Origin of the sequence: Leptospira barantonii (assembly GCF_002811925.1) — a bacterium.
Taxonomy (GTDB): Bacteria; Spirochaetota; Leptospiria; order Leptospirales; family Leptospiraceae; genus Leptospira; species Leptospira barantonii.
The window spans coordinates 890,172-947,842 of record NZ_NPDS01000001.1; the positions used below are offsets into that span (position 1 = coordinate 890,172).

A 57,671-nucleotide genomic window follows, 5' to 3' on the forward strand; every position below is an offset into this window, starting at 1 on the left:
CAGATCGACTCGGAACCAGATCTTTTTCGTTTCCAAGTTTGCGGTTCCTTCTCCTTTGGAAAGATTTCCCCGGATCGTTTCCTGAGGGGCCTCGCTTAAAAACTGAATCTTCGTTTCTTTTACCGTCCATTCCTTGGAAGTTTTATCGCCCGCAAACGCGGACGAACTTAAAAGAATTAGAATAGAATAAAAAACGAATGTGTTTTGGATACGTTTTTCGGAATGGGTCAAGGGTTCGCTCCTTTTTGGATCCAACAAAAAACCGCCTTATTGATCGAGTCGTTGTTGTAGATTCTCATCGTTCCCGAATTGATTTTGATGAATAGAAGGCTGTTCTTAGGATCGTTCACGACGATTCTATTTCGAACCGCGGCATAGGATGTGATGTCGAAACCGGCGTTTGCGTTGCTCGGATTGTGACAGGTCGTACAGGTTCCCGTTCCCGATTGGTTTAACGTCGCAAAGGCGGGCGCGGGATCGGTACAATCCGCGTTCGTAACCTCTTTCAAAGGAGTGGCCGAACCCATAAGAAAGGCTAGATTCTTTAAAGAATCTTCCTTATCCGAACTTTTTTCGTTCTGACAATCGACTACGAACGAAAATACACAAAGAACCAAGATCACGAACGAAAAACGCTTCTGAACTTCTTTCATAAAACTCTCCGAAAACGAATTTACAATAGATACGAATCTGTTTGCGATTTCCAATCTTATAATGAATTCTCATTTCAAAAATAGAAAATTTAGAATGCGATTTTTCCAGGAATAAACCGCTTGTATCCGGGAAGATTCCGAATCGTTTCGATGAAAATGAGGTCGTTGATTCCACTGGACGCGGATCTTCGAAGCGAAAAGATAGCGCAAGGGACTTAATTTTCTCGGGGGAATTCGATGCAATCCTTGGAACCATATTTAAAATCGACTTACTACTTCGATCACGATTCGGATGCGGTGAAGAAGTTCGTGGAAAAACACACCACTTCCGAAAATTCTCCCCTGGAAAAATTAAAGGAATTTTATCTCGGAGTTCGGGATGGAATCCGCTACAATCCCTATCAAGTCACCGATTCAAAGGAAGCCTATAAGGCGAGTTCGATCGCGGAAAGCAGACAGAACTATTGTATTCCTAAGTCGATTCTGTTTGCGGCGGGCGCGAGAACCTTGGGTTTTCCGTCCAAGATCGGATTTTCGGACGTGGTCAATCATCTCGCGAGCGAACGGTTGATTCGCCATTTGGGAACCACCGTTTTTGCGTTTCATGGATATGCAGAAATTCTAATAGAAGGGAATTGGGTCAAAGCGACTCCGGTTTTTGATAAGGATCTTTGTATACGATTCGGAGTTGTTCCCTTGGACTTCGACGGTAAGAACGACACGATCTTTCATTCCTTCGACGGCGCGGGAAAGAAGTTCATGGAATACGTAAATTATCGGGGCGTTTTCGAGGACTTTCCGTTCGAGTTCGTGATTCAAGGACTCAAAGACTTTTATCCGGACGTGATGGGCAAGGCATTTCAAGGTGATCTGAGAAATGAAAAGCCGGTTGTTTGATCTTCTTTCCGTACAGTATACCGGTTGATTACGTCCCTTTAGAAACGATCTAAATCCAATCCGAATATAAATCGAAATAAAAATTCTTTAAGAAGAATCAATTTGATTTTTCCTTCTAGGATTTTCCATTCTTAAGAAAGAATTTTGACTCACGAAAAGAATGTGAGTATTCTTTCGCTTTCCTATCTCTTACGAATGAACGTACTTTCAACGAAAACGGAAGATAGACCTTTGTATGTGCCTTCGATAAACTTCGTGTTTAGAATCTCTCTAAAATTTTCATCATAAGGACATCGCGTTATCGATCGGGTTGCTTACTTTATAAACTCGTACTAGTAAAAACTGTCTTCATTTTTAAAAAACTTGACTGCGCCAACTTCTAAGGCTATGATGAGCCGCCTTAAATTCTATGAAAAAAATCTATATATACATTCAGAGATTGGGAATACGAAAAAAACTAATGCTTCTCTTCGGCTCGGTATTGATACCGATCGCATTGCTTGTCGCATTAGCATTAACAAATACAAAAGACAGAATCGAAGACATCGAAACGATTTACGACGATAGGGTGATTCCTCTTAAACAACTGAAAAAAATTTCGGACCTCTACGCGATCTTTATCGTGGATTGCGTTCATAAGGTAAGAAGCGGTAAGTTTACTCCGTCGGAAGGAGTGGCGAATCTAGATAAGGCGACCACAGGAATTCAAAAAGAATGGACCGCATACAGCGGAACCCATCTGGTTCCCGAAGAGGAAGCCATCATCAAGGAATTGACCCCGCTTTTCGCCGATTCGAATGCGGCCGTGGCCGAAGCGCGGGAACTCATGACCACCCAGAACTTCCAAGAGCTGGGAGTTTTTGCGGACAATCGATTGTATCCAAGGATTGATCCGGTTACGGAAAAGATCGAGGAGTTGATTCAGGTTCAGTTGAGAATCACGGACGCGATCTATATCCGAGCCGAAAAGGAATTCGCGTTCAGCTGGTTCGTGTTCATTCTTCTTTCCGGTATCACTCTCACTTACATTCTTCTCATCGCGGTGATCTATTCGATCCAGTTGGTGAAAGGTTTGACCACGGTGAGCAAGGCGATCAACAACGCGGACTTTTCCCATCCGGTGGACGTGGAAGAGGATCAAAGAAAGAAGGACGAACTCTATCTTCTTTTGATGTCGTTTCGTCTTTTTCAGATCAAGGTGAAAGAGATGTTGGATACGATCCTGAACTTTTCGGAGAGTATCGTGGCTTCTTCCGAACAACTCTCGCAATCCGCGGATCACCTTTCCTCGAACGCACAATCCGAATCGGCTTCGGTCGAGGAAATCTCCGCATCCGTGGAAGAGATCAGTTCCGGTATGGAATACGTAAATAGAAACGCGGAATCCCAATATGCTTTGATTTCTTCGTTTAACGGGGAAATGCGAGAACTCGAAGGAATGATCAATAAGGTTGGGGACGCGGTTAAGAATTCTCTGGAAAAAATTTCGGAGATGTATCTCAAAACCGACTCGGGCAAGAAGACGATGGGCGATCTTTCCGAAAGTATGGAAAAGATCGAAAATAGTTCCGTCGAAATGCAGTCGATCACAGCTATCATCAAGGAAATTTCCGAAAAGGTCAACTTACTCGCGTTAAACGCCGCGATCGAAGCCGCGAGAGCCGGAGAACACGGAAGAGGGTTTGCGGTCGTAGCGAGCGAGATCACAAGACTTGCGGAACAAACCGATTCGAGCGCGATGACTATCGAAGAGTTGATCAAAACGAGCAACGCCGAAATCGAAACCGGAAGAAAGATCGTAGAAAACTCCGTGACCGTTTACGCGCAGATTTTAACCGGACTCGAACATCTGAAGGATTCTTCCAATCAGATCGTGGCGACGATGGAACTCCAACAGGAGAAGAAGGAAAAGATCCGTTCCGGAGTCGATCAAGTCGATACGAAATCGGAGGATATCCGCAATTCGGTAAAAGAACAAAAGGTTGCGATTTCGGAAACTGCAAACGCTGTTTCCAATATTTCGATCACCGTTCAAAACAGCGCGGCGAACTCCGAAGAAATCGCGGGAAGCGCGGTCAGTCTTTTACAGATTGCAAAAAATCTTCAGGAAACGATGAGCTTCTTGAAGGGTTGATTTTGTTAAGCGACATTCGTCTTTTAAGAATTTAGGCTTTGAGCCTCGTTCCAAGTCCCGTTTTTAAAACGAGAATGTCGCTTTCGGTCGAATTTGTTTCGATTCAATTTCCAAAAAGACTTCTAAAATCAAAAAAATAATCCGACTTCGATTGTTTGAAAGAATATGAGCATTTTTAGGAAAGAATTTTCCAAGTCGATCCTTCGGTTCATTTCTACGATGATTCTTTTTTCGTCCCTGTTTTCGTTTGCGAACTGCAACACGGAAGATTCTCAAAAACAAACGGAGAATCTGCTTCTGTTCGCCTCGGCTTACAACCTAGCTCAGTGCGCTCCGTCGGCCAATATCGTTCGAACGCAGGCCAATCGGACTTTTTTTACTTCCTTTGAATCCGTTTCCGACTTCTCCAACTTTTATATCGTTCCTCAGAATTATCACGGAACTTGTTCTCACGATCTTTCTACGGAACAAGTGAAGTCCGGCGCGAAATCGCATAAGGGTTGGGTTTATTCTTCGTATACGCCCGGAAGTCTTTTGGTAAATAACAATCATCGCGGTTATCCGACGATTCAATTGCACAAAACATCCGGCGGAAGTTTTGTAACTCCGGTTTTGATTACGATGAACGTCTGGTTGGATATGAATCTAAAACAGATGTCTCCCGAAAACGAATGGTTCAGCTTCGCGACGATCGCGGATGATTCTTCGGATAACTGGAACAGTCCCGTTCTTGTGAATTTGAGTTACGACGGTTTTGTTCACCTAATGCACGTTCCATGGATGGGATTGAAACAAACCATGTTTCAAACGACTTCGCTGACGTTTCCAAAATCACAATGGGTGGAATTGAAGATCTACTTGGATTTTTCCAATCCGGAGGGAAACGTTAAGGTTTGGCAGAACGGGACCCTCGTTTCGGAAGCGAAAGTGTATTGTAGAAAAAAGACGATCGCACAGTTGCACTTCGGTTTATACGCGCCTCCGAGTATTTCCTCCGGAAACGTCTACAACGACGATTTGAAGATCGAGGAAGTCGACGTCTCGCCGTAAACGAATTCGTATTTTAGAATTTTTATATATTCGAAAAGGGTTGAATTCTATTTTATTCCCAGCCGAGTTCTTCGCGGAGCTGGTTCATTCTCCGTCGATTGGCGAGAAAATCGAAAAGACCCAAAATGGATTCGGAACGGATCTGAACCGTTTTTGAATTCTCCTCAAAGAGAAATTCCACCGTGTCCGGAAAATGAAAGACCCTCGTATAAAATCTGGTTTTGATATAGTATCCTTCCACTTCCAAAACGCTGACACGGTCCGCGGCTTCCAGCTTTTGTTTTAGTTTTTGAAAGGCTTCTTCCTTTTCCTCCGTGTATCGAAACGGTTCTATATGATGAAGAAGATTGTATCGATAACTCTGACTGGAAACGCAGTTCGGGCGAGGGGAGCAGTAATTGAGTTCTTGTTCGTAAACTCCGGTTCTCGGACCGACCAAGGTGGTACAACAAAGAAGAATGATGAGCGCGGTTTCTACCATATTGTTTAGACTTCGGGTGAGAATGGCTCATTTACGCCCTTCCGTTTTCGTTTGGAAACTTTTTTCCGGGGCCGTAGTTCCGACCTAATTTTTTAGAATTGAAAAAAAATTAGAATCATTCTAAAAAATATTTGCTTCCGAGGGCTGGGGAGATACTATGGAAGGGTCTAAGTTTCGAAGTAAAATTCACAAAGGAGAAACAAAATGCCTCAGGTTACATCCCTAGCGCCGGACTTTAAAGCAGAAGCTGTTCTTGGAAAAGAAATTAAGGAAATTAAACTTTCCGACTACAAAGGAAAATGGGTGGTTCTATTCTTTTACCCCCTCGACTTTACCTTTGTTTGCCCGACTGAGATCATCGAATACGACAATCAACTTGCAGAATTCAAAAAACTCGGAGCGGAAGTTCTCGGAGTTTCCGTGGATTCAGCTTTCACTCACTTAGCTTGGAAAAACACACCTAAAAAAGAAGGTGGAATCGGCGATATCAAGTATCCATTGATCGCGGATCTTACGAAATCCATCTCCAGAGATTACAACGTTTTAACCGACGGTGGAGTCGCTCTGAGAGGAACTTTCATCATCGACCCGGCAGGTGTGATCCGTCAAGCGACCATCAACGATCTTCCTGTGGGACGTAATATCGACGAAGCGATTCGTTTGATCAAGGCGTTCCAATTCGTTGAAAAACACGGCGAAGTTTGCCCTGCGAACTGGGATGAAGGAAAGAAAACAATGGTCGCGGATCCTCAAAAATCCAAAGACTATTTCTCTGCAGTGAACTAATTCACGCAGTAAATCGATTTTTTTCCTGTCCGCAGGCGTTCGCCTGCGGATTCTGGCACTTGAGAGACGAAGTAGACTCCGAAGGGCGTCTAATATCGGGAGGAACGGAGAATGGAACAAGTCCTGGAAAAACAATCCGCCAACGAAGATCGTTACTATCGACCCGATAATTTTCCGAAAGGCCTCACACGCAAAGTTGTAGAATCCATTTCTCATATTAAGAATGAGCCCGCTTGGCTCACAGAATTCCGTCTCAAAGCATTCGAAATCTACGAACAAAAACCTATGCCGACTTGGGGATTTTTTCCCAACTTCAACGTAGACATCGATTCTTATACGCATTATATCGGATCCAATCAACAGAAGAAAAAATCCTGGGACGAAGTGGATCCCGAAGTTCTGAAATCCTTCGAACGTTTGGGAATTCCCGAACACGAAAGAAAGTATCTCGCCGGAATCGAAGCGATGAACGATTCCGAAACCGTTTATGCAAACGTAAAAAAAGAATTAACCGAGCTCGGAATTCTTTTCTGCGATATCGATACCGCCATCCGCGAATATCCGGAGATCGTAAAAAAATATTTAGGAACCGTAGTCAGTGTTGGAGATAATAAATTCTCCGCTCTGAACAGTTGTGTTTTTTCGGGAGGATCGTTTGCGTTCGTTCCGAAAGGAGTGAAAACTCCTATGCCTCTTCAGGCGTATTTCAAAGTGACTGCGGCTTCTTCCGGTCAGTATGAAAGAACGTTGTTGATCGCCGACGAAGGCGCCGAGATCGAATACTCCGAAGGTTGTTCTTCGGTTCAAGACAAAGGAACCAACTTTCACACTGCGGTTGTGGAACTCGTCGCTCATAAAAACGCGAAGATCTTTTACACAACGATTCAGAACTGGAAGAAAAACATGTATAACTGGACCGTCAAACGCGGGTTATGCCATGAAAGAGGCCATATCACTTGGACCGACGTAAACATCGGCGCCAACACGGTTAAATATCCGGGGATCGTTCTGCAAGGAGATCATTCCACGGGAGATATTCTTTCTCTCGCGTTTGCGGGCGGAGGACAAATCCAAGACACCGGCGCGAGAATCATTCATGTCGGTAAAAATACTCGAAGTAATATATTAGCAAAAGGTGTTTCTCTCGACGGAGGAGTGAACTCCTACAGAGGACTCGTGAAGTTCACCGCCGGATCCGAGAATTCCTATTCTCACGTAAAATGCGACGGTCTGATGATGGACAACCGTTCCCAATCACACGCGTATCCTTACAACGACGTGTCGGGACAAAACGGAACCTTAAACTACGAAGCCACCGTTTCTAGAATCGACGAGGATCAACTCTTTTATCTTCAGTCCAGAGGTTTGTCGGAAGACGACGCGAAACTTCTCATCATCAACGGATTCTGCGAGGGTGTGACCAAACATCTCAATGTGGAATATTCCGTGGAGATGACCCGTTTGATTCGAATGATTCTCGAAGACGGTCACGTCATTCAAGAGAACAACGGTTCCGTCGTAAGCTGAAGAAGACACACTAACAATACACATAACAAAAATTTGATTCTTTTTTGTTCGATCGTATCGATTTAATTTTTTTAATGCGACTTGGTTTTTTCGATTTTTCGATAATCTTGTCTTATAAATCCGTCCAACGGGATATTATAAGATAACTCTGTCAAAAAGATATTGACTATCGTTTGATCGGATTCGTTTAAATAAGATTATGCTTCGGATCGCATTTTTATACTTTCTGTCGTTTTTGATTGCGTGTAAGGCGTCGTTCGACCCGTACAATCCGGAGATTCCATACTCGAAGGCTTGGTTGGACACGATCACCTTACGCTGTGCACTTCATCAAAATGCGGGTTGTCTGGAGAATATCCCTCCCGCGATTTCTCCGTTTTCCCCGGATAAAATTTCGGATACTGGACAAACCGTTTGTTACGATACTTCCACCAACATTGCGTGCGCGAATGCCGGTTATCCTCGTCAAGACGCCGATTTCACGAGTATTCCTTCCAACCGCAGTTTTATCGGACCCACCGCACATCCGGTTTATACGAACGATTACACCACGTTAGACACCGTTCGAGGTTTGATTTGGAAAACCTGCGCGGAAGGTTTGAGCGGTCCCACCTGCGGGACCGGAACCGCATCGAGTATCGCGTTTCCTTCCGTCGATTCCACTTGTGCCGCATTGAATACTCAGAACTCGGGAGCGGGTTATTCGGGAATCACGACCTGGAGAATGCCTTCTATCTACGAGCTGACTCGATTCGCAAATACCGAAAATCCGACCGGAACGGATACGGCAAACTTTCCGGGAAGCCCGAACGTTAACTTTTATTCCGGAACTCCGTATGCGCCGAGCCCGGCGAATACGGGTTGGTTCATTCAAGTCAACGCGGGTTTTTACGATCAGTTGAATTCTTTATCGTCGACGATGGCCATTCGTTGTGTTTCCGGTACCGCTCTTTCGACTCCTTCTCTTACGAACAACGGGGACGGTACGATCACGGACAATCGAAGCGGTCTTGTTTGGCAGGGCGGCGCGGGTTCCGGCGGCTTGAGCAATTGGCAAGGCGCGCTTACCTATTGCGACGGTTTGAATCTCGCCGGGCGTACTTGGAGATTGCCGAACGTAAACGAACTGCATAGCATCGTGGATCATACGGTCACCAATCCTTCAATCAATTCCACGTACTTTCCGGGAACCGTTTCCCAGTATTATTGGACTTCTTCCACGCCGAAAACCAATCTTACCTACGCTTCGGCCGTATTCTTCAATTCGGGCTTGATCGGCGGAAACGGAAAGACCAACAGTTTGTATGTTCGTTGTGTCGCCGGACCTTGAGAAGAATCTGAATTCTCCCTTCCTCTCCTAAAATTCATCCGATATTCCGTTTTGAAAACGGAATGAGACTCGAAAATTTCGAAAATCCATCATAAAATGGTTTTTCCTTTTTCGCGTTCTCTTTAATATTTAAACGTCTTTTAATATATCCCGACTCATGAAAGCCATAGATCAAAATTTATTAAACTCGGAGTTCTTTCGACAGATCTTCGAAACCAGTCGGGACGGAATCGCGATCGCTGATTTGGACGGAAATTTCTTGGAAGCGAATCCGGCGTTCCGAGAAATCACCGGTTATTCTCTGGAAGAATTAAAAAAAGACAACTTCTGGTCCTTGGCGCCTTCCTACTGGAACTCGGTCGAAAAAAGAATCTTCGAAGAGGATCTTCTTTCCTCCGGTTACGCCCATGAATTCGAAAAAGATTATAAACGTAAGGATGGAAAAATTCTTCCCATCTGTGTGAAGACTTATGTGATCCAAGACGAATCGAAAAGACCGACCGCGATCTGGGGAATCGTTCGGGACATCTCGGAACAAAAACGAAACGAAGAAGTTCGCACGAAGTTGTATGACGAGATCAAGGAAGGTTGGGAAGCACTGCGAAGAATTTTCGTTCTCAATCCGTTCCCGATGGCGATCTCCGAAATCGATACCGGAAAACTTCTCGAAGTGAATCGAAGATTCGCCGAACAGATCGAATACGATCTGGATAAGATCATCGGTAAAACGACTCTTGAACTCGGAGTTTGGTTTTCTCCGCAAGTTCGAGAAACCGTTCTTACGATCATGAAGCGGGACGGTTTTGTGGATAGCATCGAGATGCCGTTTAAAACCACGAAGGGCACGGAGTTCTGGGGGCTTTTTTCGGCGCAACCGATCGAATACAAAGGTAAGGCCGCGCTCTTGAGCATCACCGTTCCTATGACGGATCGGATCAAGATGGAAAGGGAGAAACAAAAACTTTTAGACGAGGTTCGCGAAAAGGAGGAGATTCTGAGCCAAATCTTTGAGATGAATCCTTCCGCGATTACTTTGTCGAAAGACGACGGCGCGTATTTGGACGTGAATCAAAAGTTTTTGGAATACATCGGCAAATCGAAAGAAGAGGTCTTGAACAAAACTCCTCTGGACCTCGGATTTTATTATAACCTTGCGGATAGAACTTTGATCTTTCAGAAATTAAGGGACCACGGAATCGTACAAAACCTCGAAGTGAAATTGAAAACGTTCGAAGGTTCGATTAAGACGATCTTATTTTCCTCAAGAATGATCGATTCGTTCGGCGAGAAAAAAATTCTTTCCATCGGTCACGATATTTCCGAGCTCAAGGAATCGGCTTCGGACCTCGAGGAACTTGCGAAGGAACTCGAAAGAAGCAAAAGTCTTTTTCAAAAATTATTCCAACTTGTACCTTCCGCGTTGGTGCTCACCGATTGGGAAAACAAAACCATCGTCGACGTGAACGAAAGATTTCTCGAAATGGCGATGATGACCCGAGAACAAGTCATCGGTAAAACCACGCCCGAAATTCATATCTGGGATAAGTCCGCGAATTTTAGAAGCGAAGTCTACGAAGCCCTTTCCAAAAGAAATGAAGTGAAGAATTTAGAGACCGTCTATCAGGCTTCGGACGGAAGTGTGGTTCCGATTCTTTATTCCGCAAGAGTCATCGACGTAGACGGAAGAAAACAAGTCATCTCGCTCGCCACCGATATCAGCGAGAAAAAACGATCCGAAGAGGAGAGAAGAAGACTCGACGAAGAACTTCGATTGAGCAAGGATCTTTTCGAAAAACTTTTTCAACTCACACCCGCGGCCGTTTCCTTATCGGAACTCGAAACGGGAATTTATCGACAGATCAATCAATCTTATTGCGATCTGATTGGATACACACGCGAACAAATCATAGGAAAGTCTTCGATGGAACTCGGAATCTGGAGAACTCCGATCGACCGAGCCAAACTCAAAAAGGAATTGGAAGAGAAGGGTTGGACCGCAAGTCTCGAAGCCACGATCCAAGCCTCGGACGGAAGTTTGAAACACGTTCTCTCGGGGAATCGGGTTTTTCAATTGGACGGAAAGCCTATGTTGCTCGCCTTGCTCATCGACGTTACGGACAAAAAGAGCATGGAATCCGAACGCAACGAATACTTCGCGAAGATGCAGGAAAGTAAGGATTTGTTCGAGATGATCTTCGAGATGAACCCGGACACGATCACAATCAACGATCTATCCAACGGAACCTATGTTCAAGTGAACGAACATTTTTCAGAGATGCTCGAATATTCCAAAGAAGAAGTGCTCGGTAAAATTCCAGTCGAACTCGGAATTTGGAACGAAGTTCGAGACCGGGATCGGGCGATAGAAATTTTACGTAAGGAAGGAATCATACGAGACTACGAGGTTCAGTTTAAAAAGAAAAGCGGAGAAATCGTGGACACACTTTTCTCCGCGAGAAGGATTAAGGTCGGAGATTCTTCCCTGGTGATCGCAATTACGAGGGACATCACTCAGATCAAGGCCGCGACCCGCGATCGGGAAGAACAAGCGAGAAGAATCGCCTTACACGCGCAGGCGCTTATGGAGATGGCCACCGATTCTCAATTCGTAACGGGGGATCTCGAAGCGGGTTCCAGAAAAATAGCGATCATGGCCGCGGAGGTCGCGGATTGCGACCGTGCTTCTATATGGATTTCTAATAAAGAAAATCCGAATGTATGGACTATGATTTCCGGATGGGATCGGAAAACACAATCGCATCCCGAAAAAATGGAACTCGATCTTGCGCACTTTCCGAATTATTTCGAAGCGATCCAAAGCGATCGATTTATCGATGCAACCGATGTGATCAACGATCCGCGTACTTCCGAATTGTCCGAAACCTACAGCATTCCGTTGGGAATCCGTTCCTTGCTCGACGCGCCTTTCTTTTTAAGAGGAAAGATCAAGGGAGTTGTTTGTCTGGAACACAAGGGAGAACTCAGACGTTGGAGGGGATACGAAAAACAATTCGTGGTCACCGTAGCGGAACAAGTAACTCAACTTTTATTAAACGCGGAACGAAAGGAAGCCAAGGAAGAATTGGAAAAGGCCGTAAAGGTCAGAACTTCCGAACTTGCCACCGCGCTCGAGAATTTACAGAAAACTCAGGATCAGTTGATTCTTTCCGAAAAGATGGCCGCGCTCGGACAACTTGTCGCGGGGATCGCACACGAGATCAACAATCCGTTAGGCGCAATCGCGGCCCTGAGCGGAGAACTCAGAGCTTATTTGAATACGTCCGCGGATAGAATGGAACAAATGGGTTCGGGGTTTTCTTCCGTGGGAGCGGAATACGTCCATACGCTTTCCGAGTTGATTCGTAAGGGAATCGACAGCAAGGAAGGAGTTTTTTCTAGGGAAAGCAAAAGGACCACACTTCATAACATCAAAACGAAGTTGACCGATCTCGGTTTTGAAAATGCTCACGATATTGCGGACCGACTTCTGGACAACGGAATTCCTTACGCACTCGAAGAGTTTCCTTCTCTTTTTGAGGATCCGAAACATTATCCTTTGATAAAGTTCGCTTTGGAAGAGATTCAAACGTATAAGAATATTCTTTCCATACGACTGGCCGTGGATAGAACTTCCAAGATCGTATATGCGTTGAAGAACTATGCTCATATCGACACGGAAGAAAGTAGAGGAAAGGTGATCACCGATCTCGCGGAGAACATCGAAACCGTATTGACGATCTATCACAATAAAATCAAAAACGGGGTCGACATTGAATTGGATTTTCCGATTCGACCTATGATCGCGGCGTATCCGGACGATCTTGTGCAGGTTTGGACGAACCTTATATACAATTCTTTGCAAGCTATGAAGTTTAAGGGAAAGATCAGAATTTCCGTTCTTGACCAAAAGAACGAGGTTCGAGTTTCGATTCAAGACAACGGACCCGGAATTCCTTCCGAGGTAAGAGAGAAAATTTTCGATCCTTTCTTTACGACCAAAGGGCCGGGCGAAGGAAGCGGGCTCGGTCTCGACATATCCAGAAGGATCGTAAAAAAACACGACGGAAGAATCGAGTTGGAATCGGAACCGGGTAGAACGATCTTTCACGTGATTCTTCCTAAATGAATCTATAAACGTATGTTCATTCTATAATCAAAATTTTGTAATATTCCTTTTTTATTAGGATTCGGAGCGAAAGCTCTTCGCTTAACAAAGATCGTTAAGCGAACTTTCTACAAGATCGGTAAAAAAATTCTGGACTGAAAATTCGATTCGGTTTCCATCTGAACCCGTGTCCTCGATGCTGATAGAAATCGTATTTTTCGGAGCCGCTTTCGGTTTGTTGATCGGCTCCGGGGCTTTGCTCAGGAATCCGTTCGGGATTCAGAATCGATTCGTCTTTCTTTTAAACTTCTGCGCATCCATCCTATTCTTTTATGTATATTTCATTCTCAAGGAAATTCGTTTCGAAACCCGTTTTCTAAATTATATGTATGTTCCTTGCTCTTGGTATTTGGGCGCCGGGATGTACAGTTTGTTTTCCGCGACCGTGAAGGATTCTTATTCTTGGAAAACGGATCGTTGGATGTATTTTCCGGGTTTGTTTCTTACGCTTTTGATTCCTTCTTCCTCTTTGATTTTTCCGGAATGGTTCGGAAATCGTCCCGATGATTATTTTAGAAAATCGATCACGAGCGTTTGGGAGATTCTTTTTCTTTTCGGTTTTTTTGTGAATCTCGGTTATTACGCGTATATCTTCTGGGAAAGCAGATCGATTTTTAAGATCGATCAGTTAAAGAAGGAACCGGGTGGTCGTTTTCTTTTGATGATTCTTTCGGGCGGAGCGAGCGTAACTCTGATTTTGATTTCCGCATATTTGTTAAGAGAATTGGAATTGTTATACTTTACCGTCGTCGCTACGACGTTTTATTCCGTGACGGCCTATCTTTCTCACCAAAGAACTCCTAAACTTTTGAACGAGATCGGACCCGCGGTTAAGGAAGCGTATCAGAATTCCAGATTGGAACGTGTGGATCTTTCCGAACTCGATTCTCGTTTGGAAGTTTTGATGGAAGGGGAACGATTGTTTCTTCAGGAAGATTTGGATCTTTCTTCTCTTGCGGTGAAGCTCGATCTCAAACCTTATCAACTTACGGAATATCTAAATTCAAGAAAAGGAATGAACTTCTCCAAGTTCATCAACGCGTATCGCGTGCAAGAAGCCGCGAAAATTCTCAAAACCGAAGAGGGCGCGAATATTCTTTCGGTGGCGTATCGTTCCGGATTCAACTCCAAAGCGACTTTCAATCTTGCATTTAAGTCCGTTTTCGGAACCTCTCCTCGGGAATATCTGAGAAGATCCCGTCCCAAACGCTGAAGTATAACAGTAAATTTGAATGTGATAATAGTATTAATTTCGGATTTAGGACTTTTTTTTGGACCGAAATTCGAATCTTGGGCGAATTCAATTCTTTCTTTGCGTAAACTCATTCTCTTGTAAGTGAAAAGGCGCTCGTACGCTAAATGACTTAGGAGAAAAAAATGAGAATTGGATTTAAAACAATGAGTGTTTTAAAAACGGGAACGACCGCGGTCCTGTTTTTACTGTATCTGAATTGCGGAGACGGGAATGGAAATTCTTCCAAAGAAAACATTGCCGCATTGGCCGCGTTGATTCCGGGAGCTTCGCAAAACGTTTTGAATACGAACGCACCCGCGAGCACGTTTCAACAAGGAATCACTTCCGAACAAATCAACGCCGCGTTTCAAGCGGAGAACAACGGAAGTTTTACGTTCAACGATTCGATCACGGTCCGTTCAGCCGATGGAACTGTTCTTGCCGCGAATCTATTTCAACCGAAGAGTCTTGTCTCCGGTCAAAAATATCCGGCGGTGATCTTCGTAAACAGCTGGGCTTTGAACGAATACGAATACTTGGTTCCCGCGGCAAAACTCGCGAAAAAAGGTTATATCGTTTTGAGTTATAGCACCCGAGGTTTCGGCGTCTCCGGCGGTTTGATCAACACCGCGGGTTTAAAAGACCGTGCGGATCTGACCGCGATCGTGGATTGGCTTTTGGCGAACACACAAGCCGACGTCGCGAATATCGGTATATCAGGAATTTCTTATGGAGCCGGAATCTCTCTCATCGGAGTCAGTTTCGAACCGAGAATCAAAACCGCAGTTGCGATGAGCGGTTGGGGCGATCTCAAACGTTCCTTATACGGAAACGATACTCCTCGTTTGGTATGGGGTTTGATTCTTGTGGGCGCCGGATATTTTACCGGAAAGATGGATCCGGTGATCGCCGAAAATTTCGGTAAACTTCTTTCTCACACGGATATCGCAGGTGTTACAACTTGGGCCGCCGAACGTTCTCCCGCGAGTTTGGCTTCTCAGTTGAATGCGTCCGGCAAACCAGTTTATATCTCGAGCAACTTCGAGGATTTTCTCTTCAATCCGAATCAGATGTTGGATTACTTCGCTTCTTTGACCGTTCCGAAAAAACTGGATCTGAACGAAGGGATTCACGCAACCGCGGAGGTGGGAGGAATATTAGGTCTTTCTAATCCTGTTTGGACCAACGCATACGATTGGTTCGACTATTGGTTGAAAGGAATCGACAACGGAATCATGAACAAACCTCAGGTAACGTTTCAAAAAAGATTCAACGGAGATCGGGTGACTCTTCCTTCTTGGCCGTCTCCGACCGTTTCGGAAAAAACGTATTATCTGAAACCGAGAACCCTTTTTGCGGACGGTAAAATTTCCGCAACACAGAACACGAACAATTCCAACACTGGAATTCTTTCGGGAGCGGATACGATCGCGACGACCGGGATTCCTTTGCTTTCGGATATTCTCGCTTCCCATCTGGAGGTTCCGGTCACTGCGTCCTTGGATTGGTTGAGTAGAATCAACGGAATCGTCTACGAATCCGACGCGACTTCTTCCGTTTTGAAAATTCGCGGAAAAATCTTTTGGAAAGGTCAGGTTTCTTCTTCATTAGGAAAAGCGAATGTGAACGTTTACTTCTACGACGTCGCAAAAAACGGCGTGGGAAAGTTGATCACTCACGGAACCGCTTCGATTTACGCGTCCGCTTACGAAACCGTGGATCTTACGATCGATCTGAACGCAGTGGCTTACGACGTTCCGGCCGGGAACAAAATCGCGATCGCGATCGATACGTTTGATCCTCAGTATGCGGTTCCTACGGCTCTCGTCTACGGTCTCGACGTAAAACACAATCCGAACAAACAATCCACTCTGAGCATTCAGTCCGAGTAGATTCTCTTCCAAATTCCGGCGAGCCGATCCGCAATGGGACGGCTCGTTGGGCATTCCAACCGAAAAAACGAAAACACGATCGATTTTGGAAAGTTTTTGCCGAATAAAAAGTTGAATTCTTAGAAATTTTAGTTTCTATTACCTGATGGCAAATCGAGTCCTTGGTTCGTTTTTATTGATTGGAATTCTTATCTTAATTCTCAGCTTTTTTATGCCCGGTTCTTCCGAGAACAAGAACCCGAACGACCCCACGACCGTGGTCGTACAACCTACTTGGATCCAAGGTTTGTTGAGCGGTTTTCTTGCGGCGATTCGCGAGATCAAAGAAAGTTTCGCCTCCGATCCGAATGCAAACGCGAATTCGAACAGCGCTTCGATTCCCGCTCCGAACAACACCGGAGAAGATCCGAACGAAATTTTCAAACGAGCGTATCGGGCGAACGAAAGGGGAGATTATCTCAAAGCAATCCAAGAATATTCAAAATATCTCGAATTGGTTCCCGGTGACGCTTCCGGTTATTATAACCGAGGACTTGCTCAATATACATTAAAACAATATGATGTAGCCATGAAGGATTTCAGTAAGGCGGTCGAGATCGATCCGAATAAAACGGGCGCGTTTCTTTACAAAGGTTATGCGAACGAGATGTTAAAGGATTGCCCTACCGCCATCGAAGACTTTCAAAAAGCGATCGATCTCGGTGAAAAATACAACGCGGAACTCTACGGTCATAAGGCCCGTTGTGAAAACACGGATGAGAACTATGACGACGGCTTAAAGGACGCACAAAAGGCGGTGAACCTGGATAAAAAAGACGCGTATGCTTATTTCGAGTTGGCGTATGCTCAGTATGGTTTGGGAAGATATCAGGATTCCGCGACCACTTATACAAAGGTCTTACAGTTGACTCCGAAGGACGAGGTCGCTTTTCACAACCGAGGTCTTGCATACGTTTTTTTAAAAAAGAATTCCGCCGCGTGTAAGGATTTTCAAAAGTCTTTGGATTTGGGTTACGCCGATTCCAAGAATCGTTTGAAGGAATACTGTAGTAAGTAATCGGAGAACGATCGTCGTCAAAGCCGCTTCTGCGATTGCACGATCGCGGTTCGATGGCAACGTTACGGTTTGATTTTGGTTTCAGTTTCGCTTTGATTCCAACGAAGAAGACCGAAACGATCCGTTCTCTGTACCCAACGCAACTTTCCGGAACGAAGATCCGGTTCCATTCTTTGTAAAATCTTTTCCGAACTCAAATACGGAGAATTGTATTGTAGATCCAATACGATCCATTCTTTCCAATTTCTATTTTCGCGGATCGGATAGGCAGTGTTCTTCAAAGAAATAAACGGTGAAACGTGAAATCCCGCCGAAACGGAAACGTTAGGCGGAATCTGTTCGATAATTTTTTCCAGCTCCGTCGTTTGGTCGGACTTGGGTGAAAGCGGAATCGGGTAATCGTTTTCCTTTGTGTTTCGATACACCGAAAGAACAAACGCGAGAAGGACGAAAATAATCGTTCTTTTATCCGTTCGGTTTTGAATCCAAGTTGTGCCGGTTTTCAAAAAGTAAATCAGAAACGGAATCAAAGGATAAACGTAATAACTATAAAGATCCCGAACCCAAGGATGAATCGACAATCGAAACGCGGAATACAAAGCGAAAAAAGGAAACAAAACCCAACCCCCGGTCAGATTCCAAAGACCCCATTCCAAACTGAGATCCCGAAATCCTTTCCAATACTGAGATCTACTTTCCGAATTTTGAATGTAGTCGAGCACGGTCACGAATGGATTTTCACTTCCGGCTCCCCAATATTCCTTCCAATTTCTTTGGGCGGAATGTCCGGCCCAAGAGGTCAGAGCGGGAAACAAAAGAAAATAATAAAATACGCATATACAAAAAACGGAAATCCATTCTTTTCTTCTTTCGGAATCCGCGAGAATCGCTCCGGTCGCAAGCGCGGCCAAATAGATCGAAAGATCCTCTTTGATTCCCAGAAAAAAACAAAGCCCAAGACCTAAGATCCAATACTTTCTTTTTTGAATTCCGATCAGAACGCACAAACACGCAAACGGAATCAGAACCTCGAAGTGCAAAGAATGATTCAAACGATAAAAAGCGGAGGAACCCGCCCACAAAAGACAGGCACACAGAGAAAGTTCTTCCGAGATCGAACATTCTCTCAAATATATAAACAAAAGAGGAATCGTGATCGCCGCGAAGAAAAAAACTCCGATTCCGAAACCGAGTTTTGAACCGAATAAAAACGGAAACGGAGACAAAAGAAGAATGGAAGGCGCCATGTGGTGCGAAAGAAAATTCGCGTTTTCATCCACGCCGTAATACTGGGTTTGAAAAAACAGTCCATCGGCGTTCGGAAGAATCATTCTAAGCTGAGCGGTATAATCCAAGTCTCCTAACAAAAAAGAATCCGCGGCATTCTTTGTATAAAAAATCCCTTCCACAAAAACGAACAAGGACCAATACGAAATCCAAACGATGGGGGAAACAAAAAAGGAACCGGATGTTTTCTTTTCCAAAGAATTTTCGGAATTGAAAAACCAAAAAAGAACTCCGCAAAGAATCAAAACGATTTCGAGGATCGGGCCGCCGATTCCCTTACTTCCGAACAGAGATTGAACGGGAAGATAGAGTATGAAAAAAGGAAATAAAAACGACACAAAGCGCATGGATGTTTTATCCAAATCTCATACCTTCTTTCTAAATTCTTCCGAAAAAAATATGTCGATCGTTCTTTTAAACGGAAATCGGACAAAAAATTATTTACAAACCTTCGAATCTACGGAGAATCACACAGCTTCCGCGTCCCGCGGATTTGAAAAAGTTTCCACATACAATCAAAAGGAGAAAATCAATGGCCTTTGAAAGCCCGGACGGAATGTCCTCAACCGAGAGCGTAGGTTTCTTATCCCAGATGGGAAATTCATTTAAGAGTATTCTTACGGGAATCGTTTTGTTGCCCGTATCGTTTATCATCATCTACAACGTGGAAACCTGCGAGCAGGCGAGCGCGGCCTTGAAGAACGCGGTTCCAGCAGGACAGGCAAAAGAAGGCCAACCTTCTTACGTAACCGGAACCTTAAAGGCGAGTCCTCTCAGCGGAGAATTCGTGAAGAGCGGCGCTTACATTTCTTATTCTGTGAGTTCCGAAGTGTATGCTTGGGATGAGGAAGTAAAAACGGAAGGATCTGGAAGCAATAAGAAAGAAGTGAGAAACTGCGTTCTTGAGTGGACTTCTTCTCCGGAGAATCCTTCCAACTTTAAACTTTCCGGATGTCGTGCGAAAGCATTCCATAGAAAGTCCGTGAAAGACCAATCCGAATCCGCTTCCGGTGGAAGTATTCTTGCGGATGGTAAGAATTATGCGGTCAGTCTTTCCGACGTGAACTTTACTTCCCAAGTTTCTTCCAGAGACGCGAACGAAGACGAGATTCATTCCAACGGTTTCGTTTATGGAGACGGTTATCTTCACAGTTCCAAGTCCTGCGCGGAAACCGAAAAGGAAGGTTGTGAAAGAGTAAAGGTTTCCGTGACTCCGATTCCGGAAGGGGATATGACTTTTATCGGCGACGTCAAAGGTTCTAAAGTAGGGCAGTTCACTTCTTCGGAAGGAAATCAATTCCTGAACGCAAGCGTGGGCGGTTTTGCGGAAACGATGGCGGATATCAAATCCGACGACAACACGATGAAATGGGTCGGAAGATTCATCGGTTTTATCGCGATGTTCAGCAGTTTTACACTGATGGCCGGTCCTCTGACTTCTCTTTTGAGTTTCATTCCTTTCGTAGGCGATTTGGGCGGGGGACTCATCAAAGTGGTGTTAGGTGTGATCGCTTTTGTGATTACCGCAATCACCATTCTTCTGATCAAATTCTGGTATATCTGGTTGATTCTCCTTTTGGGAGGAATCGGCTACGCGGTTTACAAGAAAAAATACGCCCCTCAAAGCGCCGGAGCCTGATCGATTCCGATTCGGTTTCCCGTTTTAAACGCTTTTGGCAAGGTCGGTCCTCCTTCCAAGGAGGCCGGCCTTTTTCATTTCTTCTCCTTATTTCCCTATAAATAACGTTCGTTTTATAAAATGTGAGCCTAAAGTCATATCCTGTAGCGATCGATATAAAATTTGAACGATTGATATAAAAAAATATTTGCATATATTTACAAAATAATTAGAATCTAGTATATATATAAAGCCCCGTAACGAACGCTACAGGGTCTGCCTCCAGGGAAACCGACGAAGAGGATTTTAGGGATGAATTTGAAAAAGAATAAGATTCGAAAATCGACATTTGCCTTAGCCAATTCTGAAAAAAGAACTCTATTTTATAGATTTCTAATGGTCTTTCAGATGGTTTTCCTGCTTTTCCTAGGGTGTAAACCCTCATCCACGAAATACGATTCTAAGATTTTCTTTGATAATATCAATTCCTACGACGGCATTTCCTTATTCACGGTTTTAAACGGTTATCCGGTTCTCAAAAGTTTTTTTGTGAGCTTGGACCCAGTCGATTTCAATAAGGCGTTGGGGGACAACCTTGCAAAGGCGACTCGGGAAGACAATCTCGGGACCTTGAGAGCGAGTCAGTCCGCGCTTCTTGTGAGCAGAACCAGCATTCAAAACCTAAGTTTGGATTCCGCTTCTTTGATCGAGAAGATGGAAACCACAAATCCCTCCGCTTATAACTTGGTTCAGCCTCTTTTCGAAAAGATTCGTCATTATCCGAAACCCGTTGTGCGAAACATAGTTCCGATTTCTGCGGACGCACTTCGTCAGGAATATCTTTCCAAAAATAAGGATCAGGTCACTCAATCGATCATGACCTTTTCCTCGGATCTGAAAAGCCAAAGCACACACGATCTTTTGGTCGAGATCGAAGATGTCGCCTATAAGGGTTTGATCGCGAACGCGAACGCAAGGGCCGGGGTGGAAAGTCTTCTCAACGGCTTTTTTGATCCTGCGTTAGTCGCCGATCGTTCCTTAAAAGACGGTTTTATTTCCATCATCTACGATCTCGGCGAGATGATGTTCAAACGCGCGGGTTTTAGCGATTTCAAAACTCCGAATACCGCGATGAAAGAACTCGTTTTCAACTTGGATAAATATTTCACCGCGGGAGGCGCTCAGTTCAACGCGGACTACAGCGATCCTCTTCATCCCGCGGAACTGAAATCCTTTATGATGGAATCCTTTCAGATCGTTCGTAGTCTTTTGGATACGGGAACGTTAACCGCAACGCCGGTCAATCTTCTGCAAAAGACGGCGGAGAATTTAAGTCTTCTGAGTTTTGCGGTTTCTCCTTCAAACGTGGACGGTTCTTTGAAAGAATTGATCCGCATCGATGTGGACGGTAAGGACCGCGCTTACGACGGAACCAGCCGTTCCATGTCCGCGTTGGAAACCCTTTTTGTGGTTCTTACGATCGCAAACAATTACGGTTTCACCTGGGATACTTCCAATACTACGAACGATTGGATCAACGGAACCACCGGAGGGGAATTGACCGTCGGAGACGCGATTCATTCTTTGAAGTCGGTGATGGGTTCTTCGGATTCATTCAATTTTAAGAATATTACGAATTTAAGCGGTTCGAGCAACAAGGTCTACAGAGACGGAGTGGCTCTGAATTTCGACATCAATAGCCGAGTTCTTTCCCTATTGGAAGACAACGCGAGAGGAGTGACCGCTCCCGTTACCAATCCCGCGGCCGCGAACTTCGACCGCGTTTACAACAAAACCCTTCCCTGGGCTTTGAACTGGATCAAACGTGTTACGTACGGCGGGTACGGCCCTTACTACAATAAGAATCGTAGAGACGGCTCGGGAAATTATCTTTCGCCGGACGGAACGATCACAAGAAACAACGATCTTTCCGAAACTCTTTACAAACCTTCTTGGCAAACTCATAAATACGAGATTCAACTCAATCTTCCCGCTCCGAATAACACGAAGTATGTGGGCTTGCGCGGGAATTTTCAAAACACGGCGAACGTTCCGAACACGTATTATACGATCACCGAAATTCCGAAAACCGACGTTCAACGCGCGGTGGATAGCGACGAAGAAGCTTTTTACAAAAATCTTCAGTGGTTGATGTATGAAAAACGTTTTGTCGCGGTTCTTCCGGTGCGCGCCAAACTCGCGGCTACGGTCGCTTTCGAAGAGGCCCTTTTCATTACCGGGATCGGGAACGGTCTTGTGGGAATGCTCAATCTGAAACCGAACTGTCTTCCAAGCGCTTGCGCAACCGACAACGGACGTTGGACCATCGACAACGGAAATTATGTAAAAACATACAGCGCCGCAGGTTCCGATCTGACTTATCTTTCCAATACTCCGGGTGATTCCGTGATGCTTTTGGAAGGTTGGGGTTTTGGCGCGGACGGTCAACAAGCCTTTCAGGTTACGTTCGTTTATCCCGCGCTTTGGTCTTTGATCGTTCCGAATCCGGAGCTGATCTACGGAATGCTTCCTCCCGTGATTTCGCTCAACGTTCCCGTTTTGGAACGACTGGGTTTTACCACGGCGACCCGTGTGATTCCCGATTTGGTAAACGCAAACTGGAGTCAAAGAAATACTCTGACACCTCTTGTTGTCGCATTAGCAAAAGCGATGGACGATCAGGTTTCCGGTCAACAGACAGCAGGATTCAAAAATCCTTATACACTTCTGACCGGTCTTGCTGAAATTCTTTCCAGACCTTTGGTGTTTTACGGACCGGATACGACCGCGACCAATCCGACCAATCCTTCTCCGCCAAGTTTTACACAGGTTCGTACGGTCGGTATGGCGGACGGTTTTAGAAACCCGATCGCTTCGACGATGGAATACTTTCCAATGACCAGTTCCGGTCCTCAGGAATACAGAACTCTCATCAGCGTTCTTTCCGAAAACACGAGACGTTTTCAAGACGGGGCTTTGAACCTGATCGGTAAAACACAACTTCTCACCGGACTCGTTAAATTCTTAGGTCAGCTCGGTCTTCCGGCTAACGTGAACGTTAAGACGAAGGTTTTCAACGGACTTAAGCTCGTGATGGGAGAAATCAAACTCAACGCCGAAACTCCGACCGTAACTCAGTTCAACATAGAAGTTAAGTTTACGGAATGGAGAGACAAGGTCGCAAACTATCCTACCGTAAACGGAACGAATATCTTCGATCCTCTTTGGAGCGGAGTGGACGACGTGGTGAATCTTTTTAAGGATTATCTTTCCAGAAGTTCGGGCTGGTCGATCGTTGCGAGTTTGGATTTTCTTCTCAACCTTTTGTTGGACATCTCTCCGAGCAGTACCGATATCACGCAACTTTTGAATCTTGCCTCTTCGTTGTTCTACAATCCGGACAACACAAGATCGTATACGATTACGAATATTCTTACCAAGAGTGTTCCTCCCGTATTGGAAGCGATGGCTCCTTACGGAAGATCGCTTTACGGAACCGGTTATTACATCGGAACAAACGGCGGTTTTTTCAGTTATCTCGAAGCGAGAATGTTTATGAATCCGGACTTTGCGGTGAAGGATCTTTTCGGGGATCTGAAGAATTTTTTAAGATCGGATATCATTCAAAACACTCAGGATACGAATCGTTCCTTTCTTTTTTCGACTGGAACTTTGATTCGTCAGATGGCGGACATCTATCAGGCGGGAAGAAAATTCTCCCCTGTGGGTTTTTATATGTATGACAATTGGAACAACGACCAACCCACGTCGACCTTGTGGGACGATATGAATTTTATGTTTTCGGTGCAACAATGATAAACAAAGAGATGAACGGGGTAATGAAGATGAACGGAAAGAAAGTTTCAATATTCGCGGGTATTTTTGCGATTTCGATTTTCTTAGGACTCGGTTGTTCCGCGGATAAAAACGTGGGTTCTCCACTCAACAGCGTTCTTTCTCTTTTCGGTGTGGCTACGGACACTACGGTTTCGACTAACGTGGTTGCGCCTTATACCGAAACGGATACTCCAACGAGTCTTCCGGCCAATTTCGGAACGGCGGCTCCCGAAGCGGTTCTTTTTATTTCCTCCTATTCGGAAGTGGATCGTTACAAAAGTATTGAAATTCGTTTTTCTCATCCGATGAACAAGGCGACGGTTCAAGCGGACCTCGTTTTAAGTCCGAGCACCGGAGTTCTTGCGGGTCCTGGCAAAGGCGGAGAATTTTACTGGGCTTCCAGTTCCCGTCTTGTATTCGATCCGTATCGAGAATTCAAAACCAACGAACAATATACGTTCAGTCTTACGAACGCTTCTAAAACCATAGACGGTCAAAGTCTTACCAGTTACAGCCAATCGTTTACCACCGAACCCGATTATCTGATGACCAACAAGATAAACACGACTAACGTTCTTGGCGGAACGAACGACATTACGTTCAACAAGGCTACAACTCCTACGTTAACTCTGACATCCACGTTCGCCAATCCGGTTGTGGGCGCGAACTCGATCCAGTCGATCAAACTCAAACACATGGGTGATACGAATACCGGAGGAATTACGATTTGCAGTAGTTCCGGAGTGGCCTGCGATATGACCGGGACGATCACTACGAATCTGACCGCGTCCGCGCTTCCTCCTTTTGTCGGTGGAAACGCATACTATTACGAAATCACAGTAAACTCCGGTAAAATTTTTAAACGTTTTGCTACATTCAATTATGGTAATGTGAATACGCTCCCGAACAACATGATCGCGAAGGGCGGTTCGATCATTTTGGATCAGGCTCAGGCTATGCCTTTTCTTTCCAAGGTTTTGGAAAGATTTACGGCGGGAAACTTTAAGGTAACCAACCAGACCTTCAACCAATTCGCGGGTCTTCCAACGACGATCGCTCGTAGAAGCGGTTATTGCATCGACTACAGCGGGATCGGAAGTTTTTCGATGCCGAACTACATCCGTAACTACGGCGATTCCGCGAGCGGATACGGAGACGGATATTGCGGACCTGCGGGCGACGAACCCGGAGGTTTTACGCAAGAAGGTTGTGCGACTCTGATCTTTACGAGTTGTACCGATTTCGACATCGACGTTTACATCACCGGGATCAACGTTTACCCAAGCGTATCCGGTTTTCCAGCGCTTCAAAACATCGGAGTATCGATGGTCGCGAACAATACGGGAGAATTGGGTTTTAACTTCAAGGGTAAGGTTCTCGCGGTAGACATGGTGATGATCGCAAGAAGCCGAGGCTCCTTGTTTCTCGTGATCGGTGCGGGAAACCGTTTCGTATTCTCCACAACGGCTTATTTGAATTACAACGATTCTCCGCCTGCGGACCGTTCTACGATCGGTAAGGCGAGTTTGACCGTGGATACGAACGGAGACGCTTCGCTTAACATTTTCACTCCGATCACAAATCTTTCCAACTTCAATACGACGGATTGGTCGAACAATCTTACCGTAAAGGATCGGGACGGAAGAGTCAATCAGGTGAAACTCGAGGCGACTACGAGCGGTCTTGCGGGCTGGCTCGCGGGAACTACGGAAGGAGCGGCGAACGGAATGGTTCCTTCTTTAACTCCTCTCATCACACGATCTATGTTGCGTAACTTCATCGAGGACGTGGCTCCATCCGTTTTGAATTCCATCATCGGATCTTTGAAAAATCCGGGAGTGAACATCGCGCTTCCTTCTTATCTTCCCGCTCCGCTTGCGAACTTTCCGTTGAACGTTAAGATTCAATTGGGAAGCGATTCGGAAGTGAGAGTTACGGGAGTCAATAAGGGAATCGTCGGTTCCATCGACTTGGGAATCACCGCGGCGAGTCCGATCGGTTCTCCTCGTACACATCAGATCACAAGCGGCTTTGTAGTTTCCAAACCGACGGGACCGATGAGCAATATTTATCAGTTCTCGAAGAGCGCGGCGAATCCCGGGCTATTACTTTCTTTAACGGTGGATTCGATCACACAAGCGGCGTATCATCTTTGGAAGAATCGCGCTTTGGATCTGAGCATCGACAAAGGATTCATCGATACGATCAAGTTGTATGCGGGAACCGATCCGCTCTTTCAGTTGACCGAGTCTTTGATTAAAGTTTCACCGATCATCAACATTCTCGCCCCTGGAAGATCTCAGTTGATCGGAATCAATCCTACAACTGGAGCTTTGGTTCCTGCGATCAGCGGAACCGACGATATCATCATCAAGGTCGATCCGATCCAAGCTCCGAACGGAACGTTAAAACCCGTAGTCGGAACCGCTAAACCGAAATTGGAAGTGAACTTCACGGACATTCAACTTTCGATCTTGGGTAAAAGAGCGGATAACTCCACGTATCTCATCAGCACGGCGAGAGCGAGTTTGAAGGGAATCGCGGATTTTGATTTCGTAACCTTCTCGAATCCGACGAACAATCCCGCATTCGCAAATTTGAATGCGCTTAAGATCGTGATCTCGAACGGACCGACTCTTTCTTATACGTTGGATATTTTGGAAGGATCTTCCGGCGCAGGTGCGCCGAATCCGTTCGGTCTGGATCCGAAGGGAATTCTTGCGGTGGTTGATCCGTTGGTTCCATCTCTGATCGTTCCCTTGGTGAACAACGTGTTGAAGGAGATTCCACTTCCTGCGAGTATCAGTCTTCCCGCTCTCACGAATCCTTCCAACGGAAACCCTTGCGGGATCATTACGAAAACCACACATTCTTTTCTCTACACACTTCCGATCGTCGATACGGAACCGTATCCGTACGTATTCGGAGGACTTCGTCTGACTGCGGGCGGACCTGCGGCTTCCGATCCGGGGGTTCTGGTTACCTGTCCGTAAACGATAAGGACGAAAGAATTTAAAAATTAGAATATTCTAATTTAATAAAATAAAAAAAGACCGCTTTCGAGGGCGGTCTTTTTTTGTCCTAACGGAAGTTTGGGAAGAATTTTAGGACTGAAGAATTTGTCTTTTGTCGATCGAGATCATCTCCAATAGGAAAGAATCATCGCGACCGTCTGTAAGGAAACGAAGGTGTAACCCGCGCTGATTGAGAAAAATTTCCAGGATCTACCTTCAAAGGCCACGCCGTTGATGTGCATCGGAATATAGAATCCGATCCAAGTGTAAAATCCGGAAAAAAATCCGTAAACATACGCGGGACTATCTTCGCCCGCGTGCCAAGAAGAAGCTCTCCAGACGTTCGTGGTATAAAACAAAACGTAAGCGGTTAAGAACGAACCTATGACCATCATTCCCATCGCCTTATACATTTCTTTTTTATCCGGTTGGAAGTCCTCCGGGATTTTCATTTCCTTCATCCAAGGTTTTCCGAAAATCGGTCCGTACCAAAGTGAACCGATGACGAAGTTCGCGACGACGGCCGCAAGGACCGCCAAAAAATTGATGTGAAGTTCCGGGTGCATGATAACTCCTTCTTTCTTTTGAAAGGAGGACGTTATAAGTCCGATCGAGACGAATGTCAAGTGATTCTCAAACGAGTGTCCTTCCGCGAAAGAAGGGCGCTGGATCGACACAAAAAAGCCCGGCATAAACCGGGCTAAGAGAATGTTGGTTTCTGGTTTAGAAGAAACTATTGTTTGCCGTACGTCTCGTCTTTTTGAATGTCTTCGGGCGGGGTCCATCCTTCCGGAGTGTGACAAGAGAGACAGTTTTTCAAAGAGAGGTTCTTTTTCAATCTCGCTTCGAAACCGGGAAGAGTTTTCATCTTCTTAATGATTCCTTCATATTCAACTTTTTTCATCTCCGGTTGATTCGGAGAAACGAGGGTTCCTTTTCCTTTTTCCTGAACGACTTCCTTGCCGTCGGAATCGGAAACTACAACCTTACCTTCGCAAGTGCAAAAGGAAGAATCCTTCGTTTTCGGATCGTATAAAACGGAGAATGAAGTTCCACGAACTCCCGCCGTGGATGTCGCGGTGGAAACGTCGAATTTTTTTCCCTTCAGTCCGACGATCTTAAACCACGCGAATCCGGAGTTGACTTCGACTTTTCCGTCCTTGTTTTCTCCGTAGAGGCTCGTGAGTTTCACCTTACTGTTCTGTTGGATCTTAAATTCGGAACCCTTATAAAGAACGGTGACTCTGGAGCCGTTGCCCGTGGAAATCAAATCGCCTTCGTCCACGAAGTCGTTTGATTTAAGAGGTTCCCAGGTGGTTTTTCCCATTTTTTGAACATTCGCTTTTCCTAATAAAAAGCCGACCTTTGCGTCTCCGGTTTTCGATTCCTGGCTGAGGAGGACGATCGAACTTCCCGTCATCGTTAGGGAAATAAGGATCGAAGCGATCTTAACCTTGTGATTCATAACAATCTCCTAATTTAAAACTCAATCGTGGTTCTTAAGATAATCTGTTTATCCAGGGAGGAATAGGAAAGAATTCCGGATCCGCCGGTTCCGTTAAACTGGTTTAGATAATCCTTTTCCGTTTTTTCTACGCCGTTCTGATCGATGTAGACGTTCTGCGCGATTCCGTTCGAACTGTAATTCTTATTCTCAACATAACCGAGCGCCATCCTAAACTGAGGAATTACGATCCATTCCAGAAAAAGACTGACTCTTCGAAAGGAACTCTTGCTCGAATAACCGTTGTTAGACGTTTCGGGAACCGCTCCTGAAATCGCGCTCGGCAGAGCCTGTGTGGAAACCGGAACTCCCGTTCCGGGAATCCATTCCCTTTGTTGTGTTTCGGTCGTACCTACGATTCCGTTGGTTCCGGTTCCGCGCTCGAATCTTCCCAAAAGGCTGAAGTTTCCGATTCCCACCGAAAGCCAAGCGTAGCCGCCTTTACCGAAACGATCCTTACCGTAAACCAGAGGAGCTGAGAACGGTTGGAATCGATCGCGGATCTCGCTTCCATATTGTCTTTTTGCGAAGGCTCCGATTCCGAAATTCCATTTTACGCTTCCGTTCCAGATCAGATCGAATTCGGAACCTACGGTGTCGGATTGAAGAGTGCGATTTCCTCTAAAGAGGCTCGTGTTGGGATTGAGGTCGTTCGGAAGACAATTCGTTCTTCCTTCGTAACACTCGTTTTTGCGGGCGCCGAATGCGTTTTCCTTTCTGAAAAAAAGATGAAACCCCGCCTTTCCCTTTTCACCTAACTCGGGTTCAACGGAAACTCGGGAAGATACGTCCATTCCCGCCGAATTGGTGTTTTGCGATTCTTTATAACCCTCTCCGTTACTCACCATGATCTGAGAACTTACGATGGACCATTTACCGGTCGCGCTCAGTCCGATATCGGCGGGTTGGGGGGAGAAACCCAGGGATTCAAGAGGACCTCGGTCGATGTATCTCCATCTCCAGAAGTTGCTCCACTGTGTATACGTATGAGGAAGTTCCTGCATTCCGAAATTGAGAGTGTATTCTCCGGCGGAAGTCTCCCAGGTTTTTTTAACGCTCGCTCTGCGGATGCTCAGAACATAAGGATTTTGTTTTGTTCCGCCGTCGATTCGTGTATCCGACGTTAGTTGAACGTTGCGGATCAATTCTCCCCAAAGTTCGGTTTGAATTCCGGTATCCTCGAACTTTTTGGAAATCATCAAAAGAGTCCATGGAGTGGAAAAACCCACGCGGTCGTTCGGATTCAGATACGGATTGGCTCCGTTGTTTACGGTTCCGCTCGAGTCGTTGTTCAACTTCGCGCCGTAGGAAGGAGAAATAACTCCCCTTATGTCCAAACCGTAGTAGGCGTCCGGTTCGTCTTTTTTAGCGGTGACAACTTGTTCAGCGTACATATTCCGAGCCAAAAATAAGGACAAAAACAGAATTACGCATATTTGATATGATTTCATGATTCCTCTGATCAGTTATTACCAGGGGAAAAGTTATTTCCGTCAATTGATTCTGCGAATTTTTCATCCTACTTCTTTCTTCTTATTAAAACAAACACTGGCAATTCTTTTACCGAAAGGTTATCCTTGGAGGAAATGAACGTCCGATTTAGGGGAATTAAAGGATGAAATCCGGAATGACGGGAAATAAATTGTGCGCTCAAATGCTCATCAAAGCAGGTAAATGAAAAATGAACTCCGGTAAGCGTATTCGTTGGTTTAAACTATTCTTTTGGTTCTCCATCAACACCGTAATCGGAACCATGAACGCCCTACTAATCGCCCACAACTCCGACTCTCCGTTTTGGAAAGTTTTCTTCGCGACGCAGATTACAACACATTCCGTGTGTGGAATCGTGGAGATGACCGTGGAATCTTTGAATTCCTCGAGACAAAAACACGGATTTATAAAATCGGGTGTCATTTTAATTTTAGCATCCTGTTTCGCCGCGATCGTAGGCGTGGCCGCGGGAGGAATTCTTCACGCGATCGCGCTTACGGACGAATCTCCGGGCAGACATCACAGCGGTTCTTACAATATTCTCTTGAGTTCGCTGATCCTTGCGTTATTCATTTCCGTTTTGGAAAAATCGATGCAGATCCTGATCGAAAAGAAGAAGGAATCCGAAAGCGCTCTCAAGGAACTTCACTACGCCGCTCTTCAATCGAGAATGGATCCTCATTATCTATTCAATACTTTGAATACGATTCACGCGTTACTCGAAATCGATCCCGCACGCGCGGACCGCGCGATTCTTCTTTTGTCGGATTCGTATCGATTTTTGACGGAAAGACATTCCGAACGTCTCGTTTCGTTTAAGGAAGAATGGGAGTTCACGAAGAATTATCTGGAGCTTCAGAAAATCCGCTTCGCCGATTTTATGGAATTGAGAATGGAGAGCAGGGGGGATTTTTCCGGGATTTCGATTCCGCCTCTTTCGATTCAACCCTTGGTTGAGAACAGTTTTAAACATTCGATCAATTCCGAAAACGTTCAAAGAAGAATCTACGTAAGCGCGGAGATAAAGAACGGAAAAATCCGAATTTCCATAGAGGATAACGGAACGATTTCCACGTCTAGAAGACAATACGCGGGACCCGGAGGAGGGTTCGGGATGCAAGCGATCCGAAGTACGCTCAGAAATATTCAGGCGAGACTCGATTATAATTTTCGAGACGCCATTTTAAAATTGGAGGAAAGGGAGTCCGGCGGGACCATGGTTCTACTGGAATATTCTATATGAAGGATTTATTGTATACCGTTTTGATTGTGGAGGACGAGGCTCCGGCCCGGGAACTCCTACGTAAGTATTTGGAAGAATGGCCCTCTTTTAAGATAGAATCGGTCGCCGGAAACGGACGTCAGGCTCTGGAAATTCTGGATAAAAAAGTCTTTGATCTCGTTTTTTTGGACGTAAATCTTCCCGAAAAATCCGGGATTCAAGTATTGGAAGAAAAGGGAAAACCCGCTCCCGCTCTCGTGTTTACGACGGCGTATCGGGACCACGCGTTACGCGCCTTTGAGGCCGGAGCCTTGGATTATCTTTTGAAGCCGTATTCCAGGGAAAGATTTCGGGAAACGATGTCGAGAGTGGAAGAATTCTTATCCGTTCGTAAAAAAGGAAACAAGGCGGAGTCCTTTTTGTTTTTCCGCGAATCGGGAATCTTACACCGAATGAGCCTTTCCAAACTTCTTTATCTGACCGCAAACGGTAAAAAATGCGTTTTGCACAGCGTGGAAAAGGATCATGAAACTCCCAAATTATTGGGCGACTTGGAGGACGAACTCCCGAACGATCGTTTTGTGAGAATCCACAAAAAGTATATTCTCAATTTGGAATATATTTCGGGGATGAAGTCGAACGCCGGCGGCGGCTACGAAGTTTTTTTAAACGACGAGGACGAAACCGTTCTTCCGGTGGGAAGGGAATACGTTTCGAATCTAAAGGAAAGGTTTCGAGACAACGCTTCCTAAAGGCGATCGTTTGTTTTTGCCGGGGTAAAACGAAATATTAGAAAACGATAAAGTTCGATTCTAACCTTTGAACCAATGTTTTTTACGGAACCAGTAGATCATTCCGGGAGGAATGAGGGACGCGAGTCCGAGTGTAAGAAATAAAAACGGCTGGCTGTCGTACGGGATCGCGGTGAAGTTCATTCCGAAAAAACCGGTCAGAAAGGTAAGGGGCATAAAGATCAAGCTGATCAAGGTAAGTCGCTTAACAATATCGTTCGTTCTTTGGGAGATCACCGAAAAATACGCGTCCATCGTGTTCCCTAAAAGATCCCGATCCATATCGATCGTTTCATACAATCGACTCAAGTGATCGTAGACGTCCCGAAAATAAATCTGAATCTTCGGACTTAAAAAGTTATTATCGCGGCGGATCAGGCTGTTTACTATTTCTCTTTGAGGAGAAAGAACTCTGCGAATCCGAGTCAGGTTTCGTTTTAAGAAAAGAATTCCCGCGATCGTTTGTTGGCTGTCTTGGTTGACCAGAATCTGGGCCTCGATCCGAACGATCTCCTCGCTCATCTTATCCAAGATCGGAAAATTGGAATCCACCGTCTGATCAAAAAGCATGTAAAGGATCTGATCGGTTCCCCGAGAAAGAGGATTCCCATGTGTCATACAACGTGCCCTGAGTTGTTCGATCAGAGGTTCTTCCCTTTGATGAACCGTTACCACGAATTTCTCGTTGTAAAAGATATGAATCTCGTTGCTCCTTAGGACTTTTTTATCGGCGTCGTATTGAAAACGATGTAGAACGATGAATATGTAAGAGCCGTATTCTTCCAGCTTCGGTCTTTGATTTTTATTGATACAGTCTTCGATTGCAAGCGGGTGAAAGTTGCATTCCCTTGCGAGAAAATCCAAGTCTTCGCCTTCGGTGGAATCGAGATCGATCCAAACAAGTCCTTTCGAACAAAGCCAATCCAATTCCGGAAGACCGACCGGTTTCTCGCCCGCTTCGAGAAGGGCTTCGCAGGGGCCTGCCACCGATTTTTCCTGGCTTCCTTCGGGAAAGAATTCCGTAAATAAGATCCGCTTCAAAGGGAATGTCTCCGACGGTTGAGGGTATTCGTCTCGGCGAGGCTGGCAAGGAAATAAATTTGGGGAGAATCTTGTCGGAGGTACGACAACTCAAGAAACGAATTGAACTTGCAAAAAGAACGTTTTTCTGATACGGAAAGTTTGCCGGAATGTTTCCCACCGCCTCACCCTAACCGAGTGACAATAGAAACGAGGTTTGAGTTTGTTCAACTCAGCGGTCGCTCCCTATGGGTCGCGTCACAGGGCTCAGCTTTTTACTACAAAATCGTCGGAACTACGACAAATTCCCGATCTCTAGGTATTCCTCAGAGTATGAACGAGAAAGTTTCGAAAATCGTCGAGGGAGAATTCTTTCTTATTCGTAAGATAATTGATCATATAACCGATCGTAGTCGACGCGAGATTTTTGATCTCGAACTCGGTGTAGTTCGGTTTGATGGAACGGATCGTTTTTTTGGAAGTTTCAAAAAAGATCATATTCACAAGATGAATGTTTCTTCTTTTCAAACGGTGAATCTTCGGTTGAAGCATCAGGTTCCAATAGAGACGGAGATAGTCCTCGTTTTCCTTAACGAGAGTGATGATACTTTCGGAAACGTTGACGATCAGATCTTCTCGGCTCGGATTGGCCACAACCTCGTCGGTCACATAACGTTTTAGAATTTTATCATGTGATTCGATGATTCCTTCCAAGATCGCTTCCTTGGAATCGAAATAACGATACGCGAGCCCGAGAGACATGCCCGTCTTGGACGCGACCTGTCTCATCGTGGTTCCGTGATAACCCTGCTCGGAAAAAAGTTTAAGAGAAGTTTTGAGAATGAGATCCCGGGTGTCTTTCGCCATTCTTATCGGATCGAGTAAAGAACCTTTCTCGCTCCGATTCTTTCCCGATTGGTTTCCATTCTGTTTTTATAAGAGAAAGCCTTTTCGGGTTTTAAAACGGAGAATAGATCGTAGAGTTCAATCTCGAAAAACAACATCGCTTCGGCAACTTCTTCCGCGCTCTTTTTCAAAGAGTCTTGGACGTTTACGACGACGTGTCTCGAGTTGATGAGATCGGGACCGATCGCTTCCGCGATTTTTCTAAAATTCGATTTTGTAATCGTTCCGCCGACGGAGGTTCTTTTCCCTCTTTCTCTCGAGAGATAAACGATATTCTTCGTAACTCTCATCACTTCTTCGTCGTCCGGAATCAAACCCATAGAAGCCGAAAGATCGGAACGAGCCGCGGTGACCTGATCCAAATCCTCGAAGGGACGGGAGTCCGCGATTTCCATAAGATTCTTATAACCCGTGATCGTTTCCAGGTTGATCGACTTGGAAACCTTGCCGTAGTTCACGGGAGTGAGCATACTTTTTAATGTCTGAATAAAATTCTTAAGAGCGTACGAGGATTCGATCATAGGAGCGCAGATTCCTTCGATCTCCTCTTTGGCGAGCATACGGATATCCGTCCTCGCCTCCGGTCCTCCGATTTTAACGGTGACCGGGATCAGATCCTTAGCCACCAAATGGAGAATTCGGATTTCATCCGCGTCCATATCCTCAGTTTCGGTTCCACCTTTCAGTCCGCAGATCGGATACTGATCGGTAAGAGAAACGAGGGTCCTTCTGAGTTCGATGAGTTTGCGGTCTATCTGCTCTTTCACATAAGAAGTATCGACGGATTTTGAAAAACCGATAGAATTTTTAACGCAGGATTGACAACTGAAGTGAGATTCTTTTTGCTTTCCCTATGAACCTGGAACCCGAGGTAAAAACAAAAGATTCGTCCAATGGGGAAGAATCTCCTCTTAGCTCTACTTTTTCCTTTATTCTCATCGTGATCCTGGTATTTGCCTTCAAATCCTCGGTTTTAGACGCGAATAATATCCCCTCGGGATCGATGATTCCCACCTTAAAAATCGGGGATTTTCTATTCGTAAACAAGATGAGATACTCGGTTCGAATGCCCTTTACCGAGTCCGAACTTTTCCGAATCGACGATCCAAAACGGGGGGATATCGTAACGTTCGCACCCCCGCTCCGGGCTCTGAGCCTCGGGGATAGCCGGGAAGGATTCTTTGCAAAACGTTATGTCAAACGAGTCATCGGTCTTCCGGGTGATACGATCCGAATCTCTTCGAAATTTCTTTCCACGAAAAAAGGAAACGTAAACTATTCCGTCATCGAATACAAGGAAAAGGGTTCCGATACGTTCCAAGGATACGATCCCGTGGAAGTGGAAGAAGGGGATGTGCTCGGAGATTTGGACAATCTGTACGCTCCGACAAGATCCTTGTTTTTGGAAAAGAAACCCGGATTCGAACATTACGTTCTCGAAGGTTACGAAGAGGATCGCAAACGCCTCGACGGTTACGAATGCAATTTTTCAATCGGGTGTGAAATTCCCGAAAATCAATACATGGTTGTCGGAGACAACCGAGACGATTCTCACGATTCCCGCGCATGGGGATTCGTAAAACGCGAAGACATTCTCGGGAAGGCCCTCGTGATTTATTTTTCGATCAACTGGAAGGACAACGTCTGCGAATACAAAAACGGTAAGGAACTTTCCGAAAAAGGTCCCGAGTTCGCAGAACGATACCAAGGTGAAGACCTTGTAAAAAATTGTCATCCTTCCGAGATCGGTTTAGTGCGAGAAGAGAGCAGGGCGGGCTGGATCGAGCGCACTCTTCGTTATAGAATCTGGAGAATGGAAGTGCGTTGGAATCGAATCGGTTCGATTCTCCGCTAAACGTCTTCAAACGAAACGGTTCACGTATATGTCCGAAAAGAATTTAGAATCTTCCGATCCAGATAAAGATAAGAACAAGAATCAAGAAGTTCGGAATGTTCCGGACGCATCTGGGTTTCAAAAAGATTCTAAGCCGAAAGAAAAAGAAGTTTCTCCTTGGGAATTTGCGGGGCTCGGAATGGAGTTTGCGGTCATCGTCGTCGGCTCGGTGTATCTTGGAAATTATATGGATACGAAATTCCATTCTTCCCCGTTCGGATTGTTAGGCGCTTGTCTTCTCGGGTTTTCCTACGGAATCTATTACATCATCTACAGAACCACTTTAAAAAAGTAAGAATCGAATTACGCTCCGAGTCATTCTTTGTAAGTTCCGATTTTCTCTAATTCCCGTCGATCTGAACGACAGTTCAGAGATCTCAAAAAAAATCCTCACAAACAAAAAACGGGAAAACTTTTCTCGGTCCTCTGGTTACTCTTTCACAATCGATTGGCGTCCATGAACTTGAATCTTATCTATCGTTTATTCCTCGTTTGTTCAACCGGGTATCTCCTGAGTTGTGCCGCTTTGTTTCCTCTAAAACCGTCGGAACGTTGGACGAAATCGGTTCAAACCATAGAACAAAACGAAGGGCAGGAACGAAGAATAGCGGAAAGAGAATTTATCGAAAACTTGCAAACGGTAGGGAACGAAGATTCTCCCGAACTCAAGGAATCTCTTAGAAATTATATTCTCGCCGAATCGGCCTCAAAATTTAATTCTTACGTCGTCCAGAAACAATGGGCTTCCGCGGCTCTGATCGCGAAACTTTATTCGGAAACGATTCCGTTTCTTGGAATTGGAGATATCACTCTTCAAGGAACGAAAACCGGAAATCTTTATTCCGCGAGAGAATACTTTACCGCAGATCTGATCGCTTATACGAGTGAGAGTAAGGATTCTCAATTTCTTCCTTTGATCCAAAGAATGATTCCGAATCCGATCGGAGATGCGAGGCTCGCTTTCAATCTCGCCTGTTTGTATGCGCTTCAAGGAAACAAACAAGAGATGCTTCAATATATGAAGATCGCGTTCTTTTTGGGAAAACAAACCGCGGACTTTGAAAAAGACCAAGATTTTAATTCGTTTCGTTCCGATCCGGATTTTATTCGAATGATTTGGGACGGTCCGGCCTTGGATTCGAGTTTGATTCCGCCTTCTTCTAAGTCGCCGGTTTCTCCTCGCCCACGCTAAGGAAGAATGAAGATCCCCCGGACGTTTTCGACAAAACGTGGGAACTCCTTCTGAATTTTAAAGAATTTACCAAATTTGAATATGCTTTCGGCGTGATCCATTCTTCCTGGAACCAGAAACGAAAAGGATACAAAGAAGAATCGCATGAGTTTAAAGAAATATCTCTTAGGTCTTACGATTCAGATTTTGATTCTTACGATCTCTTATGAGCTCTATTATCCGGATCGAAAATTTCTTTCAGGAAGTATTCTCGCGCTGTTCTTGCTCGTTCCGTTTTATCTACTCAAGATACTTGTGATTCTCAAATACCCCGAAAAAGGTGCGGAAATTCAAATGGGCATTATGGCAGTCTCATTCTTTTGCAACGGAATAGGCCTTTGGATCGCAGTTTCACAGAACGATAGTTCTGATCTTATAATTGGTTTTTTTATTGCCCATTTCAGCCACTTTCTAATAGTTGTATTCGCGAGCTGAATTTCCGGAATCGCTCATACATACAAAAAATGCCGGAATATCGCCAATTCTGTGCAAGTGGTTCGTAAATTCGCGTTTCCGCTTTCGACTCGAAAAATGGTTTTAAACAAGACTTCTTTTATGACAAAAAAGTTTATCTTCTTTGCGCTCTTAGTCGTATTACTTCAACTTCCCGTTTTTGCATCCGAGGAATCTTCTCACGAAGCTACCTTTGATCTAAACGAAGTGATCGTTCATCACTTGATGGACAACGCCGAATTTCCGTTGAACTTCGGAGGCGTGCAGGTTTTCGAAGGCGAAAACGGTTTCGATCCTTCCACTTCTTCGATCTTTACCGATCACGAAACCGGAAAACGTTTTCACTTTGTCGGCGGGTTCGACATGCACATCACGAAACGGGTCACTATGATGTGGATCGTTGCGTTTCTACTTTTTATCATCTTCATTCCTGCGGCGAAAATCATCGCAAAGAATCCTCTGAAGGTTCAGTCCCGTTTCGCAAACACCGTGGAAGTTTTCGTAAACTTCTTACGCAAGGACATCGTGGACGAAAGTATGCACGGCCACGGACACGGATACTACCACTACATCTTCACTCTGTTCTTCTTTATTCTTTTTTGTAACCTGATGGGACTGGTTCCTTCCGTGGGAGAATTGCTCGTTGTCGGTAAAGACTTCGGTGTTCTTGCGGGAACCAAACTGGGAATTTTTACACCGGTTCCGGAGACCTTGGTTCATCACGCGGCTCATTCTTCTCACGAAGCTCCGTTTGTCGCAAAAATCTGGAGCGGTATCACCGTAACCGGCGATATTTCCGTTACGATGACTCTCGCGCTTCTTACCATGTTGTTGATTTACTCCGCGGGTTTTATCTACCAAGGACCGAAGTTCATTTGGCATTCCGTTCCAAACGGAGTTCCACTTCCTTTGTATCTGATCATGTGGCCTTTGGAGTTCATCGTTTCTCCGATGGCGAAAACATTCGCACTCACAGTGCGTCTTTTGGCGAACATGACCGCCGGACACGTTATCATTCTCGCTCTGATGGGTTTTATCTTTCAGTTTCAATCTTGGGGAATCGTTCCCGTTTCGGTGATCGGCTCCGGATTGATCTACGTCTTGGAAATCTTCGTGGCTTTCCTTCAGGCGTATATTTTCGTTCTACTCACTTCCCTTTTCGTGGGATTGAGTATGCATAGGCATTGATTGTAGAATATTGCAATAAACACAGGAGGCAATGAGCAATATGGAATTTGGATTAGGATATATTGGTGTAGGAATCGCGGCTGGAGTCGCAATTCTCGGCGCAGCTCTCGGAATCGGAAGAATCGGTGGGTCCGCTACTGAAGGGATTTCAAGACAACCAGAAGCAGGTGGAAAAATTCAAACTGCAATGATTATCGCTGCAGCTCTTATTGAAGGTGCCGCTCTGTTCGCTCTCGTGATCGCTTTCCAAGCGGCGGGAACTCTGAACGAAGGTCTGAAAGCTACTGTTGCTAACCAAACAAAAGCTTCTGCATCTGCAGTAACCGAAGAAAAAGGAAAGTAAAAACTTGGTACTCTTAGCTGCTAAGGGATTAAGCCTCCTAGATGTAAACCCGGGTCTGGTAGTCTGGACTCTGGTTACCTTTCTAGTCGTAGTCTTAGTTCTGAAAAAGTTTGCCTGGGATGTAATTCTGAATGCTCTCGACGAAAGAGCGGAAACCGTTCAGAACGATATCAAAAAGGCCTCAGAACTCCGGTCGGAAGCGGAAGCTCTTCTAAAGGATTACGAAGCTAGGTTGAACTCTGCGAAAGATGAGGCGAACGCGATCGTTGCTGAAGCCAAATCCGATGCTCTGAAACTGAAGAACAAACTCTTGGAAGAAACCAACCAAGAAGTGAAGGCTCAGAAAGATCAGGCAGTGAAAGAGATCGAACTCGCTAAAGGAAAAGCTCTGGAGCAATTGCAGGCTCAGATGGTCGATATGACTATCTCCGTCGCCGGCAAGGTTCTGGAAAAACAACTCAAAAGCGAAGACTATAAAGCTTTCGTTGAAAACGAACTAGAAAAACTCAAAAAACTGAGCGCATAAAATCATGAACGATTCCGGTGTATCGAAAATATACGCGTCCGCACTTTTAGGAGCAACTACTGCTCCGGAAGAAGTGGAACAAGAACTCGCGGATTTAGTTCAGCTCCTTTTTCAAGAGGAGAAAATCAGGAATTTCTTTCTTTCTCCCACGGTAAGCGTGGAAGAGAAAGAAGCTATTCTTGTGAAAAATCTCCGGGGGAAGATTTCAGAGATTACTTTGAATTTTCTCGGAGTGCTTTTAAACAAAGGAAGATTCATCAGTTTTCCCGGAATTCAAAAGCAATTTACGGAAGAGCTGGATAAGAAGAAAGGAAGAGTTCGCGCGCAAGTAAGAAGTTATCCTTCTTTAGAACCTTCTCAAATCACCAAACTCGGATCCATACTTTCGGAAAAATTCAAATCTGAATTCATCCTGGAAGTCTCGGAAGATAAGTCTCTTCTGGGCGGATTTGTCGTACAATTCAATGACTTAAAAATCGAAAAGTCAATCGCTTCCCAGCTCAAGGAAATCAAGAAAGCCATGCTGGAAAAGAAATTACCGGTTGGAGCCATCTATGAAAATTAAAACAGACGAGATTACGTCCGTTCTCAAACAGGAAATTTTAAATTATAAGAAAGACCTCAGCGTAGAAGAAGTCGGAACGGTCCTCGAGATCGGTGACGGTATCGCTCGGGTTTACGGACTCAAAAACGTGATGTCCGGTGAGATGGTCGAGTTCCAAAACGGAATCTTCGGTCAGGCGTTCAACCTCGAAGACAACTCCGTGGGTGTGGTCGTTTACGGAGATTATCTCGCAATCCAAGAAGGATTCACCGTAAAAAGAACAAAACGGATTCTCGAAGTTCCGGTTGGTCCGGAACTTCTCGGTCGCGTAGTAAACCCGTTAGGTGAGCCACTCGACGGAAAAGGTCCGATCAACGCAAAACTTACAAGACCCGTTGAATCTCCCGCTCCGGGAATCGCGATGAGACAACCAGTCGGCGAACCGATGCAAACCGGAATCAAAGCGATCGACGCGATGATCCCAGTCGGACGCGGGCAAAGAGAGTTGATCATCGGCGACCGTGGAACCGGAAAAACTTCCATCGCACTCGATACGATCATCAACCAAAAAGGAACCGGAGTAATCTGCGTTTACGTTGCGATCGGTCAAAAGGCGTCCACCGTAGCTTCTACGGTTGAGATGCTTAGAAACAAAGGCGCACTCGAATATACGATCGTGGTTTCCGCAACTGCGGCTGAACCCGCTCCGCTCCAATACATCGCTCCGTATTCGGGATGTAGTATGGCGGAATACTTTATGTATAACGAAAAGAAAGCGACTCTCGTAGTTTACGATGACCTTTCTAAACAAGCCGTTGCATATCGTCAGATGTCCCTTCTGCTTCGTCGTCCTCCGGGTCGTGAAGCGTATCCAGGTGACGTATTCTATCTTCACTCCAGACTTCTCGAAAGAGCGGCGAAACTCGACGACAAATACGGTGCAGGTTCTTTGACCGCGCTTCCGATCATCGAGACTCAAGAAGGTGAGGTTTCCGCATACATTCCTACGAACGTGATTTCGATCACCGACGGACAGATTTACCTCCAGTCCAACTTGTTCGCATCCGGTAACCGTCCTGCGGTAGACGTGGGGATTTCGGTTTCCCGCGTTGGTTCTGCGGCGCAGATCAAAGCGATGAAACAAGTTGCGGGTAAGATGAAACTCGAACTCGCACAGTTCCGCGACTTGGAAGCGTTCGCTCAGCTCGGAACCGAACTTGATCCTGCTACCCAAGCACAGCTGGATCGCGGAAATAGAATCGTTCAAATGTTAAAACAACCCGTATCTTCTCCTTTCCCGGTAGAAGAACAAGTTGTGGAAATCTTCGCGGTAACCCGCGGTTTTATGGATAAGATTCCGGTCGCGAAGGTTCAGGATTACGGAAAACATCTCTTAACGACGATTAAAGAGAAATACTCCGAAGTATTGGATGCAATCCGCAAAGAAAAGAAAATCTCCGATGAAGAAAAACTCGGGGAAGTCTTAAGCGCAATCGCTGAAGAATATTTAAGAAAGCACTGAGATAGAGGTTCACTTTGGCAACTCCAAGGGAAATAAAAAAAAGAATCACCTCGGTCAAGAACACGAGAAAGATTACCCGGACGATGGAAATGGTCTCAACGGCCAAGTCCAAGAAGATCAGCGACCGGGTAAACGCGTCTCATCCTTTTTCGAATAAGATCAAGGAACTCGTGTCCTCTCTTGCGTCTCTTTCGGAAGTGGTGCATAGCCCCTTCCTCAGAAGACCGGACAAGATCAAAACCGTCGCGCTTCTCGTCATCACCGCAAACCGCGGTCTTTGCGGAGGATATAACTCCAACGTAAACCGACTCGCAAAAGCGAAAGTGGCCGAGTTGAAAAAAGAGGGCGTTAACGTTCGTCTTTTTATCGTGGGAAAGAAGGGGATCTCCTTCTTTAAATTCGCCGGTGAAAAGGCGGAAAAAACCTACACACATCTCGACGACAAGTCTGGATACAAAGAAGCCGAAGAATTCGCAAATCTCTTCTTAGAACTTTTCGCTAAGGAAGAAGTGGACGCCGTTGAGATCGTATCGACCGTTTATTATTCTTCCGCGTCTCAAAAGCCGGAAGTGACGAGAGTTCTTCCGTTTGAAGTTGCGAAAGACGGAAACGTAAACGACATGATCGCGTATGAGCCGAGCCCGGAATCCGTGCTTGAGTCTCTGCTTCCTCTTGTCGTAAAGACAGCATTCTTAAAGGCGATCCTCGAAGCGAATTGTTCCGAACAAATCGCAAGAAGAATCGCGATGAAGTCCGCGACGGACGCGGCTTCGGAAATGATCAAACTGCTCACTCGCGGATACAACCGCGTTAGACAGGCAAAAATCACTCAGGAAATTTCCGAGATTGTTGCCGGAGCGGATTCACTGAACTAATCACACGTATTGGAGCGACTTGGATGAATAAAGGTAAAATCAAGCAGATCATCGGATCCGTTTTGGACATCGAGTTTGAAAACGGAGAACTTCCCGAAATTTATAACGCACTCGAAATCGACGCGACCGTTTCCGGAAAAAAAGAAACCATCATCGCTGAAGTGCAAACACATATCGGCGGTAAGGCGATTCGTGCGATCGCTCTTTCCTCTACGGACGGATTGATCCGCGGTCAAGAAGTGACCAACACCGGAAAGCCGATCTCGGTTCCGGTTGGAGACGCTACTCTCGGAAGAATCTTCAACGTTCTCGGTAAAACAATCGACGAGGGTCCTGCGATCACCGTAAAAGAAACTCGTCCGATCCACAGACCGGCTCCCGCGTTCGACGAACTGACTTCCAAAACCGAAGTATTCGAAACGGGAATCAAGGTAATCGACCTTCTCGCTCCTTACATCAAGGGTGGAAAGACCGGACTTTTCGGTGGAGCAGGGGTTGGTAAAACCGTTCTCATTCAGGAATTGATCAACAACATCGCAAAACAACACGGTGGATTTTCCGTGTTTGCCGGAGTGGGTGAAAGAACCCGCGAAGGAAACGACCTCTGGAGAGAGATGAAAGAATCCGGAGTTATCGACAAGACCGTTCTTTGTTACGGTCAGATGAACGAGCCTCCGGGCGCTCGTCTTCGTGTTGCGTTATCCGCTCTTACAATGGCGGAACACTTCCGTGATTCCATCGGAACCGACGTTCTTCTGTTCGTGGATAACATCTTCCGATTCTCCCAAGCGGGTTCCGAAGTATCCGCTCTTTTGGGAAGAATGCCGTCTGCGGTAGGTTATCAGCCGACCCTTTCTACCGAAATGGGCGCGCTCCAAGAAAGAATTACATCCACTAAAAAAGGATCGATCACTTCCGTTCAGGCGATTTACGTTCCTGCGGACGACTTGACCGACCCTGCACCTGCGAACGCGTTCGCTCACTTGGATGCGACTACGGTTCTTTCCCGTGCGATCTCCGACAAAGGGATTTATCCTGCGGTTGACCCTCTTGACTCCACTTCCCGCGTAATGAACGCACAAGTTCTTGGAGAAGAGCACTACACGGTAGCGCGCGAGGTTCAGAGAATTCTTCAGAGATACAAAGATCTTCAAGATATCATCGCGATTCTCGGTATGGACGAACTTTCCGAAGACGATAAGGTTCTCGTTGCGAGAGCAAGAAAGATCGAGAAATTCCTTTCTCAGCCTTTCCACGTTGCGGAAGTGTTCACAGGAGCACCCGGAAAATACGTAAAACTCGCCGATACAGTTCGTTCTTTCAAAGAAGTGATTTCAGGAAACTACGATCACCTTCCGGAGCAGGCGTTCTACATGGTCGGTTCCATCGACGACGCGATCGAAAAAGCGAAAGGATACAAAGGATAAGTGCATGTCCGCACATAAACTGAACGTATCCGTAATCTCTCCCGAAAAGATCCTCTATAAGGGAGAGGTGGACTCACTCGTAGTTCCCGGCAACGAAGGATTCTTCGGAATTCTTCCCAACCACGCACCGCTCGTCGCGGTTCTCGGAATCGGTGTTCTTGAAATCCGTAAGGGTGACAAAATCAAGGCTCTTTCCGTGGAAGGCGGCTTTATCGAAGTGAAAGAAAACTCGATCAGCATTCTCACCGATCACGGCGCTTTGAAAGAAGACATCGATCTGGAAACAGAGAAAAAGGCATTGGCGGAAGCCGAAAAATTACCTCCGTCCGCATCTAAAAATCTTCTCCTCCAAAAAACAAAAACCCGAATTTTAGTCGCATCGCGCTAACTTTTAGGGGTCCCTCTAACCGAAAATAGTAGCAGAGATTCCCTTTTCTCCGAATACAATGGAGAATCGGGAAACGATGCTTATGAAAGTAACCGTCCGCATCATCGGCTTATTGGTTTTATTCCTAAGTGTCGGATTTCTTTTGAGAAGAAACCGGGACTGGGTTCGAAGCGTATTCGAACCCGAGAGTATTTCCGCGGCGATCCGTGGAAACGTAAACAATCCCGGAGTTTATAAACTCAAAGCGGGGGATACCCTTGAAGATTTGATTCGGGTCGCGGGTGGGATTAAAAAAAACACTTCGACCGAACAGGACCTGAACCGGGAAATCCTGGATGGACAGGTCATTGAATTAAAAGAATAATGTTATTAGGAAGATGGCGGAAGACTACGACATGATAAAGGATGATAATTCTCCCGGCGGGGGCCAGGATTCCGGTATGGACGAACTGCAATTCGACGATATCGATTCCATGTTGGGCTCGAACGAACCGGAACCATCCAAGTCCGGCTCCGGCGGATTGGAAGACATGTCTATCGAAGCAGATCCGTTAGAAAGTCTGATTGCGAGCTCGGGGGAGGAATATCCTTCGAGTTTCGAAAACGATTTCTCCTTTCATCCGGAAGAAAGTTCTTCTTCCTTATCCTCTTCCGGAGGATTCAATCTCGACGAGGATTCACTCGATCTCGAACTTACCGATCCGCTCATCGACGCGGAAATCGACAAACTATTGGACATAGACGGATTGTCCGGTTCGGGAACATCAAGCATTTCTAATTTAGAAAACGATGATTCGTTTTTTATGCCCGCGGACGAATCCGAACATTCCGACACGGACTTCTCCGAGTTGGACAGTTATCTTACCGAGGAACCCGACGCGATCAGTTTCGGGGAAGAATTGGACGATCTCGACGAGTTCGGATTGCCCGACGATCTTCACGACGAAGGACCGATCTCATTACACGAAGACGATCTACAAGGAGTGAAACCGGACTTCTCACTCCAGGACTTTACGATGGAGGACGATCACGAGACCGAGGAGCTCGATCACGGAGATCTGTCCTTTGACGAAGACGATTTTTTAAGCGAGGAAGAAGGCCCGATCACCCTTTCCGAAGACGAGTTAGGCGAAATTGCTTCCACCGAATCTCCGATCGCGGACTTTTCAAACCCGGGCGCGGACGAAGAGGAAAACATCACCTTATCCGACTCAGAACTCGGAGGAATTTTGGACGAGGGGGACGGACCCGATTGGAGTTCCTCTCCGTCTTCGATGACGTTAGACGACATGGAAGACGAAGGTCCTGTCGCTCTGAGCGGAAACGAGTTGGACGACATACTTGGAACGGGCGCGCCCGAATCCGCTTCTTCCACAAGTGAAGACGACGACTTACCCGATTTTATCACCCATACGGACGACGAACCGGAAGAAGAATACGGAGTTCCGTCCATGTCGGAAGAAACTCCGTATATGGAAGAATCCGGTTTCGATTTTCAACCTTCCAAAGATTCTTTGGACGGCGAAGAGGACGAAGGATCGATCGCTTTGTCGGAAGACGAACTCGGAAATCTTCTCGCAGACAATACGGAGGAAGCCGGAGATTCGACCGGCTCGAACGATTCTTTTGATTTCTCATCCAACATAGAGGATTTATCTTCCGCGGAACCTTCTACGACCTCCGATTTTTCGTTGGATGGCGAAGACGAGGAACCGATTTCCCTTTCTCTGGAAGAATTGGATAACATTCAATCCGATGGCGGTTCATCCGCTGACACGTTAGACGACATGGCGCCTACTGCGGAATCCGATTTCGATTTTCAACCGGTCGATTCTTTGGATGGCGAAGAGGACAACGAACCGATCGCACTTTCCGAAGAAGAACTCGGAAATTTATTGTCCGACGATACGACCCCATCCGCGTCCGAGGAAATTTCAAACGAAGGATTCGCGGATCTTCTGGACGGAGGAGATTCCTTGTCCGAAGACACGGGCTCCATGTTCTCGGAAGACGATTCATTCTCCCTTCCCGTTGAACAGAATTTAGGCGGACCGGACGAGTTCGGTTTAGCGGAAGAAGAAACGATTCCGGATCATTCCGACTTCTCTTTCGAACCCGACGATTCTATGACCGCAACGGAAGAATCGAACGAAGACGACGGAGAACCGATCGCACTTTCCGAAGAGGAGCTCGGAAACCTTCTTTCTTCCGATCAGGAAGAGGGAACAAACGCGGATTCTCTTTTTGAGGAAAATTCAACGGGAGAAGAGGACGATTTGATCTCATTGCCTGTGGACGAATTGGACGGGCTTGGTGAAACGGCGGAAACCACTTCCACCGAAGACGATTCTTTATCCTTTGATGATTTCGAACTTCCTACGAACGACCTCGACGCTTTGGAAACGGAAACTCCTTCTGATTCTTTTCTGGAAACATCCGAAGAGGACAACGAACCGATCGCACTTTCCGACGAAGAACTCGGAAACCTTCTCGCGACGGACGGAGCCGAAGATACGAACGACGACGTTTCCTCTTTTGATTTTGCTCCGGAGACTTCGTCTTCAACGGACGAAGAGGGAGCGGAAGAACCGATCTCTCTTTCTCTCGATGAACTCGATCATATACTTACGGACGACGCAGAGCCCGAAACTTCCGAAACCTTTCCGGGTTCCGAGGAAGAAATCGACTGGGATTCTCCGTTAGCCGAAACTGCAGACTCCAATACGGACGCCGAAGAGCCGATTGCACTTTCTTCGGACGAACTCGATCATATTCTTACCGATGATGCGGAACCTGCAAGCGTTGAAACGTTCCCCGGTTCCGATACGGAGATCGATTGGGACGCTCCTTTGTCCGAACAGGAAGAAGTTCCTTTGGAAGACGAGGAACCGATCGCACTTTCAACGGACGAGTTGGATCACATTCTTACCTCCGAAGAAGATATGTCGGAAGACAACGAGGGTCCGATCGCGTTGTCGGAAGACGAACTCGGCAATCTTCTTTCGGATGTTGAAGCTCCCGAAGAAGAGGGACAGGATCTGAATGAACTTCTCGGAGAACTTCCGGCCGCCTCCGATTTAGACGCGTTTGAATCCATGGACGAAGACGTTTCCACCTTACAGCCGTTAGGTTCTACGAACGATATCATTCCTACTGCGGAGACCGTGGATGAAGAAGAGATGATCATCGTTCTCGATGAATACGCGGACGAAGAAGAACTTTCTCCGATGGAGGAATTACGGAAAACTCCGGACGAGGATTCCCCGGCTCAAACGGCGGCTCCGACCGGAGACGTGGTTCCTTCCAAAGAGGAAATGAAACGGATCATGACTTATCTGGACGAACTCCTCGGAAATCTTCCGGACGATCTGATTCGCGAATTCTCACAATCCGATTATTTCGAACTTTATAAAAAACTAATGAAACAAATTGGTGTGTAACCGATGGGTTTGCTCGATCGGGTCAGTAAGTTAGTCAAATCCGATTCCTCGGGCACAACCTCGTCCAAATCCTCTTCCGATTCGGAAGAAAAGAAATCCTTATTAAAAAAATCGGAAACCTTTCGCGGTAAAAAGAGTTTTTTACAAAAAGCTCTCGGTATGAGAAAGGAAGCTCCCGATGAATATTCGCAGAGCGTAGAATCTCAAGCGCTTTTAGCGACGATGGTCGCACCTCCTTCTTCGGAGTCCATTACGGATTTTGAATCTGATTTGGGAAGCCAGGATGATTTCGACGCACAGATCGACTTTCCGGATTCTTCCTTTGAAACCGATTTGAACTTAGGCGATGGTGATGAGAATCGTTTGGATCTTCCGGACGAACTCGCGGAACCGGAAGGAGTTCACACGGAGGAGATGAGCGAGGATACGTTTGCGGAACCTATGCAAGATTCCGCATCCGATGGAGACGATTTTTCCTTGGATGAACTTTTTGGGGAAGAATCCCATTCGGAAACACAAACCGATTCCGAACTCGAATCCTTATCCGACTTGAACGACGTTACCGCATCGGAAGAATCCTCCACGGACTTGGACGAGATCGGCGTTCGAGATCTTGCGGACGAGGATCCGTTTACCGATTGGGTCAAAGAAGCGGAACAGGAAGCGAATCGAACTCCCGCAAAAAAAGACGCAAAGGTTTCTTCCGCGGAACAGGGAGAATTCTTATTCGACGACGATTCCAACTTCTCCACGTCTCCGATCGATCTTCAAATCGCTTCCAGAAAGAAATTGGATAACTACGTTTCCGTTTTCGAAATCAGCAAAGAAATCGGAGCTTCGACCGACTTCGCGAACTTCTTTGAGAACTTACTCTTTTCGATCATGGGTCAGATCGGAACCGAATCGATCGGAATCTTTTCCTCTAAAAACGGAAATCAAGAATTCTTCCGTTTGGAGGATTATCAAGGCGAGAATTTCAATCAGGAATGGACCATCTCTTCCGAAGAGGAAATTTATCACGCGGTGCATAACGCAGGTTCCGTTCTTTACGCTAAGGAGCTTTTAAAGCCGACACTTCCTGCAAAAGAAAAGGAAATCATAAATAAATCCGAAGCGGAATTGCTCGTTCCGATCCGTTATTTGGAAGATTTTTTCGGAATCATCGTTTTGAGTAAAACGATCAGCGGCGAAGATTATACGATCGAAGATCTTGAGTTTTTAAAGATCATCGGAGAGATTGCGGGTTCGGTTTACAGAAGAATTTACGATACGGAACAACTGCATCAGGAAAATCAGAACCTGAAGGAAGTGATTCGAGCCAACGAGTTGATCATTTCTCTCGCACGCGATTTCGCTTCGATTCGAGCGATGGACGAGGCGTACGATAAACTCATCGCTACCTTTAAGGATGAATTGAAGGTGCGACGCGCGACCTTTATGATCTTGGACGGACATACTAAAAACGAGTTCCGGGTTTTCGCTTCCAATCTTCTTACTCCGGAGCACGTGGGAAGTTTTACCCTTCCTTTGGAAAGTTCGATCGTGGGAATCGTATCCAACATCCCCGGAGTTTTTCGGATCGAAAATTTTAGAAAACATCCCGAATTGATGCGTAAGTTGTCGAACGACGAATTGGGTCTCATGTCCGATTTTATAGTCATTCCTTTTATCAACTTACACTGGTTAGTCGGTATGCTCATCGTTCATGAAACGGACGTTCCATGGACGGATTCCGATCGTGAAACCGCAGTCGGAATCTCCGAAGTATTGGCTCCGGTTTTCTCCAATCTTTTGCTCATTCAGGAAAGGGATTCCGTTTTCAAAGACCCGTTCAGTCCGGTGGAGGAGAAGATTCAAGAGATGATTCTGAAAGCCTCAAGACTTGCGAGTTCTTTCAGTTTGACTATATTCAAAGTTCAGAATGTATCCAGAATGGTAAAATTGAAAGGTTCCGGATTCTTCGCGTCCTACAGCGAGGAATTGCGTAAGGCCATTCAGGAAAATCTTTCCGAAGCCGATTTTAATTATAGAATCGGTCAGGGAAAATACGCCGTGATCCTTGACGGGAAGGATCGGGAAGAAACCCAAATTCTGATTCGTAAAATCAAAAACAAATTGACGGACACGGATCGAAAATCCAAGGATTTTCAGACTTCGGTAATCCAACACACTCTTTGTTATCCCGCCGATACGAAAGAAAAGGAAAGAATTCTCGAACTACTCGAAGAATCCTAAGATAGGGAATGTTATTCAATTCTCTGAATTTTCTCGTCTTCTTTATCATCTTTTACATCGTCTATCTTCGTTTGGGGAATCTCGGACAAAACCGTCTTTTGTTTTTCGGAGGATTGTTCTTTTACGGTTTTTGGAAACCGGAAATGGTTCTCCTTCTTTTGTTCTGCATCGCGTTTAATTACGCCGGGGGCATTCGTCTCGGAAATCTGGAAGGACGAAGTCGGGCGAGATTTTTCACGTTTCTGATTTCCTTAAATTTGGGAATTCTGATCTTCTTTAAGTATATTCTGTTTTTATTGAGTATATGGAACGACACGTTAGGAGTCGTTTTGCCCAAGTCGACGGTCGTCGTGCCGGAGATTCTTCTTCCGGTCGGAATTTCCTTTTATACATTTCACAATATCAGCTATCTTTCGGATATACGATCCGAAAAAATTCTTCCCTGCACGAACTTCGTACGTTTCGGAGTTTATGATTTATTCTTTCCATTGTTATTGGCCGGACCGATCGAAAGACCCGATTCTCTTCTGCCTCAGATCGAAACGGAAAGAAAGGTTACGAGCGAAGGATTTTTATCGGGTGCGATTCTATTCTTATGGGGAATTTTTAAGAAGGTATTTATCGGAGATCATCTTTTGCTTTTTACAGGAAAGGCGATGGAAGCAGGAATGCAGTTGCCGCCGGGAATGATCTTATGGATCGCATTTTGTTTCGCCTTTCAAGTTTACGCGGACTTCAGCGGTTATACGGACGCGGCAAGAGGGCTCGCAAAGATGATGGGTTTTCGTCTTTCTCTCAACTTTAACTTTCCTTTTATCTCTTCGAGTCCTTCCGAATTTTGGAAACGCTGGCATATATCCTTGTCCACTTGGTTGCGCGATTATCTATACATTCCCCTCGGTGGAAATCGAGTTTCCGTATTCAGACAGAACATGAATCTCATGATCGTATGGGTTTTGGGAGGACTATGGCACGGAGCCACATACGGGTATCTTGTATGGGGTTGTTATTGTGGTCTTCAGGTAGTCGGATACAACCTGTTTCAAAAATACGTTCTTAGATTCGTTTCTCCGAATATTCAAATTTTAGAATGGGTTTTAAAACTGCTCGGCGCTCTGCTCACGTTCTGGATGTTCGCGCTCGGGTTGTTGTTGTTTCAAGTGCGGTCTCCCGGAGAACTCTGGGCATTGGTTTTAAACGCGCTCGGAGGCGCTTATTGGAATCCGATCTTTGCGATCAAATTGCTATTTTTATTGTCGCCTTTGATTTTAGTCGAGCCGTGGATGATTTATTCGGGTGGGACGGATTCGTTTTTGGAGAAGATCGTATCAAAACCGTATTATCGATGGGTTCCTTTGTCCTTCGGAGTCGGTGTTTTGTTTTTCCTATTCGGCGTTTTCGAAAAAAAAGAATTTTTTTACTTTCAGTTTTAGGTATGTTTTAACTCGGAATCGGCGCGCGACTTGAATCTATGAATTATAAAAACTTAATACTTTCTACGGTCTCGTTTCTTGCTCTGTTTGTTTTATTTCAGACGATCTCATTCTCGTATTTGGTTCCGTTTCAGGAGAAAAATTCCTTTTTATACGATCGACTTTCGAGATTGGATGATTCTCTTTTTACAAAATCGACTTCTTTGCAAGCCGCCGAGCAGGATGGTCCTGTTTTGTTTCTGGGGGACAGCCAGATTCTTTCGGGGATTCATCCGATGGAGCTCGAGAAAATAATCGGACGATCCATTTGGTTTCTTCCGAGGCCTTCCGAACAACCTGAAGGAATGCTTTTGCGCTACCTGGAATACGAAAAGAAAATCGGAATCAAACCTTCTCTTGTGATCGTGAACGGCTCTGTGTTTTCTCTTTCCGATATGGACGTGGCGAGTGCACATAAAAGCCTCGTGTTGAACTACGATTCTTTTCATCCCGAAATTTTTACGAACGTTCGTTTCGGTGATTTTTATCTAAAAAATCTTTCCACGGGTCTTTATTATCTTTTGGGAAGAATTTTTCCCTTTCTACGTTTGAACGCTTCCGTTTCGACTAACGTAAAGATCGTGGGAGAAGGCGACGAGTTCAGTTATACGGAAAAGAATCTGGATCGTCTTCTTTCCGGGAATCCCCTTGAAAAGTGGAGAATAAATCGAAATCGAAATCGTTTTCTGGAAATGGAATATTCAAAAAATAAGGGATACTTGGATTGGGGAAAACAAGTTCCCTACGACGGGATTTGTATTCCGAATTCCGATCCGATCGCGCTTCCTCCAAGTCCGGAAGCGGCCTTACAAAGGGTTCGAAAATCCTCTTTGGAAGCCTGGAAAGAATTGTTTTCTTATTTAAAGGAGAAAGGAGTTCCCGTGCTCGCCTTGTCCTTGCCTTTTCGTCCCGACTTTGACGTGCGCGTTGCCGTTCTTCCGCAGAATTCCTTATGGGATACGATACTTATAGAAAAGGAAGTTCCGAGTTTGAAAGTAGGTAGTCTGAATTTTTTAGTAAGTGATTTCGGGGATTATACACATTTGAACACTTGCGGGATGCAAAAGCTCGTTCCGATTTTGGCGGAACGGATTCTTGCAAAAGACCAAGAAAAAAAATAAAATTCCGCAAACGGATCGTTTTATTTCAGCATTCGAAAGTCGGAATGCCCAAGCCACAACTTCTTGGATTTTCCTGGATTAGAATAGTGGAATTATCTAATGTTTCCCGGGTTTTATACAGAGGAAACCATCAGCGATTCGCTTCGCTTAACAACGGGCCATCTTTTTTTTGTTTCCGATCTTTCCCATCTTTTTGATCTTCAGGATATAACCGGGCGCTTCCGGCACGTTGCACGCCGTCTTTCCCATAAATACTTCTACGGTTCCGATCCTCTTGGCGGTTTCCAATGCCTCTTCGGAAAGTTCTTTGTAAAAACCGCCGACCGCGATTACAAAACCGTTCATACAATATTTCACGCGGTTCTTCGATTTATGAATTTTAGTCTCTACCAGTTTAAGAAGTTTGGAAATTTCTTTTTTGTCGATTTGTTCGTCGGGGACGATCGACAACAGACTGGAAAACGTGCTCCAACCCGAGGACGCGATTCCTTCCTGATCGGACGAAATCCATTCTCTTGCAAGCTCCCATCCGTGTTTGCTTTCCGCCGCGATCCAAGCCACAGTACATTCGCTGATCATGGGAGATCCCGCATTCTTAACCCAAGATTGAAGGTCCTTTTTTTGGATTTGTTTTTCGTCCGCAATCAATCCTGCGAGATACATCGCGTCCACGTTGCCGGTTTTATAAAGTCCGAGAGAAAGTTCGTTGTCCTTTTTGATCTTCTTCTGGATCTTTTTTAGATCGCCTACCTTAACTCCGAAAACTTCTCCTTTGGCTCCGTGGTTGAGAAAGATTTTTTTAACGGATTCCGATCCGAGATTTCTTAATTCTTTCATAACTTCTTCGACGTTCATCGTAATTTCCTCTTAGGTTTGATTCATAAGGAGCCGTTCCTTTTTATCTGATCTTCGATTTTTGAAAAACAAAAATTCGCGCTAAAGCTTGTCAAAAAAAATCAACGTATTTTTAAAACGGATACTTTGTCGGAACAACTGATTGCCGCTCGATGTGGGAACTACCACAAATCACCCGCGTGATTCGAAAATGTAGGATCTCACACAAAAATCATTTTTGGATCCGATTCGCAACGAGCCCCCGAATTCTTTCCAAAAGAGGAAACGAATAATGAATCGACAAAACGGCAAAAAGAAAACAAAAAGATAAAAGAAGATAATACTTGATCGTCCATTCGAGCGCAACCTTGATTCGATGAAAAATTCCGATTTCTTCGGAAGATTTATTCTCGTATAACGTGAGTAAGACGGTGCAGAATTCGTTTTCGGAATCGAATTCTCCCAAACTGATTCCCAGTTTTTGAATCTCGTCCTCGATTTCCAAAATCCGATTTTCAAGAGTTACGAACTCGTCGATTCTTCCACCTTTGTTTTTGAGAGAGTTCAAAGAATTCTTCGTTTTCAAAAGAGATTCTTTTTTTGCCTGCAAGTCCTTGTATTCGTTGGTCTTATCTTTTTTGTCGATCGTAAGAAGAAGGGATTTTCCGATCTGCTTAAACTGATCCACGAGTTCGTCGAACTTTTCGGGAGGAACACCAACCGCGAGTTTGATGATTCTGTTTTTTCTTTGTTTTAAGCCCGAGCTGTTTTCATTTTGTATGATCGATCCGGACTTGTTGATGAGTTCGCGAACTTTCTTTTCGTCATCCTCGATATCGGAGGATTGAGATTCAAGAGTCGCGACCTTTTCGTATTTTTGATCCACACTTTTCGGAGGAGATCCTGCGTTCTCGTATCGGATCTTTTTGGAAGCGATGTTTTGTTTGTAGAAGGAGACGTCTCCGTTCGCGACCGATTGAACGTTATACGAAATGTCGGTTCCCGCCGTTTTGGATCCGTACGCGTAACCGTATGCAAGACGGAATAAAAATAAGAATATAAAAATTCCCCCTGCGATCCACGCGCCGAGTTTGAATTTTGGATTCATAAAAACCTTCTCCTGTCGTCCAAGAATAGAATATTATTAATTTCGAATGTTTTTGACCTCGGTCGACCGCTTTTAGGTTCCGTTTAACTTACGGAGCGGTCGTAAACACGACCGAGTAACCGAAGGTTTCCTCGAAGGCTTCTTTTTGTTCTTCCGCGGCCCAGATCTCCAAAGAAGGATCGTAACCCTTGCTCGTTTTTAATGCGAACTGGATTCGATTTTTTTCGATCTTGCAGATCACGGAGGAAACGAGCCCGCCTCGATTTCGGTTTAACGCGGAGCTGATTCTTAAGATCGCGGAAAGTTGTAAAACCAGGCTTCGGTTTTTCTCCGCGATTTTATTGAACTCCCTGTGTTTCGGCTTCGGAGTATTCTTTCTATGATAACGCGCGGTAAGAGCGATGATTTCGATTTCTAGAAACGTAAAACCAACGAGCATCTCCGAGTTTCGAATCATATAATAACTGTGTTTGTGATACGCGGAATGAGAGATCGATTGTCCGATCTCATGCAACAGAGAAGCGGCTTCCAAAAGTTCGCGTTGTTCCTGTCCGAGTTTGTGAAGACCTTTCAGTTGGTCGAAGATCTGAAGACTCAACTCGGCTACGTGTTGGGAATATTCTTCGTCTCGGGAAAAGGCGCGCATAAAGTTGTGAACCGCAGTCTGACGAATATCATCCAGGTGTTTGGAATGTTCCGTGTTCTCGAAGTGTTCCCATTTACGGATCGCGTCGTAGACGATTCCTTCCCGAAGTGCGAACTCGGAAACGGTCAACGCGGGGACGTTTGCGAGATCGAAAATTTCCTCGAGGATCAAGGTTCCGCCCACGATGATGTCCGCTCGTTTCGCGTCGAGGCCCGGGATCTTGGCCCTTTTTTTGGAAGTGTCCGCTTCTAAGATCAGGTTGCGGATCTTTTTAAATTCGGGTGTTACGAACGAGAAGTTATTCAAGGGTATCTCTTCGGTTTCACCTCTCGCCGCGAGAATCATTCCCGCGATCGATTGGATCGTTCCCGAAGAACCCACGACCAAGTCGGGTTTTAAATCCCGGAGAATTTTTCGAAACGGAAGGAGCATTTCTTCGATATAAAGTCTGCACTTTCGGATATCGGAGTTGGAAAGTGTTTCTTCTTTGAAGAATTTTTCGGTGAGTCGGATGGCCCCTAACTTAAAACTTTTGGAAAATAGAATGTTGCCTCTATGTCCGACTAAAATCTCCGTACTTCCGCCGCCTATATCGATCATCATGATCTTTCGATCGAAAACGGGGATGCCTTGGAGGATTCCGAAGTAGATCAAACGAGCTTCTTCGTAACCGCTCACTACATCGATGGATATACCGGCTTCTTGATAAGCGGCTTCTAAGAATTCTTCCTGATTGGAAGCCTCTCTTAACGCGCTTGTAGCAACCGCTCTGATCTCGGCTCCCGCGTTTTCGGCGAGGACCTTGAATCGTTTTAGACAATCGATGCCTCTTCGAAACGAATCCGGATCGATCGGTCCGCCTTCCTGCAGACGATTCCCTAAACGAACGGATTCTTTTTCTCTAGCGATGGCTTCGAAGGTTCCGTTTGTACGAACTCGAACGATGATCATGTGGAATGAATTGGTGCCGAGGTCGATGGCCGCGAGAGGTTTTTCCTGAACCATGGTTGAACAGAATGCTTTTTCGCTAAAATCGAATCCAGCTTAATTTGTTTTCTGATTTTTTTGTTTTGAGGTTGCCGGGAACCTCACCGCTGAAATTATTGAAACCGGTCCAAGCCGGAAAGTTCTCCAGAAATTTCCGTTTTAAACAGATAATAAAGATAACAAACCTCCACGGTTGAAAGGTACACGAAATGATATTTGATAATCTCTATGCCCTCTTTTCCAACGATATGGGAATCGACCTGGGGACGGCAAATACTCTGGTGCATGTAAAAGGACAAGGGATCGTTCTTTCCGAACCTTCCGTAGTTGCGGTTCACGCGGCTACCGGTAAAGTTCTCGCAGTAGGGCAAGAAGCAAAACGTATGCTTGGTAGAACACCCGGCGAGATCGTTGCGATCCGCCCGATGAAAGACGGGGTAATCGCCGACTTCGAAACCGTCGAAAAAATGATCCGTTATTTTATCGCAAAAGTGCACAACCGCACAACTTTCGTAAAACCGAGAATCGTAATCGGAGTTCCGTCCGGAATTACCGAGGTGGAAAGACGCGCCGTTCGTGAATCCGCGGAACAGGCCGGAGCCAGAGAAATCTTTTTGATCGAAGAAGCGCTTGCGGCGGCGATCGGAGCAAACATTCCGATCAACGAACCTGCGGGAAACATGATCGTGGACATCGGCGGTGGAACTACCGAGATCGCGGTCATTTCCTTGGGGGGAATGGTAATCGCGGAATCCATCCGTACGGGTGGGGACGAATTCGACGAAGCAATCATCAAATATCTCAGAAACCAATACAACCTGGTCGTCGGGGAAAGAACCGCGGAAGATATCAAACTTACGATCGGAAACGCTTATCCTGAAAAGAAAGCGGAGACGATGGAAGTGCGCGGTAGGGATGCGATTTCCGGTTTACCAAGAACCTTGGAACTCGAGTCCAATGAAATCCGTAAGGCTCTCAAAGAACCGACCGATGAAATCTTAGATGGAATCAAACGAGTTCTGGAAAGAACTCCACCCGAGCTCGCATCGGATATCGTGGAAAGAGGAATCGTTCTTACCGGAGGCGGTTGTCTCTTGAGAGGACTCGAAACGTATCTTTCCAAAGAAACGGGCGTTCCCGTTTTCCGTGCGGAAAACCCTCTTACCTGCGTGGTACTCGGAACCGGAAAGTATCTCGACGAGTTGAAATACATCAAACCGGGAATTCGTTAATCCGTTTCGAGAAAAACGCGCTTTAGTCCCGGACCTCTTCGGTTCGGGCGAGGCGGGGAGCAAAAGAAGATTCGATGTTATGGTTTCAACTCAGCCGAAGTAAAGAGACTGTTTCTCTCCTCTTTTGCGTTCTATTCTCCATTCTTTCCTTAACCTTTCGAAGCAACGTAATCGTACGAGGAATCGCAAGTTTCCAAAGAGTCGGAGATATCGTATCCGGCTCCATCGATTCCTTCGGTGGATTTTTCAAAGGCGCATACAACAAGTTAGAATCTTTTGAAACCGTTCGTAAGGAACGGGATTCTTGCG

46 protein-coding genes and 2 pseudogenes (2 of these 48 cut by a window edge) are annotated in these 57,671 nt (G+C 45.5%); 35 read left to right on the plus strand and 13 right to left on the minus strand.

Translation table 11 applies throughout. The features are described 5' to 3' along the window. Both CH367_RS04305 and CH367_RS04310 read right to left on the minus strand, forming a co-directional pair. Positions 1–183: the start of a YceI family protein gene (locus CH367_RS04305; protein ID WP_244284477.1), read on the minus strand. It extends 342 nt beyond the left edge of the window; only the first 183 of its 525 coding nucleotides appear in the window; it begins with the start codon at positions 181–183; its stop codon lies off the left edge, out of view. 44 nt (positions 184–227) lie between these two features. Continuing rightward, positions 228–653 carry an LIC11213 family lipoprotein gene (locus CH367_RS04310; RefSeq protein ID WP_100761213.1) on the minus strand — a complete coding sequence of 142 codons (426 nt, stop codon included), beginning with the start codon at positions 651–653 and terminating at the stop codon, positions 228–230. A gap of 237 nt (positions 654–890) precedes the next feature. Here CH367_RS04310 and CH367_RS04315 point away from each other — a divergent pair, with 237 nt between their 5' ends. The 3 genes from CH367_RS04315 (at position 891) to CH367_RS04325 (ending at position 4,734) form a co-directional block, all read left to right on the plus strand. Continuing rightward, positions 891–1,550, plus strand: a complete 660-nt coding sequence (locus CH367_RS04315) for a transglutaminase-like domain-containing protein (RefSeq protein ID WP_100761214.1) — start codon at positions 891–893, stop codon at positions 1,548–1,550. A 460-nt stretch (positions 1,551–2,010) separates the two neighbouring features. Further along, positions 2,011–3,684 carry a methyl-accepting chemotaxis protein gene (locus CH367_RS04320; RefSeq protein ID WP_244284464.1) on the plus strand — a complete coding sequence of 558 codons (1,674 nt, stop codon included), beginning with the start codon at positions 2,011–2,013 and terminating at the stop codon, positions 3,682–3,684. A 219-nt stretch (positions 3,685–3,903) separates the two neighbouring features. Further along, complete coding sequence (locus CH367_RS04325; protein ID WP_165783206.1) at positions 3,904–4,734, plus strand: heparin lyase I family protein; 831 nt, start codon at positions 3,904–3,906, stop codon at positions 4,732–4,734. Positions 4,735–4,786: 52 nt separating this feature from the next. Here CH367_RS04325 and CH367_RS04330 read toward each other — a convergent pair whose 3' ends face one another. Then, on the minus strand, positions 4,787–5,215 hold the full coding sequence (locus CH367_RS04330; protein WP_100761217.1) for a DUF1499 domain-containing protein: 429 nt from the start codon (positions 5,213–5,215) through the stop codon (positions 4,787–4,789). Between the two features lie 204 nt (positions 5,216–5,419). Here CH367_RS04330 and CH367_RS04335 point away from each other — a divergent pair, with 204 nt between their 5' ends. The 7 genes from CH367_RS04335 to CH367_RS04365 all read left to right on the plus strand — a co-directional run bounded on the left by CH367_RS04335 (position 5,420) and on the right by CH367_RS04365 (position 17,206). Further along, positions 5,420–6,001, plus strand: coding sequence for a peroxiredoxin (locus CH367_RS04335; RefSeq protein WP_010574111.1), 582 nt, complete (start codon positions 5,420–5,422; stop codon positions 5,999–6,001). Between the two features lie 111 nt (positions 6,002–6,112). Beyond that, positions 6,113–7,528 (plus strand): Fe-S cluster assembly protein SufB, encoded by a 1,416-nt coding sequence (sufB, locus tag CH367_RS04340; protein ID WP_100761218.1) that lies wholly within the window; start codon positions 6,113–6,115, stop codon positions 7,526–7,528. Positions 7,529–7,727: 199 nt separating this feature from the next. Beyond that, complete coding sequence (locus CH367_RS04345) at positions 7,728–8,858, plus strand: Lcl C-terminal domain-containing protein (RefSeq protein ID WP_100761219.1); 1,131 nt, start codon at positions 7,728–7,730, stop codon at positions 8,856–8,858. A 157-nt stretch (positions 8,859–9,015) separates the two neighbouring features. After that, positions 9,016–12,984 (plus strand): PAS domain S-box protein, encoded by a 3,969-nt coding sequence (locus tag CH367_RS04350; RefSeq protein WP_100761220.1) that lies wholly within the window; start codon positions 9,016–9,018, stop codon positions 12,982–12,984. Between the two features lie 175 nt (positions 12,985–13,159). Then, entirely contained in the window at positions 13,160–14,236 is a 1,077-nt protein-coding gene (locus tag CH367_RS04355; protein WP_100761221.1) for a helix-turn-helix domain-containing protein, read from the plus strand. 185 nt (positions 14,237–14,421) lie between these two features. Beyond that, entirely contained in the window at positions 14,422–16,149 is a 1,728-nt protein-coding gene (locus tag CH367_RS04360; RefSeq protein ID WP_244284465.1) for a CocE/NonD family hydrolase, read from the plus strand. A gap of 145 nt (positions 16,150–16,294) precedes the next feature. Continuing rightward, positions 16,295–17,206 carry a tetratricopeptide repeat protein gene (locus CH367_RS04365; protein WP_100761223.1) on the plus strand — a complete coding sequence of 304 codons (912 nt, stop codon included), beginning with the start codon at positions 16,295–16,297 and terminating at the stop codon, positions 17,204–17,206. Positions 17,207–17,268: 62 nt separating this feature from the next. On the opposite strand, the gene CH367_RS04370 is transcribed toward CH367_RS04365, so the two are convergent. Beyond that, positions 17,269–18,840 (minus strand): DUF2079 domain-containing protein, encoded by a 1,572-nt coding sequence (locus CH367_RS04370; protein ID WP_100761224.1) that lies wholly within the window; start codon positions 18,838–18,840, stop codon positions 17,269–17,271. Between the two features lie 185 nt (positions 18,841–19,025). Between CH367_RS04370 and CH367_RS04380 the strand changes: the two genes are divergently transcribed. The 3 genes from CH367_RS04380 (at position 19,026) to CH367_RS04390 (ending at position 26,941) form a co-directional block, all read left to right on the plus strand. Further along, positions 19,026–20,132, plus strand: coding sequence for a TMEM43 family protein (locus tag CH367_RS04380; RefSeq protein WP_100761226.1), 1,107 nt, complete (start codon positions 19,026–19,028; stop codon positions 20,130–20,132). Between the two features lie 291 nt (positions 20,133–20,423). Beyond that, complete coding sequence (locus CH367_RS04385) at positions 20,424–23,927, plus strand: hypothetical protein (RefSeq protein ID WP_100761227.1); 3,504 nt, start codon at positions 20,424–20,426, stop codon at positions 23,925–23,927. Beyond that, positions 23,924–26,941: an Ig-like domain-containing domain gene (locus CH367_RS04390; protein WP_100761228.1), complete on the plus strand. Its 3,018-nt coding sequence runs from the start codon at positions 23,924–23,926 to the stop codon at positions 26,939–26,941. The genes CH367_RS04385 and CH367_RS04390 overlap by 4 nt, the downstream gene beginning before the upstream one ends. Positions 26,942–27,087: 146 nt before the next feature. Here the strand turns inward: CH367_RS04390 and CH367_RS04395 are convergent, their stop codons facing one another. From CH367_RS04395 to CH367_RS04405, 3 genes are all read right to left on the minus strand, one after another. Beyond that, entirely contained in the window at positions 27,088–27,528 is a 441-nt protein-coding gene (locus CH367_RS04395; RefSeq protein ID WP_100761361.1) for a DUF1761 domain-containing protein, read from the minus strand. Between the two features lie 167 nt (positions 27,529–27,695). After that, positions 27,696–28,427, minus strand: coding sequence for a FecR family protein (locus CH367_RS04400; protein ID WP_100761229.1), 732 nt, complete (start codon positions 28,425–28,427; stop codon positions 27,696–27,698). Between the two features lie 14 nt (positions 28,428–28,441). Further along, positions 28,442–29,917 (minus strand): hypothetical protein, encoded by a 1,476-nt coding sequence (locus tag CH367_RS04405; protein ID WP_100761230.1) that lies wholly within the window; start codon positions 29,915–29,917, stop codon positions 28,442–28,444. Positions 29,918–30,147: 230 nt separating this feature from the next. On the opposite strand from CH367_RS04405, the gene CH367_RS04410 reads away from it, so the two are divergent. After that, a complete protein-coding gene (locus CH367_RS04410) occupies positions 30,148–31,200 on the plus strand; it encodes a sensor histidine kinase (RefSeq protein ID WP_100761231.1) in 1,053 nt (350 codons plus the stop codon). After that, positions 31,197–31,931, plus strand: a complete 735-nt coding sequence (locus tag CH367_RS04415) for a LytR/AlgR family response regulator transcription factor (RefSeq protein WP_100761232.1) — start codon at positions 31,197–31,199, stop codon at positions 31,929–31,931. The genes CH367_RS04410 and CH367_RS04415 overlap by 4 nt, the downstream gene beginning before the upstream one ends. Positions 31,932–31,991: 60 nt before the next feature. Here the strand turns inward: CH367_RS04415 and corA are convergent, their stop codons facing one another. From corA to CH367_RS04430, 3 genes are all read right to left on the minus strand, one after another. Further along, the gene (gene corA / locus CH367_RS04420; RefSeq protein ID WP_100761233.1) at positions 31,992–33,011 is read right to left on the minus strand and encodes a magnesium/cobalt transporter CorA; all 1,020 of its coding nucleotides are present in this window, start codon (positions 33,009–33,011) and stop codon (positions 31,992–31,994) included. A 294-nt stretch (positions 33,012–33,305) separates the two neighbouring features. Beyond that, positions 33,306–33,857 carry a TetR/AcrR family transcriptional regulator gene (locus tag CH367_RS04425; RefSeq protein ID WP_100761234.1) on the minus strand — a complete coding sequence of 184 codons (552 nt, stop codon included), beginning with the start codon at positions 33,855–33,857 and terminating at the stop codon, positions 33,306–33,308. 2 nt (positions 33,858–33,859) lie between these two features. Continuing rightward, the gene (locus tag CH367_RS04430) at positions 33,860–34,663 is read right to left on the minus strand and encodes an aldolase/citrate lyase family protein (RefSeq protein WP_100761235.1); all 804 of its coding nucleotides are present in this window, start codon (positions 34,661–34,663) and stop codon (positions 33,860–33,862) included. An 86-nt stretch (positions 34,664–34,749) separates the two neighbouring features. Between CH367_RS04430 and lepB the strand changes: the two genes are divergently transcribed. The 18 genes and pseudogenes from lepB (at position 34,750) to CH367_RS04515 (ending at position 52,555) form a co-directional block, all read left to right on the plus strand. After that, complete coding sequence (gene lepB / locus CH367_RS04435; RefSeq protein WP_100761236.1) at positions 34,750–35,751, plus strand: signal peptidase I; 1,002 nt, start codon at positions 34,750–34,752, stop codon at positions 35,749–35,751. A gap of 28 nt (positions 35,752–35,779) precedes the next feature. Further along, a complete protein-coding gene (locus CH367_RS04440; RefSeq protein WP_100761237.1) occupies positions 35,780–36,085 on the plus strand; it encodes an AtpZ/AtpI family protein in 306 nt (101 codons plus the stop codon). 162 nt (positions 36,086–36,247) lie between these two features. Beyond that, positions 36,248–36,982, plus strand: coding sequence for a TPR end-of-group domain-containing protein (locus CH367_RS04445; RefSeq protein WP_244284466.1), 735 nt, complete (start codon positions 36,248–36,250; stop codon positions 36,980–36,982). A 144-nt stretch (positions 36,983–37,126) separates the two neighbouring features. Further along, positions 37,127–37,456: a hypothetical protein gene (locus CH367_RS04450; protein WP_100761238.1), complete on the plus strand. Its 330-nt coding sequence runs from the start codon at positions 37,127–37,129 to the stop codon at positions 37,454–37,456. 96 nt (positions 37,457–37,552) lie between these two features. Continuing rightward, positions 37,553–38,662: a F0F1 ATP synthase subunit A gene (gene atpB / locus CH367_RS04455; protein WP_100761362.1), complete on the plus strand. Its 1,110-nt coding sequence runs from the start codon at positions 37,553–37,555 to the stop codon at positions 38,660–38,662. Between the two features lie 40 nt (positions 38,663–38,702). Continuing rightward, a complete protein-coding gene (locus tag CH367_RS04460) occupies positions 38,703–39,005 on the plus strand; it encodes an ATP synthase F0 subunit C (protein ID WP_100761239.1) in 303 nt (100 codons plus the stop codon). A 4-nt stretch (positions 39,006–39,009) separates the two neighbouring features. Next, on the plus strand, positions 39,010–39,531 hold the full coding sequence (locus tag CH367_RS04465) for a F0F1 ATP synthase subunit B (RefSeq protein ID WP_100761240.1): 522 nt from the start codon (positions 39,010–39,012) through the stop codon (positions 39,529–39,531). 4 nt (positions 39,532–39,535) lie between these two features. Then, entirely contained in the window at positions 39,536–40,096 is a 561-nt protein-coding gene (gene atpH / locus CH367_RS04470) for an ATP synthase F1 subunit delta (protein ID WP_100761241.1), read from the plus strand. Continuing rightward, complete coding sequence (gene atpA / locus CH367_RS04475; protein ID WP_100761242.1) at positions 40,086–41,597, plus strand: F0F1 ATP synthase subunit alpha; 1,512 nt, start codon at positions 40,086–40,088, stop codon at positions 41,595–41,597. The genes atpH and atpA overlap by 11 nt, the downstream gene beginning before the upstream one ends. Before the next feature lie 14 nt (positions 41,598–41,611). Next, complete coding sequence (gene atpG / locus CH367_RS04480) at positions 41,612–42,472, plus strand: ATP synthase F1 subunit gamma (protein WP_100761243.1); 861 nt, start codon at positions 41,612–41,614, stop codon at positions 42,470–42,472. 23 nt (positions 42,473–42,495) lie between these two features. After that, a complete protein-coding gene (gene atpD / locus CH367_RS04485) occupies positions 42,496–43,899 on the plus strand; it encodes a F0F1 ATP synthase subunit beta (protein ID WP_100761244.1) in 1,404 nt (467 codons plus the stop codon). A 4-nt stretch (positions 43,900–43,903) separates the two neighbouring features. Next, positions 43,904–44,287 carry an ATP synthase F1 subunit epsilon gene (atpC, locus tag CH367_RS04490; protein WP_010574142.1) on the plus strand — a complete coding sequence of 128 codons (384 nt, stop codon included), beginning with the start codon at positions 43,904–43,906 and terminating at the stop codon, positions 44,285–44,287. A gap of 82 nt (positions 44,288–44,369) precedes the next feature. Beyond that, the gene (locus CH367_RS04495; RefSeq protein WP_100761363.1) at positions 44,370–44,651 is read left to right on the plus strand and encodes an SLBB domain-containing protein; all 282 of its coding nucleotides are present in this window, start codon (positions 44,370–44,372) and stop codon (positions 44,649–44,651) included. Between the two features lie 31 nt (positions 44,652–44,682). Further along, entirely contained in the window at positions 44,683–47,727 is a 3,045-nt protein-coding gene (locus CH367_RS04500) for a midas domain-containing protein (protein ID WP_244284467.1), read from the plus strand. Positions 47,728–47,730: 3 nt separating this feature from the next. After that, positions 47,731–47,899: pseudogene (locus CH367_RS21135) on the plus strand (GAF domain-containing protein); the annotation flags it as partial. 446 nt (positions 47,900–48,345) lie between these two features. Beyond that, positions 48,346–49,962: pseudogene (locus CH367_RS04505) on the plus strand (hypothetical protein); the annotation flags it as partial. Positions 49,963–49,970: 8 nt separating this feature from the next. After that, positions 49,971–51,395 carry an MBOAT family O-acyltransferase gene (locus CH367_RS04510; RefSeq protein WP_100761247.1) on the plus strand — a complete coding sequence of 475 codons (1,425 nt, stop codon included), beginning with the start codon at positions 49,971–49,973 and terminating at the stop codon, positions 51,393–51,395. Between the two features lie 38 nt (positions 51,396–51,433). Continuing rightward, positions 51,434–52,555 carry a hypothetical protein gene (locus CH367_RS04515; protein ID WP_100761248.1) on the plus strand — a complete coding sequence of 374 codons (1,122 nt, stop codon included), beginning with the start codon at positions 51,434–51,436 and terminating at the stop codon, positions 52,553–52,555. Positions 52,556–52,702: 147 nt separating this feature from the next. Here the strand turns inward: CH367_RS04515 and CH367_RS04520 are convergent, their stop codons facing one another. The 3 genes from CH367_RS04520 to CH367_RS04530 form a co-directional block, all read right to left on the minus strand. Beyond that, complete coding sequence (locus CH367_RS04520) at positions 52,703–53,410, minus strand: DNA alkylation repair protein (RefSeq protein ID WP_100761249.1); 708 nt, start codon at positions 53,408–53,410, stop codon at positions 52,703–52,705. Between the two features lie 211 nt (positions 53,411–53,621). After that, positions 53,622–54,497 (minus strand): DUF4349 domain-containing protein, encoded by an 876-nt coding sequence (locus CH367_RS04525; protein ID WP_100761250.1) that lies wholly within the window; start codon positions 54,495–54,497, stop codon positions 53,622–53,624. A gap of 88 nt (positions 54,498–54,585) precedes the next feature. Then, entirely contained in the window at positions 54,586–56,148 is a 1,563-nt protein-coding gene (locus tag CH367_RS04530) for a Ppx/GppA phosphatase family protein (RefSeq protein WP_100761251.1), read from the minus strand. Positions 56,149–56,339: 191 nt separating this feature from the next. On the opposite strand from CH367_RS04530, the gene CH367_RS04535 reads away from it, so the two are divergent. After that, positions 56,340–57,362 (plus strand): rod shape-determining protein, encoded by a 1,023-nt coding sequence (locus CH367_RS04535; protein ID WP_010574148.1) that lies wholly within the window; start codon positions 56,340–56,342, stop codon positions 57,360–57,362. A gap of 74 nt (positions 57,363–57,436) precedes the next feature. Next, positions 57,437–57,671, plus strand: the beginning of a protein-coding gene (gene mreC, locus CH367_RS04540; RefSeq protein WP_100761252.1) for a rod shape-determining protein MreC. 872 nt of this gene lie beyond the right edge of the window; the window shows 235 of its 1,107 coding nt (coding positions 1–235); the start codon lies at positions 57,437–57,439; its stop codon lies off the right edge, out of view.

Bases quoted from the DNA above. Each gene is read 5' to 3' on its own strand.
- CH367_RS04310 (WP_100761213.1), bottom strand. From the start codon at position 653: ATGAAAGAAGTTCAGAAGCGTTTTTCGTTCGTGATCTTGGTTCTTTGT.
- CH367_RS04315 (WP_100761214.1), top strand. From the start codon at position 891: ATGCAATCCTTGGAACCATATTTAAAATCGACTTACTACTTCGATCAC.
- CH367_RS04320 (WP_244284464.1), top strand. From the start codon at position 2,011: ATGCTTCTCTTCGGCTCGGTATTGATACCGATCGCATTGCTTGTCGCA.
- CH367_RS04325 (WP_165783206.1), top strand. From the start codon at position 3,904: ATGATTCTTTTTTCGTCCCTGTTTTCGTTTGCGAACTGCAACACGGAA.
- CH367_RS04330 (WP_100761217.1), bottom strand. From the start codon at position 5,215: ATGGTAGAAACCGCGCTCATCATTCTTCTTTGTTGTACCACCTTGGTC.
- CH367_RS04335 (WP_010574111.1), top strand. From the start codon at position 5,420: ATGCCTCAGGTTACATCCCTAGCGCCGGACTTTAAAGCAGAAGCTGTT.
- sufB (WP_100761218.1), top strand. From the start codon at position 6,113: ATGGAACAAGTCCTGGAAAAACAATCCGCCAACGAAGATCGTTACTAT.
- CH367_RS04345 (WP_100761219.1), top strand. From the start codon at position 7,728: ATGCTTCGGATCGCATTTTTATACTTTCTGTCGTTTTTGATTGCGTGT.
- CH367_RS04350 (WP_100761220.1), top strand. From the start codon at position 9,016: ATGAAAGCCATAGATCAAAATTTATTAAACTCGGAGTTCTTTCGACAG.
- CH367_RS04355 (WP_100761221.1), top strand. From the start codon at position 13,160: ATGCTGATAGAAATCGTATTTTTCGGAGCCGCTTTCGGTTTGTTGATC.
- CH367_RS04360 (WP_244284465.1), top strand. From the start codon at position 14,422: ATGAGTGTTTTAAAAACGGGAACGACCGCGGTCCTGTTTTTACTGTAT.
- CH367_RS04365 (WP_100761223.1), top strand. From the start codon at position 16,295: ATGGCAAATCGAGTCCTTGGTTCGTTTTTATTGATTGGAATTCTTATC.
- CH367_RS04370 (WP_100761224.1), bottom strand. From the start codon at position 18,840: ATGCGCTTTGTGTCGTTTTTATTTCCTTTTTTCATACTCTATCTTCCC.
- CH367_RS04380 (WP_100761226.1), top strand. From the start codon at position 19,026: ATGGCCTTTGAAAGCCCGGACGGAATGTCCTCAACCGAGAGCGTAGGT.
- CH367_RS04385 (WP_100761227.1), top strand. From the start codon at position 20,424: ATGAATTTGAAAAAGAATAAGATTCGAAAATCGACATTTGCCTTAGCC.
- CH367_RS04390 (WP_100761228.1), top strand. From the start codon at position 23,924: ATGATAAACAAAGAGATGAACGGGGTAATGAAGATGAACGGAAAGAAA.
- CH367_RS04395 (WP_100761361.1), bottom strand. From the start codon at position 27,528: ATGCACCCGGAACTTCACATCAATTTTTTGGCGGTCCTTGCGGCCGTC.
- CH367_RS04400 (WP_100761229.1), bottom strand. From the start codon at position 28,427: ATGAATCACAAGGTTAAGATCGCTTCGATCCTTATTTCCCTAACGATG.
- CH367_RS04405 (WP_100761230.1), bottom strand. From the start codon at position 29,917: ATGAAATCATATCAAATATGCGTAATTCTGTTTTTGTCCTTATTTTTG.
- CH367_RS04410 (WP_100761231.1), top strand. From the start codon at position 30,148: ATGAACTCCGGTAAGCGTATTCGTTGGTTTAAACTATTCTTTTGGTTC.
- CH367_RS04415 (WP_100761232.1), top strand. From the start codon at position 31,197: ATGAAGGATTTATTGTATACCGTTTTGATTGTGGAGGACGAGGCTCCG.
- CH367_RS04425 (WP_100761234.1), bottom strand. From the start codon at position 33,857: ATGGCGAAAGACACCCGGGATCTCATTCTCAAAACTTCTCTTAAACTT.
- lepB (WP_100761236.1), top strand. From the start codon at position 34,750: ATGAACCTGGAACCCGAGGTAAAAACAAAAGATTCGTCCAATGGGGAA.
- CH367_RS04440 (WP_100761237.1), top strand. From the start codon at position 35,780: ATGTCCGAAAAGAATTTAGAATCTTCCGATCCAGATAAAGATAAGAAC.
- CH367_RS04445 (WP_244284466.1), top strand. From the start codon at position 36,248: ATGAACTTGAATCTTATCTATCGTTTATTCCTCGTTTGTTCAACCGGG.
- CH367_RS04450 (WP_100761238.1), top strand. From the start codon at position 37,127: ATGAGTTTAAAGAAATATCTCTTAGGTCTTACGATTCAGATTTTGATT.
- atpB (WP_100761362.1), top strand. From the start codon at position 37,553: ATGGTTTTAAACAAGACTTCTTTTATGACAAAAAAGTTTATCTTCTTT.
- CH367_RS04460 (WP_100761239.1), top strand. From the start codon at position 38,703: ATGGAATTTGGATTAGGATATATTGGTGTAGGAATCGCGGCTGGAGTC.
- atpH (WP_100761241.1), top strand. From the start codon at position 39,536: ATGAACGATTCCGGTGTATCGAAAATATACGCGTCCGCACTTTTAGGA.
- atpA (WP_100761242.1), top strand. From the start codon at position 40,086: ATGAAAATTAAAACAGACGAGATTACGTCCGTTCTCAAACAGGAAATT.
- atpD (WP_100761244.1), top strand. From the start codon at position 42,496: ATGAATAAAGGTAAAATCAAGCAGATCATCGGATCCGTTTTGGACATC.
- atpC (WP_010574142.1), top strand. From the start codon at position 43,904: ATGTCCGCACATAAACTGAACGTATCCGTAATCTCTCCCGAAAAGATC.
- CH367_RS04495 (WP_100761363.1), top strand. From the start codon at position 44,370: ATGAAAGTAACCGTCCGCATCATCGGCTTATTGGTTTTATTCCTAAGT.
- CH367_RS04500 (WP_244284467.1), top strand. From the start codon at position 44,683: ATGATAAAGGATGATAATTCTCCCGGCGGGGGCCAGGATTCCGGTATG.
- CH367_RS04510 (WP_100761247.1), top strand. From the start codon at position 49,971: ATGTTATTCAATTCTCTGAATTTTCTCGTCTTCTTTATCATCTTTTAC.
- CH367_RS04515 (WP_100761248.1), top strand. From the start codon at position 51,434: ATGAATTATAAAAACTTAATACTTTCTACGGTCTCGTTTCTTGCTCTG.
- CH367_RS04520 (WP_100761249.1), bottom strand. From the start codon at position 53,410: ATGAACGTCGAAGAAGTTATGAAAGAATTAAGAAATCTCGGATCGGAA.
- CH367_RS04525 (WP_100761250.1), bottom strand. From the start codon at position 54,497: ATGAATCCAAAATTCAAACTCGGCGCGTGGATCGCAGGGGGAATTTTT.
- CH367_RS04530 (WP_100761251.1), bottom strand. From the start codon at position 56,148: ATGGTTCAGGAAAAACCTCTCGCGGCCATCGACCTCGGCACCAATTCA.
- CH367_RS04535 (WP_010574148.1), top strand. From the start codon at position 56,340: ATGATATTTGATAATCTCTATGCCCTCTTTTCCAACGATATGGGAATC.